Raw genomic sequence first — 57,671 nt, forward strand, 5'->3', positions numbered from 1 at the left:
TCTTGTATATTATAGAGAAGTCGTTAAACATCATCAATTAAATATCCATGCATTTGAAGAAGTTTTAACAGTTAAAAAGATGAATAATCGTTTTACAATCACGACTACTAAAGATGTTTACGAATGTAAATTTTTAACAGTTGCAACTGGTTATTATGGTCAACATAATACACTAGAAGTTGAGGGTGCTGAGTTATCTAAAGTATTCCATTATTTCAAAGAAGCACATCCGTACTTCGACCAAAATGTTGTCGTAATAGGTGGTAAGAATTCTGCAGTTGATGCCGCTTTAGAATTAGAAAAAGCTGGCGCAAATGTTACAGTAATCTATCGTGGAGATCGTTATCCTAAAGCTATTAAACCATGGATTTTACCCAATTTTGAGTCATTAGTTAATCATGAAAAAATTACGATGGAATTTAATGCCAATGTAACACAAATCACTGAAGATCATGTTACATATGAAAAAGAAGGTAAGACAATTACGATCCCGAATGATTATGTCTTTGCAATGATTGGTTATCATCCGAATTATGAATTCTTAGAATCAATCGGTATTGAAATTAATACAAATGAATATGGTACTGCACCAGTTTATAATCGTGAAACATACGAAACAAATGTAGAAAATTGTTATATTGCTGGTGTTATTGCTGCTGGTAATGATGCTAATACTATCTTTATTGAAAATGGTAAATATCATGGTGGCTTGATTACACAAAGCATTCTTACTAAAAAGCAAACGCCGCTTGAATCATAATAAATATGGCGTAGAAGGTTTAAATATCATACCTTCTACGCCTCTTTAATTTCTTGTTTATTCTTCAAAATATCGTTTAATTTGTTCGCGATTCAATTCATTACTTAAACTTACAACTAATTTTAGTCTTGCTTTAGGACCATTTAATCCATTGGAAAATATCAAGCCTTTTTCAGCCAGTTGATAACCGCCGCCTTCATATGCATAGACAGGACTAACAATGCCGTTAAATGATCGAGATACAATGACAATCGGAATTTGTTTATCAATACAAGCATATAAACCTTCTAAACAAGTAGGTGGCAAATTACCTTGTCCCATAGCTTCTATAATTAAACCATCAATATCGCTCTCCGCATAAAAATGCAATAAGTCGCTCTGCATATTCATATAAGATTTTACTAAAGGTACATTTAACTTTGGATTAATCTTTTTATAACTTGTATGATGCAACGGGTGGTGATGATATTGCACATTATCCTTTGTTAATACACCTAACGGACCATGATTCGGACTTTGAAAAGTATTCGTATTGGATGTATGTGTTTTAGTTACATTACGTGCTGTATGAATCTCATCATTAAAGACAACCATAACACCCATATGATATGAATTGTTTGATGAAGCCACTCTTATAGCGGAAATAAAATTGTATAATCCATCTGAACCAATTTCATTTGATGAACGCATAGCGCCAGTAATCACTACAGGTTCTTCGATATCTAATAACAAATCTAATAAATAAGCTGTTTCTTCAAGTGTATCTGTGCCATGTGTAATAACAAAACCATCATAAGTAGTTTCATTGTTTAGATTTGCATTAACGATAATATCCCTTAGTTCTTTAACATGTTGAATAGACATGTGAGGAGAAGGGACATTCATAGGATGTATTTCATCTACTTGTGCATATTGTTTGATGATATCCTGATGTTGAGAAATTGGATTTTCTTTATTTGTAATGACTCGATTGGAACTATCTTGTGACATACTAATAGTGCCACCTGTATGTATAACAAGTAGACGTTTCATAGTTTTCCTCCTATTAATAAAATACATATTTATGATAAAATATTATTCATCAAACAACAAGGTAGGTATTTCGATAATGAGTTTAATTAATATTGCTTTAGATGGTCCTGCAGCTGCAGGTAAAAGTACAATTGCAAAACAGGTTGCTAGCCAGCTATCAATGATTTATGTAGATACTGGTGCGATGTATAGAGCAATCACATATAAATATTTACGTACAAATCAAACTGAAGACTTCGAAGCATTAATCAAAGATACAACACTAGAATTAACTTATGACGAAACAAAAGGCCAACGTGTAATACTAGATAACGAAGATGTCACTGATTACTTAAGAGAAAATGATGTTACAAACAACGTTTCATACGTTGCCTCTAAAGAACCAGTGAGATCATTTGCAGTTAAAAAACAAAAGGATTTAGCAGCTCAAAAAGGCATTGTTATGGACGGTAGAGATATTGGTACAGTTGTACTGCCAAATGCTGAACTAAAAGTTTATATGATTGCGTCTGTTGAAGAACGTGCAGAACGTCGTCAAAAAGAAAATGAACTTCGAGGTATTGATTCTAATTTAGAGCAACTTAAAGTTGAGATAGAGCAACGTGATCAATATGATATGAATAGAGAAATTTCACCTCTAAGAAAAGCAGACGATGCTGTTACATTAGATACAACGGGTAAATCAATTGAAACAGTTACAAATGAAATTTTGGACATGGTTAATCAAATAAAATAATCAATTAAGAAGCTATATAAACGACTTAAGCAGAAACGTTTATATAGCTTTTATTGTGATTTATAATAAACATGAGTTATTTCAAACTGAAATAATAATTATATATACTATAAACATGCATCTTTACCTCTTAATTTTGAATAAAAATTGAAACCTAACGTACTTTAAAGGGCAACTTTTATCAAATAACAATCTTTTTCTTAAAGTGTAAAAGGGGAATTTCTTGACAATTCTGTCAGTTTGTAAGATGTTATAATTATGTAGTGTATAAGGAGGCAGACAAGATGACTGAAGAATTCAACGAATCAATGATTAATGATATTAAAGAAGGTGACAAAGTCACTGGAGAGGTACAACAAGTTGAAGATAAACAAGTTGTTGTGCATATTAATGGTGGAAAATACAATGGTATAATCCCTATTAGCCAATTATCCACACATCATATTGAAAAACCTAATGAAGTAGTTAAAGAAGGCGACGAAATCGAAGCCTACGTAACGAAAATAGAATTTGATGAAGAAAATGATTCAGGCGCTTATATTTTATCTAAAAGACAACTTGAAACTGAACAATCTTATGATTATTTACAAGAAAAACTTGATAACAATGAAGTGATTGAAGCAAAAGTCACAGAAGTTGTTAAAGGTGGATTAGTAGTAGACGTAGGTCAACGTGGATTTGTTCCAGCATCACTTATTTCAACAGACTTTATTGAAGACTTCTCTGATTTTGAAGGTCAAACAATTAAAATTAAAGTTGAAGAATTAGATCCAGAAAATAATCGTGTTATTTTAAGCCGTAAAGCAGTAGAACAAGCTGAAAATGAAGTTAAAAAGGCTTCATTACTAGACTCACTGAATGCCGGTGATGTTATTGAAGGTACAGTAGCACGTTTAACAAACTTTGGTGCATTTGTTGATATTGGAGGCGTAGATGGATTAGTTCACGTTTCTGAATTATCACATCAACATGTACAATCTCCTGAAGAAGTCGTTTCGGTTGGAGATAAAGTAAATGTTAAAGTTAAATCAGTGGAAAAGGATACAGAACGTATTTCATTATCAATCAAAGATACGTTACCAACACCTTTTGCTCAAATTAAAGGTCAATTCCATGAAAATGATGTTATTGAAGGTACAGTTGTAAGATTAGCTAACTTCGGTGCATTTGTTGAAATTGCTCCTGGCGTACAAGGATTAGTTCACATTTCTGAAATTGATCATAAACACATTGGTACACCAGGTGAAGTATTAGAACCTGGTCAACAAGTAAGTGTTAAAATCTTAGGCATTGACGAAGAAAACGAACGTGTTTCTTTATCAATTAAAGCAACGTTACCAAATGAAGACGTTGTTGAAAGCGATGCATCTACAACTCAATCTTATTTAAACAATGACACTGATGAAGATAATCCTACTTTAGGTGATGTCTTCGGTGATAAATTTAAAGATCTTAAATTTTAATAGTTAAATATGCTATGTATGTACACTCCAATTAGAGGTTAAACTTTAATTGGAGTGTTTTTTTACGTGAGCCTCATTAAAGTCAATATATTATCTTGTTTATTATAATCGTATTTTGAATCGGTGCTTGCATGTGATAAAATTATAGAGATTAAGAAAGAGAGGAAGTTAACAAATGACTAAACCTATAGTTGCAATTGTAGGAAAGCCTAACGTAGGTAAATCTACAATTTTTAATAGAGTAGTCGGCGAACGTGTATCCATCGTGGAAGACACACCTGGTGTAACCAGAGACCGAATCTATTCATCAGGTGAATGGTTAACGCATGAATTCAATATTATTGACACAGGTGGTATTGAAATAGGAGATGCACCATTCCAAACACAAATAAGAGCACAAGCAGAAATTGCGATTGAAGAAGCAGATGTCATAGTATTTATGGTCAATGTTAGAGAAGGATTGACGCAAAGTGATGAAATGGTTGCTCAAATGCTTTATAAAAGTAAAAAACCTGTCGTCCTTGCAGTAAACAAAGTTGATAACGTAGAAATGCGTAATGATATTTATGATTTCTATTCATTAGGCTTTGGCGAACCTTATCCTATTTCAGGATCACATGGGCTAGGTTTAGGTGATTTATTAGATGCAGTCGTTGAAAACTTTGGTGAAGAGGAAGAAGATCCATATGATGATGACACAATCCGTTTATCAATTATAGGACGACCAAATGTTGGTAAATCTAGTTTGGTTAATGCTATTTTAGGAGAAGAACGTGTTATTGTATCTAATGTAGCAGGTACTACTAGAGATGCAGTAGATACAGAATATTCGTATGATGGACAAGATTACGTTTTAATCGACACAGCTGGTATGCGTAAAAAAGGTAAAGTTTATGAATCTACTGAAAAGTATTCTGTACTTAGAGCATTAAAAGCGATTGAACGTTCAAATGTTGTTTTAGTTGTTATCGATGCAGAGCAAGGTATTATCGAACAAGATAAACGTGTTGCAGGATATGCACACGAAGAAGGTAAAGCGATTGTAATCGTAGTAAATAAATGGGATACCGTTGAAAAAGATAGCAAAACAATGAAGAAATTTACTGAAGATGTGAGAAAAGAATTTCAATTCTTAGATTACGCTCAAATTGCTTTTGTTTCAGCTAAAGAACAATTAAGACTAAAAACACTATTCCCATATATTAAAGAAGCAAGTGAAAATCATAAGAAACGTGTTCAAAGTTCTACTTTAAATGAAGTCATTACTGATGCTATTTCTATGAATCCTACACCAACAGATAAAGGTAGAAGATTAAATGTCTTTTATTCAACACAAGTGGCTATCGAACCACCAACATTCGTAGTATTTGTAAATGATGTTGAATTAATGCATTTCTCTTATAAAAGATACTTAGAAAATCAAATCAGACATGCATTTGGATTTGAAGGTACACCTGTTCATATCATTCCAAGAAAAAGAAACTAATAAACGGAGGGGAATATTAATATGACTAAAATATCAGTATTTGGTATGGGAAGTTTTGGTACTGCTTTAGCAAATGTTTTAGCACAAAACGGACACGACGTATTAATGTGGGGTAAAAATAGTGAAAATGTTGATGAATTAAATACACATCATATGAATAAAAACTATTTAAAAGAAGCAAAGCTTGAGCCAACTATCAAAGCTACAACGGATTTAAGTGAAGGTGTTGCTTTTGCGGATATCTATCTAATGGCTCTACCTACAAAAGCGATGAGAGAAGTAGCAACACAAATTGATAGTTTATTAACTTCTAAAAAAACATTTATACATGTAGCAAAAGGTATTGAAAATGGTACTTTCAAACGTGTTTCTGAAATGTTAGAAGATTCTATTTCTCCGGAACATAATGCAGGTATAGGTGTATTATCAGGCCCAAGTCATGCAGAAGAAGTGGTCATCAAACAACCTACAACAGTTGCTGCCTCTTCAAAAGATGAAAAAGTAAGTCAATTAATACAAGATTTATTTATGAATGACTATTTACGTGTTTATACTAATAATGATCTTGTAGGCGTTGAACTCGGTGGCGCATTAAAAAATATCATTGCCGTAGCTAGTGGTATTGTAGCTGGTATGGGCTTTGGTGATAATGCTAAGGCAGCACTAATGACACGCGGTTTAGCTGAAATTAGTCGTTTAGGTGAAAAATTAGGTGCAGATCCAATGACATTCCTAGGATTAGGTGGCATTGGCGATTTAATTGTAACGTGTACGTCCACTCATTCACGTAACTTTACATTAGGCTATAAATTAGGCCAAGGGAAAACAACTGATGAAGCACTTGAAGAAATGAAAATGGTAGTTGAAGGTATCTATACAACAAAATCAGTATATTATTTAGCACAAGAAGTTAATGTTGAAATGCCAATTACAACTGCGTTATATAAAGTGTTATTTGAAGATGTCCCCGTTAAAGAAAGTATTAAAGAATTAATGGGTCGAGACAAAAAATCCGAATAAATAGTGTAAATTAACACATATTTTATGAGATTTTCAAAAAAATTAATTCTATTCGCTTTATTTCAACTTTTTTAATATATAAATCGTTGCGATGACAGTAATCAGTGTGTTAAAGTCATACCATAATGATATAAAGATATCATTATCAAACCTCAGGAGGTGAATTCATAATGAATAAAACTGATTTAATCAATGCAGTAGCAGAGCAAGCTGATTTAACTAAAAAAGAAGCTGGTTCAGCAGTAGACGCTGTATTCGAATCTATCCAAAACTCACTTGCTAAAGGTGAAAAGGTACAATTAATCGGTTTCGGTAATTTTGAAGTACGTGAGCGTGCTGCTCGTAAAGGCCGTAACCCTCAAACAGGTAAAGAAATTGATATTCCTGCAAGTAAAGTCCCAGCATTCAAAGCTGGTAAAGCATTAAAAGATGCAGTAAAATAATTTTACTTAAAAAAGCCCTTCTGGGGCTTTTTTGTTTTTATAATGCTTTTCGAATATATAAGCAAGTTATTTAAAACTACTCAATTTTATTTTTCCAAATTGAAACCACTATACATACGATTAAATTTTATACATATATTAGAGTACCTAACTTCTTTCTTTGAAAGAAGAAGGTGCTCTAACATTTAATTTTTTGATATATAATGTTAATATAAATAGTGATAATATCGTGAGGTGTGAACATGGAAACTACTGTCAGCAAATTAAATATAGATATCAAACAAAGGCTTAAGGGTATTACTGATTATGAATCAATCCAAATCAACGAGAAGTTGGGGGAATTATTGGATTCATATGATTTACCGGAAAAAGCTAAGTTAGCTTGCCTCACAATTGACACTTCAATGAAACATTTAGATGATATATCTAACAGTGGATTATCAAAACATTCAATTTTAGTTGGTGATCTACTTAGTGCACATTTTTATACTATTCTAGCTGAAATCAATGATCCAACATATCAGCTTGCAATGAGTAAAGCTATTGTTGAAGTTAGTGAGTTGAAATCATCTCTTCATCAACATGTTTTAACTGATGATGAAGCTAGTAACGCCATATTTAAAGTTGAAACATTATTCCCATATATTACGCTGTCACATTTTTGCGATGAAGAAAATGCTAATCGTATATATGAATTTTTATATGACGATGTACATGATTACTATCCGTCATATTTAAAAAACTATAACAAAGAACGTATTGACCATATAATGCAAGACATCAAACAAACGCTAGATAAAAGAAGAGGTAATTAAGATGGCTGAAAATAACGCTAAAAAAGAGCAAGTTCATACAGTATTCCAAAATATTTCAAAAAAATACGATAGATTAAATAACATCATTAGCTTCGAACAACACAAAGTTTGGAGAAAACGTGTTATGAAAGAAATGTCAGTTAAGAAAGGTAGTACAGCTTTAGATGTATGTTGTGGTACTGCCGATTGGACAATCGCATTAAGTAAAGCAGTTGGCCCTCAAGGAGAGGTGACTGGACTAGATTTCAGTGAAAACATGCTAGAAGTTGGGAAAGAAAAGACAGCTCACATGGACAACATTCATTTAGTCCATGGTGATGCAATGAATTTACCTTTCGATGATGCGTCATTTGATTATGTAACAATTGGGTTTGGTTTGAGAAATGTACCTGACTACTTAGGTGCACTAAAAGAGATGGAACGTGTGCTTAAACCAGGTGGTATGATTGTCTGTCTAGAGACTAGCCAACCAACATTACCAGTATTCAAACAAGTTTATCGTTTATATTTCAAATTCGTAATGCCTATATTTGGTAAGTTATTCGCAAAATCTAAAGAAGAATACGAATGGTTACAACAATCAACCTTTGACTTCCCAGGTAAAGAAAAATTAAAACGACTATTTGAACAAGCAGGATTTAGTAATATTAAAGTACGTAGCTTCACAGGTGGCGTTGCTGCAATGCACCTTGGCTATAAACAAAAATGATCAGACCAAAGGTGATTAACGTGGCAAAGTTAAACATGAACAATGAAATAAAAAAAGTTGAAAAGCGTCTTGAACAAGCTATCCATAGTCAAGATAAGGTACTTGAAGAGGCTGCTTTTCATTTACTATCTTCAGGGGGAAAGCGTGTAAGACCAGCTTTTGTTATCCTTAGTAGCCAATTCGGTAAAGAAGAAGGCGTTTCTGAAGATACTTACAAAGTAGCCGTCGCATTAGAACTTATTCATATGGCAACATTAGTTCATGATGATGTCATAGATAAAAGTGATAAACGTAGAGGCCGTTTAACTATATCTAAAAAATGGGATCAAACTACAGCTATTATTACAGGCAATTTTTTACTAGCATTAGGTCTACAACATTTATCGGAAATTAAAGATAAACGTGTTCATGAAATATTATCAGAATCTATTGTAGATGTCTGTCGAGGAGAGCTATTCCAATTTCAAGATCAATTCAATAGCCAACAAACGATGACCAACTATTTACGACGAATCAATCGTAAAACTGCACTCTTAATTCAACTTGCTACCGAGGTTGGTGCAATTACAGCTGGCTCGGATATTAAAACAGTACGCAAGTTAAAAATGATTGGCCATTACATCGGTATGAGTTTCCAAATAGTTGATGATATTCTTGACTTCACAAGTACTGAAAAGAAACTAGGTAAACCTGTAGGTAGTGACCTAATGAACGGGCATATTACTTTACCAGTGCTACTTGAAATGAAAGATGATTCAACATTTAAGCAAATGATTGAAGATCTAAACCCAAATAGTGATAAAGAACAATTTGAAGCATGTATCAACATCATTCGTCAATCAAATAATATTCAAGTTTCAAAAGATATTAGCGAAAAATATTTAGATAAAGCACTAAATTTAATTGATGAATTAGAAGATAATCAAGCACGTAACTTGTTTAAAAAGTTAATTAAAAAAATGGGCTCTCGGAATGTGTAGAGAATGTAAATCGACTTGAAAGCGCTTTAAATAATTGGTATGATAATAATTAGCTAGGTTATTAATAGCCGGACAAGTCAAATTATACATACACTAGAAACTTGTTACATTAAATTACAGGGGGACTACGCAAGTGGAACGTACATTTTTAATGATTAAACCAGATGCAGTACAAAGAAATTTAATTGGAGAAATTATTTCTCGAATTGAAAACAAAGGATTAAAACTTGTAGGCGGTAAGTTAATGCAAGTACCACAAGAATTAGCAGAAAAACATTATGGTGAGCATGAAGGAAAACCTTTCTACAATAATTTAATCTCTTTCATTACTTCAGCACCAGTTTTTGCAATGGTTGTTGAAGGTGAAGATGCTGTTGCAGTATCTCGTCATATTATCGGAAGTACAAACCCATCTGAGGCTGCTCCTGGTTCAATTAGAGGAGATTTAGGTTTAACAGTTGGTAGAAATATCATCCACGGTTCTGACTCTGTTGAATCAGCAGAAAGAGAAATTAACTTATGGTTCAAAGAAGAAGAAATCAGTAGTTACGAATCTCCTAGAGACGCTTGGTTATACGAATAATATTAAACATAAAACGTTATTCATTTTATCCAGAGTGATGTGTCCATGACACATCACTTTTTTATTTTCTTTGAGATTATTATCTCAATTACAAGAATTATCAAATTTATATACTAAATCATAATTATGAGAAGTTCATTTTTTTAAAATCAATAAATATAGTGATCACTTGCTAAACTTATATTGATTTATTGATTATGATATGATTAAACCAATATAATAATTTATAAAAGAACTCAAGGGAAAGGAGTGTGCTTTGATGAGATATTTAACCTCTGGTGAATCACATGGCCCACAACTAACAGTAATTATTGAAGGTGTACCAGCTAATTTGGAAATTAAAGCTGAAGATATTAATAAAGAGATGTTTAAGAGACAAGGTGGCTACGGTAGAGGACGTCGTATGCAGATTGAAAAAGATGCTATTGAAATTGTTTCTGGTGTAAGAAATGGTTATACCTTAGGTAGTCCTATCACACTTGTCGTTACAAACGATGACTTTACACATTGGAGAAATATTATGGGTGTTGAGCCAATAAGCGATGAAGAAAGAGAAAATATGAAACGTACAATTACTAAACCTAGACCAGGTCATGCAGACCTTATTGGTGGTATGAAGTACAACCATCGTGATCTTCGTAATGTTTTAGAACGTTCATCAGCTAGAGAAACAGCTGCTCGTGTAGCTGTTGGCGCTGTGTCTAAAATTTTATTAGACCAATTAGATATCCATATCTATAGTCGTGTAGTAGAAATTGGTGGTATCAAAGACGAAGGTTTATATGATGTTGATACATTTAAATCTAATGTAGATAAAAACGACGTTCGAGTTATTAACGAAGATATCGCTCAACAAATGAGAGATAAAATAGATCAAGCTAAAAAAGATGGCGACTCAATTGGTGGCGTCGTTCAAGTTATGGCTGAAAACATGCCTGTAGGTATAGGTAGTTATGTCCATTACGATAGAAAATTAGATGGCCGTATTGCTCAAGGTGTTGTAAGTATCAATGCGTTTAAAGGTGTGAGTTTCGGTGAAGGTTTTAAAGCAGCTGAGAAACCTGGTAGTGAAATTCAAGATGAAATCATGTATAACGAAACACAAGGATACTACAGAGCATCAAATCATTTAGGTGGTTTTGAAGGTGGTATGTCTAATGGGATGCCAATTATTGTTAATGGTGTAATGAAACCAATACCAACTTTATATAAACCTTTAAACTCTGTAGATATCAATACTAAAGAAGATTTCAAAGCGACTATTGAAAGATCTGATAGTTGTGCTGTGCCAGCAGCAAGTGTTGTTTGTGAACATGTCGTTGCATTCGAACTTGCTAAAGCCCTACTAGAAGAATTTCAAGCCAATCATATCGACCAACTTAAAGCACAAATAACAGAACGCAGACAATTAAATATCGAATTCTAATTCGTATAATTCAGGTGATTAAATATGAAGTTAAACACAACATACGCTAACAATAACTATCCTATCATTGTAGAACATGGCGCGATCAATCAATTAAATGATATCAACAAATCATATGATCAATCATTTTTTATCATCGATGATACTGTTTATCATTTATTTAAGGACAAATTAGACCAATTAATCCAAACTAATCATGCTACTAAAATAATCATACCATCGGGTGAACAAACAAAGACATTTGCACATTTCCATGACATCATTGAATCCATACTCAGTTATCAAATTACACGTAACACGTCAATTGTAGCTATTGGTGGTGGTGCAACAGGAGATTTTGCTGGATTCGTTGCATCAAGTTTATTAAGAGGCGTTGCATTTATACAAGTACCGACGACCATTTTAGCTCACGATTCAAGTATCGGAGGTAAAGTAGGTATTAATTCGCAACATGGTAAAAATCTGATAGGTGCCTTTTATCGTCCTAGTGCCGTTTTATATGATTTAGACTTTTTATCAACGTTGCCTTATAGTGAAGTACTTAGTGGTTATGCGGAAGTTTATAAACATGCTTTGCTCAATGGTGAAGCAGATACTAGACAAATAGAACAGCATTTTTCAAATAAAGACGCTTTAGCCTCATTAAATGATATGGAAATATATATTTATAAAGGAATTGAAACGAAACTCAATATTGTAATTAATGATGAAAAAGAGCAAGGTGTTCGTAAATTTTTAAATTTAGGACATACCTTCGGACATGCTATTGAGTATAAATATAAAATACCACATGGGCATGCAGTAATGATTGGTATTGTATATCAGTTTATTGTAGCGAATCACTTATTAAAAACAAACTACGATATTAATCATTACTTAAATTATTTAGATGCTTTAGCATATCCAATCCATATCATTAAAGAACTTGATTTCGATGACATTTATCAATTTATGCTTTTAGATAAAAAGAACAATCATGATGGCATTCAGATGGTATTATTAAAATCTTTAGGTAATGCAGTCGTTCAACACGTTGATCAATCTACACATCTAGCTGCATTTAAAGAACTTCAATCAAAAATTAAGTAGGTGAATAAATGATGTCGACTGCAGAAACAATTCAAATTAATGGTCCTTTGCAAGGCGAAATAGAAGTCCCAGGGGATAAATCAATGACACATCGAGCGATTATGCTCGCTTCATTAGCCACAGGACAAACACAAATATACAAACCTTTACTTGGTGAAGATTGTAAACGAACAATGAATATTTTTAGACTTTTAGGTGTTTCAATTACCGAAGAAGAAGATAGATTAATTGTCGATTCACCTGGCTACCAACATTTTAAAACACCTCACCAAGTGCTCTATACAGGTAATTCAGGAACTACCACACGCTTATTAGCTGGTCTACTAAGCGGCATTGGTATTGAAAGTGTACTATCTGGTGATGTGTCTATTGGTAAAAGGCCTATGGATAGAGTGCTTAATCCTTTATTACAAATGAATGCAAATATTTGTGGTGTAGAGGGTAACTATACGCCACTCATTATTAAGCCTTCCGAAATCAAAGGAATGACTTATACAATGGAAGTAGCAAGCGCTCAAGTAAAAAGTGCTATTTTATTTGCAAGCATTTTTTCAAAGGAATCCTCGAGTATTACTGAAATTGATGTGAGTCGTAACCATACTGAAACGATGTTTAATCATTTTAATATCCCTATTACTGTAAATGGTAAAACGATTATCACAGAGCCTTTAGCAGTACAAGATATAAAACCACATGACTTCCATGTACCTGGAGATATTTCTTCAGCAGCCTTTTTCATCGTTGCAGCCTTAATAACTCCTGGAAGTGATGTTACAATTCATAATGTTGGCATTAACCCAACACGTTCCGGTATCATAGATATCGTTCAACAAATGGGTGGTCGTATTGAGTTAACTAATGTAACTGAAGAAGCTGAACCAACAGCGTCTATTAGAGTTCAATACACACCTAATTTAAAGCCAATACAAATTCATGGAGAACTAGTACCAAGAGCCATAGATGAATTACCAGTGATTGCATTATTATGTACACAAGCATCAGGTACAAGCGTTATTAAAGATGCTGAAGAGTTGAAGGTTAAAGAAACGAATCGTATCGATACAACAGCAGACATGCTAAATCAATTAGGTTTCGAATTACAACCTACAAATGATGGACTTATTATTCATCCGTCGGAATTTAAAACAAGTGTGACTGTAGATAGTCAAACTGATCATCGTATTGGTATGATGTTAGCTATTTCATCTTTATTAAGTTCTGAACCTTTAACGATTGAACAATTTGATGCAGTCAATGTTTCATTTCCAGGCTTCTTACCAAAACTAAAGCTTTTAGAAAATGAGGGAAAATAGTAATGGAAGATATCTACAAATTAATAGACGATATCAATTTACAAAAACTAACAAATTTAGATACACGTGTGAATGAAGTGCTTAGTTCTAATAACGATGACGCATTATTCATATTAGGTGAAACGCTATATAATTTTGGCTTAACACCTCAAGGTTTAGAAGTTTTCAGAACGTTATACCATAGATATCCTGATGAAAGTGAATTACTCATTTACTTTATTGAAGGATTAATGTCAGAGAATCAAACTGATGAAGCGTTAGAATATTTAAGTCAAGTTGAAGCATCTACTGAAAAACTAATGCTTGAAGCCGACTTATATCAACAAATAAACATGCTTGAAGTCGCAATCGATAAGATACAAGCAGCCATTCAGCTAGAACCAAACGATCCTATTTTACACTTTGCATTAGCAGAATTACTTTATTTTGATGGACAATATCTGCGTGCAACTACTGAATATGAGACTGTACTTGAAACAGGTGAATATGAAGTGAATGGTATCAATCTGTTCTCGAGACAAGCAGATTGTAGTTTACAAAGTGGGAACTATAGCGATGCGATTCGTTTATATGATGAAATTAATGAAACTGAGATGAATTCAGAAGATTATTTCAAAAAAGCAATTGCATATGAAAAAAATGATATAACGCAAGAAGCCATTAAGATTATGAAGTCATTATTATCTAAAGATCCTGACTTCTTACAAGGGTACTTCTACTTACAATCTTTATACGAAAACGAGAAAAATTATCCTGATGCCATTGAAATTGGTAAAGAGGGATTAAGACTTAGTCAATTTTATAAAGAACTAATGGTATCAACTGGTAGTTTAGAAATAGAACATGGCGATGCTAATGAAGGTGTTACTTTATTAAAACAAGCATTAGAAGTAGACAATGCTTATCATGAACCATTACTTATTTTAAGTGATTTATATAGAAGTGAAGAGGACTACGAAGCTATAATTGAATTATTAACTTATGTAGATGAAGAAGACCTAGATCCTGTATTTATGTGGCATTTAGCCTATGCATATGGGCAAGAAGAGAGAGACAAAGAAGCACAACATTTCTTTGAACTGGCTTATCCTACACTTAAATCACAATCTGAATTTTTAAGTGACTACTATTTCTATTTATTAGAAATTGGTCAAAAAGATCAAGCTAAATCAATACTAGACCAATTATTAGAAATGGATCCAAGTAATGAAACATGGCACGATGAAGCTATGAGATTACAGTCTTAAAAGGGTGATTAATAAATGAATAACTCCCTAACTAAAATGAAACAAAGCTTTATCGAATATCTTTTATTTCATTATGAATTTAAATCTCGAATTTCAGTTTGGGTATTAAATTATTTGAAAGCGAGTCCTAAAAAGCTACAATATATCCATTTTGTTGATGAAAGCATCAAACACCATCAAACTTTACAGATTGCAGAAGTAGATTCACATGCTTCTGCAATTCAATTTAATGATAGACATCAACAACTAGTTAATACGAATGCAATTTTCGAATTGATAGCTAATAACGAATTTTCATTTGATATTCAATTACATTTTTCACCTAAGGAACAACGTGAAAGCCGCTTAGATGATCTGATACTTGCACAATTAATTCATTCACCGAATTATTCATCTTATGTACAAGATTTATATGCCATTTCGATGAATGAACGTAAACAAGCAACATTAATCGAGCGCTTGCAAGATAATATTGATTTAAGTCTTCAAATGAAAGAACAAGAACGGTTTTATCAATTAACACAAATTCTGAACGTTCTAAAGTCTAAACAAATTAAAAACGATAACGGAGACTATAACGATGACAATTAAACAATATTGGGAAGTTTCATTGTATTATCGTCCATTTTTAATTTTTTTACTTATATGCAACGTATTAGGGACAATTTATGGTTACGATTGGTATAGTGGTCAACTCTATATCACTCCTACTTATTTTTTACCATTTGTACCTGATAGTCCAACCGCTTCATTATTTTTATCAATTGCGATTGGTTTATTATTATTTAATCGATCATCATCGATTATCGAAGCGCTTGCCTTTGTCACACTCGTAAAATATGGTGTTTGGGCAGTGATTATGAACATCATCATGTTTATGATTGATGGTGAGATAACTATAAATGGACTCATGCTCTTGTTATCTCATGGAATTATGGCACTTCAAGCCTTTTACTTTTATCCTCGTTTTAAAATTACGACAATAGGCTTTATCGTCTCTTTCATTTGGGTGTTAGTGAACGATTATATTGATTACGTAAAAATGCAATTTCCTTATTATAAGTTTATTGCTTCCCATGTTGTAGAAATTGGAGTATTATCTATTTGTCTAAGTATCATTTCACTAATTTTATATTTATATTTAGAACGTATCATTAAAGTTAAATCATTTGATTAAAGTGCATTTTGACAGTAGAATATGATTAAAGGAGAGTGAGTTTATTGTCTTTAATATCAATGATTATTTATTTTGTAATATTAATGGTCATCCCTATGTGGGCACAACATAAAGTTAAATCTAATTATGAAAAATACTCACAGGTTAGATCCACTAGTGGTAAAACTGGTCGTGAAGTAGCTGAAGAGATTTTACATGCAAACGGCATTTACGATGTCGATGTAGTTAAAGGTGATGGCTTCTTAACAGACCACTATGACCCAAACAAAAAAGTTGTTTGTTTATCTCCTGCAAACTACGATAGACCTTCTGTTGCTGGTACAGCTATTGCAGCCCACGAATGTGGACACGCAATACAACACCAACAAGGTTATGTTTTCTTAAGATTCAGATCAGCATTGGTACCTGTTGCAAACTTAGGTAGTTCACTAAGTTATATGGTTATTATGTTAGGTATCGTGTTAACTGCATTAGGCAGTGCATTCGGATCTACTGCATTATGGATTGGTGCAGGTTTAATGTCACTTGCTGTTTTATTCTCAATAGTGACATTACCAGTCGAATTCGACGCCAGTTCACGTGCAATGAAACAAATCACAGCATTGAATATCGTAAATGAGAAAGAGTACAAACACGCTAAGAAGGTATTATCAGCTGCAGCAATGACATATGTTGCATCTACTGCAGTAGCATTAGCCGAATTAGCTCGTATTATTTTAATCGCTAGATCAAGTGATTAAATCTATCAGACTTAAATTAAGACAGACCTAATGGTTGATATCGTCCAAATGATGATATCAACCATTTTTTGTTGAAAACAAACACTCACTTTGATTGCACTAAGAATGCATATCACTTTATTTTGATATATACTATATTAGAAATGCATTCAAAGGAGAGACGTTAATTGAAATCAATGACTCAAATGCAAAAAGAAGTAGATGATTATATTAGTCAATTTAAAGCAGGTTATTTTTCTCCATTAGCTAATCTTGCTAGACTAACAGAGGAAGTCGGAGAATTGTCTAGAGAAATCAATCATCAATACGGCGAAAAGAAAAAGAAAGATACAGAAGAAGAGAATACAATTAAAGCAGAATTAGGCGACAATTTATTTGTATTATTATGTATTGCCAATTCTCTAGATATCGATATGACAGAAAGCTTTAATGAAACAATGGACAAATTTAATACTCGAGATCATGATCGATTCGAAAGAAAATAAATCGTTAAAATTAATAGAGAAAGGATGGGTTATTGATGAAAATAGGTATTACTTGTTACCCGTCCATGGGTGGTTCAGGCATTATTGCTACAGAATTAGGCATAAAAATGGCAGAAAGAGGACACGAAGTCCATTTTATCACTTCCAATATACCATTTAGAATCCGCAAACCATTACCAAATATGATTTTCCATCAAGTCGAAGTGAATCAATATGCCGTTTTCCAATATCCACCATATGATATTACGTTAAGTACAAAAATTTCAGAGGTCATTAAAGAATATGATTTAGACATTCTACATATGCACTATGCTGTACCACATGCAATATGTGGTATTTTAGCGAAGCAAATGTCAGGTAAAGATATTAAAATAATGACGACCTTACATGGTACAGACATTACTGTACTCGGCTATGATCACTCATTAAAAGGTGCCATTAAATTTGGTATAGAAGAAAGTGATATCGTTACAAGTGTGAGTCATTCTTTAGCAGAACAAACAAAAGAAATTATTCATACTGATAAAGAAATTGTACCAATTTATAATTTTGTACGAGAAAATGAATTTCCAACACGACATGATGAAACCTTTAAAACTGACTATGGCATCTCACCCGATGAAAAGGTGCTCATACATGTTTCTAACTTTAGATCCGTCAAACGTATCGACACTATTATTGAAACGTTTGCCAAAGTACATGACAAAATACCTAGTAAATTAGTTCTCTTAGGTGATGGGCCTGAACTTATTGATATGCGTCAAAAAACTCGAGATTTAGGCGTTGAAGAACATGTACTATTTTTAGGCAAACAAGATAATGTGAGTGCATTTTATCAATTGTCAGATTTAGTACTCTTATTAAGCGAAAAAGAAAGTTTTGGTTTAACACTATTAGAAGCAATGAAAACAGGCGTCGTACCTATAGGGTCAAACGCCGGCGGTATTAAAGAAGTTATCAAACATGGTGAAACAGGCTATATTGTTGATGTAGGGGATAGCGATCAAGCATCACATTATGCCATTAAATTGTTACAAGATCGCAAACTTTATGAACAATTTCAGTCGCAAATGCTTTTAGACATTGAGCAACGTTTTGGTTCAGAACTAATTACTGATCAATATGAATATTATTATCGTAAAATGCTAAATAAAGGTGAGGACTTGCATGAGTAATGAACTATTTGAAAGAGCTAAACCAATTTTAAACCAAATACAACAACATGGATATCAAGCTTATTATGTTGGTGGTTCTGTTAGAGATTACTTAATGCAACGTCCAATCCATGATATAGATATCACTACGAGTGCTACGCCATATGAAATCGAGTCAATTTTTGACCATACGATTCCAGTTGGTAAAGAGCATGGCACGATTAATGTAGTATACAATCGTGAGAACTACGAAGTAACTACGTTTCGTGCAGAAGAAGAATATATTGATCATCGACGACCTAGTGACGTACATTTTGTTCGAGATTTATATGAAGATGTACAACGTCGTGATTTTACCATTAATGCCATTGCAATGGATACAGATTATCAAACATTTGATTATTTTAGTGGCGAAGATGATATTAACAATGGCATTATCAGAACGGTCGGTCAACCTACTGAACGATTTGAAGAGGATGCACTACGCATATTACGAGGATTACGGTTTCAGTCACAACTTAATTTCAAAATTGAGTATCATACGTATAATGCTATGGCAAATCAAATGGAAGATATTAAATATTTATCAATTGAACGTATCATCGTTGAACTAAAAAAATTAATTTCTGGTCAAAATGTTGCAAAGAGCTATCATCATCTCATCGAATTAAAGGCGTTTAACTTTATACCTTATTTTCAAAATTTCGAAATGCATCAATTAAACATAGATGAACCAATACATTTCGATACATGGATTGCGTTAATTAATTCAAAATTTGATGAACAACAACCTTTGTCACCGCTTAAAATCAGTAATAAAGAGAAGTCACATATTAAACAACTCACGACTATCATTAATCAATTACCAACCATTAACACTAAAAAAGATTTAATAATGATGGTATATGATTTTGATATCAATGATATATTAACCGTAATCGAGCTCAGCACACTACTCTCTAAAAACCAATTTGAGACACCCAATCCACTGATAATTAATCCACAAACCATTATGGAAAGTTATCATCAATTACCAATTAATGAAAGACAACAACTTGCTGTTAATGGTAGTGATTTAATGCAATATTTAAATCAACGAGGTGGACCTTGGGTAAAAGATGTTTTGCGACAAATAGAATGTGCAGTGGTAACGAAACAAGTTATTAACTCACACGATGAAATAATGAAATGGGTGGATAATCATGTCGAAATATAGTCAAGATGTCGTTAGAATGTTATATGAACATCAACCTGAATACATTTCAGGTCAATACATTGCAGATCAATTAAATATTTCAAGAGCAGCAGTTAAAAAAGTTATTGATCAATTAAAAATGAATGGATGTCATATTGAATCGATTAATCATAAAGGGCATTTACTGAAACAATTACCTGATCAATGGTACAGTGGCATTGTTAATCCAATTATTGAGCAACGTCACATTTTTGACTATGTTGACGTTATGAGTACAGTTGATTCAACTCAACTCAAAGCAAAGCAAGCACTAGTTGGGAACCAGGATTCATTTATTATTTTAAGCGATGAACAAACGAAAGGGCGTGGACGTTTCAATAGATATTGGCGTTCTACTAAAGGAAAAGGCCTTTGGATGTCCGTTGTTTTACGTCCTGATGTACCATACGCAATGATTCCTAAATTTAATTTGTTTATGGCATTAGGCATTAGAGATGCGATACAACAATTTTCTAAAGATGAGGTCACCATTAAATGGCCAAACGATATATACATAGATGGAAAAAAGGTATGTGGCTTTTTAACTGAAATGGTTGCCAATTATGATGCTATTGAAGCAATCATATGTGGTATAGGCATTAATATGAATCATGATCCGTCTGATTTTGATGAAGAGATTCAACATAGCGCAACCAGTATACGTATTCATGCTGAAAACGACTTTAATAGATATGAATTTCTAGATGTATTAACACAAAATATTGAACGCCGCTATCAACAATTTTTAACTGTTCCATTTGAAGAGATTAGAGAAGAGTATATTGATGCAACAAATATGTGGAATAAACAATTACGTTTTACTGAAAATGATAAACAATTTATTGGTGAAGCGATAGATATTGATCATGATGGATTTTTAATGGTAAAAGATGATGAAGGGCAACTTAGAAGGTTAATCAGTGCAGATATAGAATTATAACAAAGTTAACTAGGAGAGATAGCTATGGGAATAGCAACATATGCAGTTGTTGATTTGGAAACAACAGGTAATCAACTAGATTATGATGATATTATCCAAATCGGCATTACATTCGTTCGACAAAATAAAATAATAGGCACGTATCATTCAATGATTCGAACTGATTTGGATATACCACCGTTTATTCAAGCACTCACTTCTATAGAAGAGACAATGCTAGAACAAGCGCCGTATTTCAAAGAGATTGCCCAAGATATCTATCAACAATTGCAAGATTGTGTATTTGTTGCACATAATGTCGCATTTGATTTGAACTTCATTAAAAAAGCGTTTAAAAATTGTAATATCAAATACCGTCCAAAACGTGTGATGGATACGTTAGAGCTATTTAAAATTGCATTCCCAACAGATAAAAGCTATCAGCTTAGTGAATTAGCTGAGGCACATGATATTCCTTTAAACAATGCACATAGAGCCGATGAAGATGCGACTACAACAGCACATTTGATGATAAAAGCCTTTGAAAAGTTCGAACAATTGCCATTAGATACCTTAAAACAATTGTATTATTTAAGTAAGGACTTAAAATATGATTTATATCACATTTTATTTGAAATGGTACGCCAACATGATAACGCTACGTTAGATAGTCAATATGGCCAATTCGAACAAATCATCTATAAAAAGCAGGTTGATCTAAAAGGACCAGTTACAGAATTTAATGGAACGCTAAAAACACTATATAAAAAAGCAACAAAACAATTAGGCTTAACCTATCGACCACAACAACTTTATTTGTCAGAAATCATATTAGAACAACTCATGCATAGTGAAAAAGCGATGATTGAAGCACCGCTTGGAAGTGGAAAGTCATTAGCATATCTATTAGCGGCGTTAATGTATAATATCGAAACTGGTAGACATGTAATGATTTCAACTAATACCAAATTGTTACAAAGTCAATTATTAGAAAAAGATATTCCAGCACTTAATCAAGCACTTGATTTTAAAGTCAATGCAACATTAATTAAAAGCAAAAATGACTATATCTCTTTAGGACTAATCAGCCAAATCTTAAAAGAAGAAACAAATAATTACGAAGTTAGCATTCTTAAAATGCAATTATTAATATGGATAACAGAAACACACACAGGTGATATTCAAGAATTGAATTTAAAAGGCGGACAGAAAATGTATTTCGATCAGAAGATTGAGACTTATGTGCCAGTCCGTCATGATATCCATTACTATAATTATCTCAAACGTAATGCGCAAAATATCCAAATAGGTATTACCAATCATGCACATCTAATTCATTCGGATGCTGAAAATTCTATTTATCAAATGTTTGATGATTGTATTATTGATGAAGCACATCGATTACCAGATTATGCACTTAATCAAGTAACCAATGAGTTAAATTATGCAGATATTAAATATCAGTTAGGTTTGATAGGTAAAAACGAAAATGAAAAACTTTTAAAAGCCATCGATCATTTAGAACAACAACGTATTTTAGAGAAACTAGACATTGCACCTATCGATGTTTTTGGTTTGAAATCTAATATTAATGACATACATGAACTCAATGAGCATTTATTTGACGATATATATGACATTATTCAAAACTCAGACGTGTATGATGATGATATTCATAAATATCATTATGTTTATGAATTTGAAAATGACCCAATTCTGAAGGACTTACATCTTTTAATAAACAAACTTAATAAAACATTAGAAGTCTTTAATGGAATGAGTCATAAGACGATTAAAACCATGCGTAAACAACTACTATATCTAAAAGAATGCTTTAGACAAATTGAACAAAGTCTAAAAAATCAACATACAAGCTTTATATCAATTAAAAATTTAAGTCAGAAGTCTACAATTCGTTTATTTGTTAAAGATTATGCTGTTAAAGATATTTTGACACAACAGGTTTTAGACAAATTTAATGCTTTAACCTTTATATCAGGTACATTAACATTTAATCATTCATTCGATTCCTTTAAAAACTGGTTCAATAAGGATGTACAATTTAATACGTACGAGGTCACTACATCTGTTCAAAACACTAAAAATACAAATGTTTTTATCCCTTCAGATGTAGCACCATACAATTATAAAAATATTGATGATTATGTCGCATCTATTGTCAATTATGTTATTGAATATACCAATACTACGGAATCTAAATGTCTCATATTATTTACCAGCTATAAAATGATGCATATGGTTCAAGACATGTTAAATGAATTACCGGAATTTGAAGATTATGTGATCCTAACACAGCAACAAAACCAAAATTACAAGATTGTTCAACAATTTAATCACTTCGATAAATCTATTTTATTGGGCACATCTACGTTCTTTGAAGGGTTTGACTTCCAAGCGAATGGTATCAAATGTGTCATGATTGCTAAATTGCCATTTATGAATAAAAACAATGCAAAATATTGGCTAATGGATTCAGAGTTTGAATCTACTTTCAAAGATTATGTATTACCTGATGCTGTTACCCGATTTAGACAAGGATTAGGCCGTTTAATAAGACATGAAAATGATAAAGGCTTAATTGTGTCATTTGATGACCGCTTAGTTAATAGTAATTATAAAAGTTTTTTTGAACAAACATTAGAAAATTATCGACAGAAAAAAGGTGATTTGAATCAATTTAGTAAATTATTGAAACAAATCCAAAAGTCAGTTGATAAAGATATAAGTAAATAATAAAAGTGGTAATCACGATTCAACGTGATTACCACTTTTAAATTCATATCATATTTAAATCGTGAGTATATGCACATACTTTTAATTCAAGTTCTAGAAGTTAACTACATATTTTGTTAAAATAAACAGGTATTGAAAAAAAGATAAAAAAATAGGAGACTAGTTATGAAAACAACGATTAAACAAGCAAAACAACATCTTAACCAAGAAGTGACAATCGGTGCTTGGTTAACTAACAAACGTTCTAGTGGTAAAATTGCGTTTTTACAATTACGTGATGGAACTGGATTTATGCAAGGTGTCGTAGTTAAATCTGAAGTAGACGAAGACGTTTTTAACTTATCTAAAGAGATTACACAAGAGTCTTCTTTATATGTAACAGGTACGATCACAGAGGATAATCGTTCAGACTTAGGTTATGAAATGCAAGTTAAATCGATTGAAGTCATTCATGAAGCACATGATTATCCAATCACACCAAAGAATCATGGTACAGAGTTCTTAATGGATCATCGTCACTTATGGTTACGTTCTAAAAAGCAACATGCAGTGATGAAAATTAGAAATGAAATCATTAGAGCAACATATGAATTCTTTAATGAAAATGGTTTTACAAAAATTGATCCACCTATTTTAACAGCGAGTGCACCAGAAGGTACAAGTGAATTATTCCATACAAAATATTTTGATGAAGATGCCTTCTTATCACAAAGTGGACAATTATATATGGAAGCTGCAGCAATGGCACATGGCCGTGTATTTTCATTTGGACCGACATTCCGAGCTGAAAAATCAAAAACAAGACGTCATTTAATTGAATTCTGGATGATTGAACCAGAAATGGCGTTTACTGAACATGCAGAAAGCTTAGAAGTACAAGAACAATATGTAGCACATGTTGTTCAATCAGTTCTAAAAAATTGTCAATTAGAGCTTAAAGCATTAGATCGTGACACTTCTAAATTAGAAAAAGTAGCAGCACCATTCCCAAGAATTACGTATGATGATGCTGTTAAGTTTTTAAAAGAAGAAGGTTTCGACGACATAGAGTGGGGCGAAGATTTCGGAGCACCACATGAAACAGCCATCGCAAATCATTATGATTTACCAGTATTTATTACAAATTATCCAACTAAAATTAAGCCGTTCTATATGCAACCAAATCCAGATAATGAAGATACTGTATTATGTGCTGATTTAATCGCACCTGAAGGTTACGGTGAAATTATTGGTGGTTCAGAACGTATTAATGATTTAGAGTTATTAGAACAACGTATTAATGAACACGAATTAGATCCTGAAGCTTATAGTTATTACCTAGATTTACGTCGCTACGGTAGCGTGCCTCACAGTGGTTTTGGTCTTGGATTAGAACGAACTGTTGCTTGGATCTCTGGTGTAGAACACGTGCGAGAAACATCACCATTCCCACGTTTATTAAATCGTTTATACCCATAACATTGAATGAATTCAATTTAGATAGATACTACACTTACTAAGCCTGGGACATAGCATCATGTCACAGGCTAGATTTTTATATTAGTTATAGCTTTTTTTCTTTATTACATATAATGATGGGAGGGGTAAGATGGATAAATTTCAATTAAAAACAAGACCTGTCGTTATTCGCCGAGAATTGCTTGATCATTACAGTGAATTAGGATTAGATGAACAAGACTTAATTATATTAATCAAGCTTATCTATGCATCTGAAACGTCAAACAAGCAACCATCGATTGAATTATTACAAAAAGGGTCTAATATGCAACCACGTGAAGTAACAGCTGTTATCCAAAATTTAATTCAACGTGAGCTATTAGAATTGAATGTTAATAAAGATGAAGAAGGACGCTTCACTGAATATATGAATTTAGATCCTTTTTATGAGAAGTTAAGTCAATTACTCAAAAAAGAAACAATAGATACCAATGTACAAAGTGATAAAGAAAAGTTTAAAACTTTATTCCAAATGATTGAGCAAACGTTTGCGAGACCTTTATCACCATATGAAATTGAAACATTAAATCAATGGATCGACGTTGATCAACACGATATTGATATTATTCAAGCAGCACTAGATGAAGCTAATAGTCAGAACAAGTTGAGCTTTAAGTACATGGATCGCATATTATTAAATTGGAAGAAGAATAATGTTAAAACTATCGATGATTCAAAAGAAATTCGTAAACAATTTAATAAACCTAAGATGAAACATACAGTTAAAAAGGTGCCTAAATTCGATTGGTTAAATGGAGAGAAATCAGATGATAAGTAAGAAAAAAGCATTAGAAATGATCGATGTCATAGCAGATATGTTCCCAGATGCAGAATGCGAGCTGAGACATGACAATGCATTCGAACTCACAATTGCTGTGCTTTTATCAGCACAATGTACGGATATATTAGTCAATAAAGTAACTAAATCATTGTTTGCCAAATATAAAACACCCGAAGACTATTTGAATGTCAGTGATGAAGAATTACAAAGCGATATTAAATCGATAGGCTTATATAGAAATAAAGCTAAAAATATTAAAAAATTATGTCAATCATTATTAGACAAGTTTGATGGTGAAATTCCACAAACACATCAAGAATTAGAAAGTCTAGCAGGTGTAGGTCGTAAAACTGCGAATGTTGTAATGAGTGTTGCATTTAATGAGCCTTCACTCGCTGTAGATACGCATGTAGAACGGGTATCTAAACGATTAGGTATTAATCGTTGGAAAGATAATGTGAGACAAGTAGAAGATAGACTTTGCTCTGTTATACCTAAAGAACGATGGAACAAAAGTCACCATCAACTCATTTTCTTCGGAAGATATCATTGCTTAGCTCGTAAGCCTAAATGCGATATTTGTCCTTTATTCAATGATTGCAGAGAAGGTCAGAAACGATATAAAGCAAGTTTGAAAGAAGCGTGAAATAAATGATTGAAAAACAAGATTTTGAGGATTTAGAACAACAACTTGATACATTAGCAAGTCAAAAAAAGTTAAATTCATCAGAAGCTAAACCTTTACTTGATCATTATTTTGAATTGATTATAGATTATTTTAAACAAATTAATGAGATTAGTGATTTTGACTTAACTTTATTAGATAACTATCCAGTCGTGCCAATGAACTTTTCAGAGCGTTATCAATATATGCAAGCTCGAAAATATCATTTTATGGGATATAGACAAATGAAAACATTAAAATCAGAACTCATTAAAATGAATGCCTCATATCAAATTCGAAAAAAGAGAAAATAAATAGTTAGAAATAGTTTATAAAAACTCGCTAATCAGACATATCTGTTATTAGCGAGTTTATTTTTGTATACTGGAACATAAAAAAAGCACAAACCTTGTTGTAAGGTTTGTGCTTTTCGTCTATGCGTTATGATACTTTATTGTTAAATATCGCATTGAAACTAAATAGACGAGTTAAGGCATTGCCACTTTGTTGTTGTGAGCTAGTACCTTGTTGTTGTGAACTGCCATTTGAACTGTTTGATGAACCATTAGAACCGTTTGTGTTACTACTGTTAGATGATGACGAATCACTGTCGCCATGTGTACTCTTATTAGTAGTATCGTTGTCAGGGTGACCACTAACAGATAATGATTCTGGATCGCTACCTTCAACTGAGCTTGGTTTTTCAAAGTCTTTACCATCTCTAGAAGAAATGTCTGACATAACGTCTTCGAATAGGTATTGTGGATATTCTTGTTCTGAATGTCCAACGAATGAGTTAGTACCGTATTCTTTAACTTTGTTGAAGCCCATCCACACTGACATAGTGTATTGAGGTGAGAATCCGTTAATCCAAACGTCTTTGGCTGCATTATCAGGTAAGTTATATTGACTGTAAATTTCAGCACCATAAGTACCTGTACCTGTTTTAGCACCCATGTTAACGCCAGATACACCGTGTCCATAAGCAGAACCGTAAGCTTTGAAAGTACCTTTAAGCATTTCAGCTAACATGTATGCTGTAGAATCTTTCATTGCTTTATGGCTTGTATGATCATATTCAATCGTATCGCCATCATGAGTGACAACTTTTTGAATTGAATGTGCATTGTTATACGTACCGCCATTAGCAATTGCAGCAAACGCTGATGCTAATTGAGTAGGTGAGAATTCAGATGAAGAACCACCTAATACTTCAGAAGGTCCAATTTTACCATCGTAATCTAAACCAACTTTAGATGCGAATTTCTTAGGCGCATCATTACCGGCACTTTCTTTTGTTTGTTGCCATGCTTTTAAGGCTGGAATATTGAAACTTTGACGTAAAGCATCATAGATGTTTACTATACCATGACTCTTAGTATCATAGTTTCGGAATGTAGATCCGTCGACTTGATATGAAGATTCATCTTGAAGTGCATGGTTTGTTGCCCAATGCATGTTTTCAATAGCTGGACCATAAGCTAAGAATGGTTTTAGTGATGAACCAGTAGGGTGAGCATCTGTAGCTTGGTTTCTGTCAACAACGTCTTTATAATTACGTCCACCAGAAATGGCTACTAAACCACCAGTTTTACTATCTAAGATAGTTGCACCAACTTGTTGGTCATCATTTTTGTAGAAGCTACCATTATTAATCTTATCTTGAAGCGTTTGTTGAACGTCTTTATCCATATTAGTATAGATTTTAATACCGCTTTGAAGAACGTTACCTAAGTTTTCATCTTTGAAGTGTTTGTTATTCATTAATTCTGATTTAACAAAGTTCACATAAGATGCTAATTCAGGATCTTTTTCTTCAGTCGTATTTTGACGTTCTTTATCAGTTCTTTGAACTAAATTAGCTTTAAGATCGATTTTCTTAGCTTTTGCATATTCTTTGTCGCTAATTCTGTGATGCATATGCATTAAGTATAGCACTGTATCTTTACGACTCTCAGCTTCTTTAGGATGATCATAAATATTATAATTATTAGGTACTTGTGGTAAACCAGCTAAGTAAGCTTCTTCAGCTAAGTTTAAGTCTTTAAGGTCTTTATTAAAGTAGTACTTAGCAGCCGCTTTAACACCAGTTACACCATCAGAGTAGTAAATCTTATTCAAGTAAACTTGGAAGATTTCATCTTTACTATACTCTTGCTCTAATCGGTAAGAAAGGTAAGCTTCTTGCGCTTTACGACCGATAGATTTTTGTTGAGACAAGAATGCATCTTTAACAACTTGTTGCGTTAAAGTTGAAGCACCTTGTGCACCAAATCCACCAGTTAAGTTTTTCCCAACTGCACCGAACAGACGTTTATAGTCTAAAGCACCGTGATCATAGAAGCGATTATCTTCAGTAGCTAATACGGCATCTTTCATACCTTGAGGTACATCTTTGAGATTGACATGTTCATGACGTTGACCATAATCTAACGTCTTGACTAAGTCACCATTTTTATCATAAATCTTAGCAGGAATTGGATCCTCTAACTTAGATTCTGTAAAAGCAGGTGCTTTCCATGCATAATATGCAAATAGTAAGATACCGAGCAGCAATAGAACAATAAAGGCAATAAACATAAAGCCAATAATCTTAATAATCGTTCTCTTCACATTTCTATTCTTTTTTTCGTCGGACTTCCCATTATTGCCATTATTTTTAGGCTGAGAAGACCCTTTGTTTTCCGTCATACGCGGTCCTCACTTTCATCTAATATCAACTTATCAACTGCTTTGAGGTAATTCAATCTAGGTTGATACTGATAAGGAATATGGTAACCATTTTTTCGTATTTCATCAACTGTTATTGATTTTTTAATATCCTTTTGATATCTATTCCAAAAGAATTCAAATTTAGAATAAGGTAATAGATATACTTCATCAAGTGATTTAAATCTTATCATTAAAAAAACAATACCGTGTTGTTGGTATGTGTTTCTCATATGATCCACTTGATGATCATGAATATTATTCAAAGGGAAGGATGTTTTATTCTTCGTTTCCTTTGCTTCAAAATCAATATAATAGCCATTATAGACACCATTATAATCAGTTGTTGAAGGCGTACGAAAATAAGCTTCATTTATCACAGCTTTACTCCGTTTGGGATAATGAACATTCACTATCTGAACAGGAGTAGGTTTCTTGTGAATGACTGCGATGCCACGTTTTAAATAAAAAGCATTAGAATGCTCAATATCTTTTTCAAGTGACATACCTCGTCCGCCATACTCAATACTACTTGAATTTGACGTCGATTTGCGTCCGTCCAAAGACTTATTTTCTTTGTATGGTTGACCATTAGGATAATTCATATATTTCACCACACAAGCTTGGTAGTAAACTGCAATTATTATACACAACAATTTACGATTTACCAAACTTTTATAAAATTAATGTATATTTAACTAACCAAAAATACATCAAACCTTATTTTAACGTGCTTTCATCAAATAAACAATAAAAACAATCACATTTATCTTCACGTATATATACTATTTTTCTACCATTTTAATGATGTGACATTAATGAGTTAATGCGAAAAACATAAAAAAATATATTTTGATAGTATATTATGTCTAGTACTTATTGTATAACCCTATGTATGACGCTTTAAAAACATTATGGTAAATTAGTAATGTAGGAGGCAATTGAATGCTAGATACTATTCGACAGTTAATAGAAGAAGTCAATTATATGAATGACACTTACGAACAAGTTAGAAAACATGACGAAGATAAAGACTTCCACAAAGTAGTTGAACCTTATGTCCGTCATATAGATTCTCAATTAAAACAATTAAAAACATATGAACAATCACTGATTGATACGACTTATATGAATAAACCAAAACTAGATTTATTAATTAAAAATATTGAAGAACTTTCCGTTGAATGCCATTTTAAACGAACAAGTAGAAAACTTTTCACTGAAAAAATAAAAGCGGTACAATATGATTTGAACAATATTTTAAATAAACATGTTTAAAGAGGGAAATTATGGTTAAAACTGTTTATATCACAGGGTATAAATCTTATGAATTAAATATTTTTAAAGATGATGCACCTGAAGTTTACTATTTAAAAGAATTTATTAAACATAAAATTGAACAATTATTAGATGAAGGATTAGAATGGGTTTTAATTCAAGGTCAGATGGGAATTGAATTATGGTCAGCAGAAGTTGTGATTGAATTAAAAGAAACATATCCTGAGCTTAAACTAGGTGTTATTACACCCTTTGAAGGTCATACAACAAAATGGAACGAACAAAATCAAACGAAATACATAAATATTATTAATCATGCAGATTTCATAGAAAGTGTATTTCATTCAGAGTATCAAGGACCATTCCAATTCAAACAAGCTGACCAATTTATGTTAGACCATACTGATCAAACTTTATTAATATATGATGAGGAACAAGAGGCTAGCCCTAAATTCTTCAAATCGATGTTAGTTGATTTTATGGAAAAAACAAACTATACTTGTGATATTGTGACGTTTGATGAACTCACTGAATTCATCAACGACTTGCAGTGGTCTCAAGATCAAAGTTTCGAATGAGGTGGAAAAAATGTCAGATGTTTCATTAAAATTATCAGCGAAAGATATTTATGAAAAAGATTTTGAAAAAACTATGGCTCGTGGCTATAGAAGAGAAGAAGTAGATGCTTTTTTAGATGATATTATTACAGATTATCAAAAAATGGCAGACATGAATAACGAAGTTGTAAAACTTTCAGAAGAAAACCACAAACTGAAAAAAGAACTTGAAGAATTAAGATTACGCGTAGCGACAACTAGACCACAAGAGAATAAAAACTTTTCTTCAAATGGTTCTAACAATGCATCATCAAATAATGTTGATATTTTAAAACGTATTTCTAATTTAGAAAAAGCAGTATTTGGGAAATAATAAATGAAAAGGTTGAGACAATCCGTGTGATATATGCCAATGAGTTATATCGCAAAACTTATAAGTCTTGTGACACATATACTTTTTATTAATGAAGGTGATGTCATCTTACTTGAAAAAGCTTTGTCTCAACCTTTTTTTATGTTATACTCTCAAAGGTGATATTTTGGGTAATCGCTATAGTGATATAGAGGAAAGTCCATGCTCACACAGTCTGAGATGGCTGTAGTGTTCGTGCTTGATGAAACAATAAATCAAGGCATTAATTTGACGGCAATGAAATAACCTAAGTCTAAGGATACGGTTAGAATAGTTTGAAAGTGCCACAGTGACGTAGCTTTTATAGAAATATAAAAGGTGGAACGCGGTAAACCCCTCGAGTGAGCAATCCAAATTAGGTAGGAGCACTTGTTTAGCGGAATTCAACGTATAAACGAGACACATGCATATATTTGTTATGTGTAGACAGATGGTTACCACCAACGTACCAGTGTAACTAGTGCACGTGATGAGTACAATGGAACAGAACATGGCTTACAGAAATATCACCACTAGTTTAGCTCTCCCATTAAACGGAGAGCTTTTTTAATGTCAATAAACATTATTCATTTATATATATGATTAAATTTTAAATCTAACTCTGTTAGAATAAACATAAAGAAATCAATCCAAAAGGAGAACAACGCATGTTTCAATTATTAGCAGTATGTCCAATGGGGCTTGAATCGATCGTAGCCAAAGAAATTCAAGAACTAGGTTATGAAACACAAGTAGAAAATGGACGTATCTTTTTTGAAGGTGACGAAAATGCCATCGTCAAATGTAACTTATGGTTACGTACCGCAGACCGTGTCAAAATCGTCATGGGACAATTTAAAGCAACTACGTTCGATGAATTATTTGAAAAAACAAAAGCATTACCTTGGGAGTCAATCATCGACGAACAAGGGAACTTTCCAGTCCAAGGTCGCAGTGTTAAATCCACCTTATATAGTGTGCCAGATTGCCAAGCCATTACTAAGAAAGCAATCGTAGAACGTCTTAAACATGCTTATAATGAAAAAGGATGGCTCAACGAATCGGGAGCAAAATATCCAGTAGAAGTATCAATTTTAAAAGATAAAGTACTACTTACTATTGATACATCCGGTTCAGGGTTAAATCGACGTGGCTATCGTTTAGCACAAGGGGAAGCACCTATCAAAGAAACATTAGCTGCTAGTTTGATTAAATTAGCCAATTGGACGGGTGATACGCCACTAATCGATCCATTCTGTGGTTCAGGAACGATTGCGATTGAAGCATGTCTCATCGCACAAAATATTGCTCCAGGATTCAATAGAGATTTTGTATCTGAAGAATGGAATATCATGCCACCAAATATTTATGACGATATGCGAGACGAAGCTGATAAACACGCGAATTATGATAGAGAAATTCAAGTATATGCCTCAGATATCGACCCAGAAATGGTTGAAATCGCTAAACGAAATGCAGAAGAAGTTGGCTTAGCGGACATCATTCAATTCAGTGTAAAAGATGTAAATACATTAACTATTGATACTGAAGAACCAATAGCATTAATCGGTAATCCACCATATGGTGAACGTATTGGTGATAGAGATGAAGTAGAAGAAATGTACCGATATATTGGTACATTAATGAAACAACACGATTATTTATCAACTTATATCCTAACAAGTAATAAAGAGTACGAGCATTTAGTTAACAAAAAGGCGACAAAACGCCGTAAGTTGTTTAATGGTTATATTGAATGTACGTACTATCAATATTGGGGTAAAAAACCTCAAACCAAAAAAGAATCATAGTTCATAAAATCAAATCAATTCATTAGCACTCTCAATTCAACTGTAGTAAGGTTGGATTAAGAGTGTTTTAATTTAAATTACTTTTATAATTAATAAATATAATAATCATTATTATTGAGAGGAGTAATTAATATGAAGAATGTTTTAATTATTGGGGCAAACGGACGTGTGGCTATCGAAGCAACTAAAATTTTCTTAGAGAATTCAAACTTCAATGTGAACCTGTTCTTAAGAAATGCGCATCGTATCCCTGATTATGCATCAAACAGAGTAACAGTATTTGAAGGTGATGCTAAGAACCAACAAGATTTAGAACAAGCATTAGACAATATAGATATTGTTTTTACTGGTACCTCTGGCTCATTAAATCGTCATGCTGAAACGATAGTTAAAGCTATGGACGCAAAAGGGATTAAAAGATTAATTTTAATTGCTGCACCAGGTATTTATGATGAGTTACCTGAAGCATTCAATGAATGGAATAAACAACAATTTGGAGATAAGTTAGACTTATACCGTCAAGCAGCAGATACAATCGAGCAATCCGACTTAGATTATACAATCATTAGACCGGGTTGGTTAACAGATAAAAATGAAAATATATATGAAATTAGCACTAAAGAAGGGGACTTCGAGGGTACAGAAGTATCAAGAAAAAGTGTCGCTAATTTAGCTGTACAAATTGCGAAGCACCCAGAATTACATTCAAAAGAGAATATCGGTGTATTTAAGCCAGGAACTGAAGGTACCAAACCCTCATGGTTTGAATAATCCTGTCTAAAATTCATAGGTTTTAAACGATATATATGATAATATTTTAAGTAATATCATAATCTATGATAACTGACTTATTTAGAAGAGGTTATGACAACGTCACTTACATTAAAATTTTGTATAGAATTTTAAATCACATTGTCTTAATCTCTTCTTTTTTATTGACTGAACTAAAGGGGATTAATACGCATGACACATACAGAACAATTAGACATTTTATATAAATTAAAAAAAGAAGTTGAAAAATCAAATAACACTGCTTTACTAAATACAATTAATCAGGTAATTAAAAAGGTATATAAAAACCAATTTACAATGTCCTTTGTTGGGCACTTTTCAGCTGGTAAATCAACATTGATCAACTTGTTATTAGAGCAAGATATTTTACCAAGTTCTCCAGTACCTACAACTAGTAATACAGCAATCGTATCAGTTTCTGATACAGAAGATATCATCGCAAACTTACCAAACCAACAATATACAAAATTAAAAACATACGATGAAGTTAAACAAATGAATCGTCAAAATATAGATGTTGAATCTGTAGAGATTAACTTCCAATCCGATAAATTTGATAAAGGCTTTACATTCCAGGATACACCTGGTGTTGACTCTAATGTCGCAACACATCAAACAACAACTGAACAATTCATGTATACGAGTAACGTTTTATTTTATACCGTTGACTATAATCACGTGCAATCTGCACTTAATTTTCAATTTATGAAAAGAATTAATGAAGTAGGCATTCCAGTTGTATTCATCATTAACCAAATCGACAAACATAATGATGATGAACTATCATTTGATACATTCAAATCTAGAGTTGAGAAATCTATTAATGAATGGGACATCGATTTACAACATATATATTATGTATCAAAATTCGATCATCCTGAAAACCAAATTGATGACTTATCTGAATACCTCTTATATTTAGATAAGAATAGAGAACCAATGGAAACGTATGTTGAACGAACGGTATCTTTTATTACAGATGCTCAACTTTCATACATTCAAAATGAAATGCAAAGTATACTTGAATACCTCAACATCGAAGAAGATGAGTTTGAACAAGCTTATTTAAATTTCCAACAAACACAAGCTGTTTCAGAAGAAGCACAACTTTTAAATGATAAAGATAAATTAAAAGCATATCTTAAACAAAAACGTAAAGATATATTAGCAAATGCCTATATTATGACACATGATATGCGCGAACAACTGCGTTCTTATCTAGAAAGTAAGGCAACTGACTTTAAAGTAGGTGGTCCCTTTAATAAAGCTAAAAAGAAAGAGGAAGCACAAACGGAGCGTTTAGATAAAGCAATCAGTATGCTACAAGAAAAGATTAACACTCAAATACGTCAACCTATGCGTGAAGACATGTCATTTTTAACGCGCTTTATCAATCAAAAAAATATAAACGAACATATACTCAACCAATCCTATGATATTCCAAATGATTTAGTTTCATCACTGTATCAACCACAAACAACCATCAGCAATACTTATGTATTAACATTTTCAGATGAAGTTGTTAAAGCAATCAATCAATTTGTTGAACGTCAATCGAATCCATTATTTGAAAAAGCTATCCAACACGTACAAGCTAATGAGATTGAAAGCGAAGATAATGAAACATCAGATGAATATCAACGTTACTTACAATTAAATAACTTAAAAGAATCTATCACAACACGCAATTATCAACATTACTATATCCATTTGGAAGATTCTTTAGATAAATTAACTGGACGCACTGAAGCCAATTTCACGATTAAAGAAGAAAACGATACAACACAACATCAGCATCGTGATCAAATTCAAGCCAGTGATGACACAGTGAGTCGTTCACAAGTAGACATTGAAAAAGCATTAAATATCATCGAAGATATTCCATTATTCGAACGTACACAAACAGATATTAAACAAACACTAACGCGTTTAGATCAACAAATAACAAAAATAGGTGTATTTGGGACATTTAGTGCTGGTAAGAGTAGTTTAATTAATGCTTTATTAGGTGATAATTACTTAGTTAGCTCGCCAAATCCGACAACAGCAGCCACTACAGAACTGACATACGGGGAAAGTAGTAGCATAACATTAAAATCATCTAAACAATTACTCGATGAGATTAACCAATTGCTAGAGTTCTTTAATCAGTCATTTTCGTCTTTAGATGAATTTATGAATAGCGATATTTCTCAATTGAAATCAAAACTAGAAAAAAATCAACTTGCCTTTATTTCAGCAGTAGAAAAGCATTACGACATGTATATCAATATGTTAGAAGAAGGGGAAGTAAATCATATTTCACAAGAAGATGTCAAAAAATGGTCTGCCGAAGATGAATATGCAACTTTCGTAAAAACAGTACATTTACAAGTACCTGTTGAATGGCTTAAAGGCAAAATTGTTGTCGATTCACTTGGTTTACATTCCAATAACCAGCGTCATACTAATGAAACTGAACAAATCCTCACTTCATCTGACTTAATTTTATATGTCAGTTATTTCAATCACTCTTTTACTGATAACGACAAAGCTTTCATTGAACATATGAAAGATATGAATCAGTTAAATGAAAATCAAGCATTCAAAATGATTATTAATGCTGTCGATTTAGCTGAAAGTGATGAAGATCTTAATGCCGTTAAAGATTATGTTGCCGACGCACTAAACCAAGTACAATTGCAATCTGAAGTGTTTGGTGTGTCTAGTCGAGAAGCATTAAAATCTAGTGATGAAGGTATGAATCAATTAAAAGAAAGCATTCAACATTTCGTCGATGTTGAATCTAAAACGATACTCGAACAACAAATGATTCACCAACTTCAACAAATTGATCAGTCATATCAAGAGATGATTTCAGAATTTGAAACCAATAAAGATGACATCGCGAAACGTCAACGTAAATTAGAAACATACAAAGACAAACATAGACTAGAAAACCAATTAATTGCTACTACGACTCAACATACAAATAATGAAGTTGAAGAACAAGTCTATCATTTAAATCAAAGATTAAAGCTTCAGTTAATGGATGATATTAAGTCTGTTTATAATAGTCAAATGACACAAAATAGTGATTTCAACGCTGAAAAGAAAAACTCAACTAAAATTTATTTAGATCAAATTCATCAAAGAATGTTCTTAGAGCAATCATTAATCACTGAAAGAATTAAGAAGTATTTTAATCAGCAATTAGACGAACAAGTTGCACCTGTCTTACAACAGTTAAGTCAATTGCATATTATTGTACATCCACGTTTCAATTTACAACCTGATGTTGTTGATCAACCATTACTTCATATCGATTTAAACGATATGATGGCTGAATTACCTAAACAATTAACGAAACGTAAAATTTTAAATGCGAATGCTCAAAAGGATATTCATGAAATGATTTGTCAAAGTACATTAGAACTACTTCAACCTAACTTTAGTCGCTTAAGACAACAACTTGAAACTTATGTTGAGCAAATGTCTGATGAAGCAGAACAACAATTTAATAGTATTGAAGACAATATTCAAAGTCAGATTAATGAATTATTATCATTTGAATTAGATGAATCATTAATTTCACAACTTAAAGATAAGCACCAACAACTTGAAGCAATTATATATTAAGAAAGAAGGACAATCGAAATGCCTAATAAAGTATTACTCGTTGATGGCATGGCTTTATTATTTAGACATTTTTTCGCAACGAGTCTCCATAATCAATTTATGTACAATTCAAAAGGCGTGCCAACTAACGGTATTCAGGGGTTTGTACGTCATATCTTTTCAGCTATCCATGAAATCCAACCCACACATGTAGCTGTTTGTTGGGATATGGGGCAATCAACCTTCAGAAATGACATGTTTGAAGGTTATAAACAAAATCGCTCAGCACCACCAGAAGAGCTCATTCCACAATTTGATTATGTTAAAGAGATATCTGAACAATTTGGTTTTGTTAATATTGGTGTGACTAATTATGAAGCCGATGATGTGATTGGTACATTAGCACAAACTTATTCCGTTGATAATGATGTCTATATTATTACCGGAGATAGAGATTTGTTACAATGTATCAATGAAAATGTTGAAGTATGGCTCATTAAGAAAGGCTTTAACATATATAATCGATATACCTTAAATCGATTTAATGAAGAGTATGAATTAGCACCGCAACAACTCATTGATATCAAAGCGTTTATGGGTGATACAGCCGATGGTTATGCAGGTGTTAAAGGTATAGGTGAGAAAACTGCGATAAAATTAATTCAACAATATGGCAGTGTGGAAGGGGTCATTGAACAAATTGATGCCTTAACACCAGGTCAAAGGAAGAAAATTAATGACAATATGAATGAATTACATTTATCGAAGCGATTAGCTGAGATTCATACAAATGTGCCCATCGATAGTGAACAATTGTTCCAAGATATGTCTTTTGCCACAACATTGAACCATATCTTATCTATATGTAATGAACATGAGCTATATGTTTCCGGTAAATATATATCAAGTCATTTATAAAATCATAAACATAACGACTCGTACGATTATCTAATTAAAGATAAAAATACGAGTCGTTTTTATTTTATTATCTCATTATTTTAAAATCATTATAATTTATCACATATTCAATTATACTTATATAAAATTTTATGATATTATTAAATGGAACGTAAATAAATTGTTCAACATTATGTTGTGATGTATGCCGATTTGTCTGTTTTTTATCATTTATTTGGTAAATCATAGCATTTATGATGAATCATCATTTATCAAATCCTAACTATAATTAACAGACCTGTATACTTATCACAACTACAACATCAGAGACACAACAACAAGATAAGGAGTGAACAATAGCTGTGAATAATCGTGAGAAATTACAGAAGTTTAGTATTCGTAAATATACAGTTGGTACGTTTTCAACTGTCATTGCGACATTAGTCTTTTTAGGTTTTAATGCTTCTCATGCACAAGCTGAAGAATTAAATACCACTAAAACGGCGTCACAACAATTACTACATCAACAGGATGAGGTAAATGACGATTCGAAATCTAATACCGATTCATCAATAGCTAACCAACTAGCTAATGAACAAACTAGTGATGAAACTATAACTTCAGAACAACCATCTAAAGAAACTGTGGTCTCTCAAACACATAAAGATCCTACAGACACACAAACTATAGATAACGTTTCAACAGATAATGAAAATTCCATTCAAACGACTGATCAAACAGCAAATTCTAATCATTCAAATGATTTAGAACAAAATAATCAATCTCATTCTGCAGAAGTAAATAACGTAGAAAATAAGTTAACTGCAAACGTGGATAATGTAAAACATCAAAGCATTGAACAAGAAAGTAATTTAACGCAACCGGCTCAATTGAATAAGGATTCGTTACAAGCTTTCTTTGATGCTAATTATCATGATTATCGCTTTATAGATAGAGATAAAGTAGATCAACCAACATATGATCAAGTTAAGCAGGCTTTCGATAAAGTCAATACGTTACTTGGAAACAATAATCCAATCAGTGAAAAATCATTACAACTTGCATATCAAGATTTAGAACAAGCAGTAGCAACGATACGCACATTACCTAAGCGTCAATCTCAAACAAGACGCAACCATCATATTCAAGAACGTGCAGCCGAATCAAGATCATCTGGTAGTTATCAATCAGCTATTACATCTTACTATGTAGATAATCCAAATGATGGTTCAGGTTACCCTGAAGGTACTTATATTTATGCAGCTAACAAAGGGACACCATTTTCATTACCTAATACACCATGGAAACGTCTAAGAGCTGCCGATTCTAAAGGTATTGCCTACGTCGTTACGAAACGATTAAAAGATGGTTATGAATGGACGATTAAATTTAATCAAAGTCATCAAATGCATGAGCACATGGTATTTTGGTTTGGCTTACCGGATGGACAGACACCAGTAGGTCCAGCAAGATTATCGATTGAAGACCCAGACAACTCTAATATCGTAAGTAGCTTAGGTGTTGGCGCAGGAGAAGGTCAACCATTACCTTTCATGTGGCGTACTGCAGGTGGTATTGACAGTTCTCGTGCCTCTAATTTCGTACAAGGACCACGTACAGGCTATACATTTTATGATGAACCTACGATTCATATTAATAGCTTTAAAGAATTTGCACGTGCACCTGAATTTCAACATGAACAAGATGCATCAGATAATGCGAGAACAAACGGTGAACAAAATTTTGCATTATTAAATGGTGAATTTCCAAACCAAATTACGGGTCTTGACAGAATGTATGCATTTATTGGAAAAGGTAACGCAAGTTATACACTCCAATTTAGAACACAAGGAAACACTGCATCACGTTTCTATTATGCAGCCGGTGGTAGAGCTTTAGAATATAGACAACTATTTAGCTATAACGAGCTATATGTCGAACCATTAAATCATTTTACAGAAAGAGTTAAAGATTTTACATTAGTTACCAATCGTACATATCATTTAGGCAATTATAAAAACGTATATGATTTAACTTTGAGAAGAGATGTAACAAAATTTATTTTAGATTCAAATGATGAAAACTCTGAAGATTTTGCTACGGACCCATTAAGCTATGTTAGAACGCCGAGTCCATTAGTTATTGGTTTTTTCGATCCTAACTTACCTTCAAAATCGTTTCGTCATGGACCTCACATCCAATTAAATGACTATCAAATCTATCAATTAATCAATAATGAAACGTTAATTAACGCAAGTCGCTCAGGTAATCCAATCAAGTTAAATATTGGATTTAGCGTTCAAGATAGATATGGTAATGACGAAACTTTAATGCCAGTTTATTTATATGTGAAACCTGAACTTCAAAATAATATGGGCTTTTTCACAAATAACGATCCAAATAACCGTGCAGAATCACCCGAATCTAAATCAGCAGGACACCCAGTCTTTAATGTATTTCAAGGTAATATGGGCAATAGTTATACAAGCAGTGGTAACACATCTAACTATGTTCAACCATTACGCATTCAATTAGCAAGTAATGAAGATTTTAGTAATAATGATTGGGAAATCACTGGTATCCCAAGTACACTTCATATTGAAAATGCTGCTGGCAGAACTAATAATAATAGAGAAAGAAACCTTGAATTGGTAGGTAATATTGCACCTGGCGATTATTCAGGTATCGTACGATTACGCAAACGAGAACAACCATTTGAAATTAGAGTCAAACCATTGCCACCTCAAATCGATACAACTGTTCGAGAATTAAGAGGAAAAGGTGGAACTAAACCAACTATCACAGTGTCTAATGTACCTGCAGATCCTAATGCCCTTGTGTATTTAGTTGCAACTGGAAATTTAGCACAAGATGGTATAAATGATCCCGCTTCAGTACCAAAAAATTACGACATTATAGCTAGTGCAACGCCGACAAGTACAAGTAATAGTGTGACATTCAATCCAGAAGACTATGTACAGAACTTACCAAATACTGGCGTAATCAGAGCAATCGTTTATTACAATAAGAAGGTGGTATCTAATTTTAGTAATGCTGTTGAAATACAGGCAGACAACACACCACCAACAATTGGTAACCCTGTCGATTTAAAAAATAAATATTATAAAGGTGAACAAGTCAACTTTACGATTGATATTACAGACGGTGCAAATGGTACTGGAATTAAATCTGTAAATGTTAGCAGATTACCACAAGGATGGACTTCTCAATTTGTGCAAAACGCAAATGGTGAGGGTGGTACACTTAGAATTACGGGAAATGTATCTGATAATCAACCATTCAATAGTCAAATCAGATTCAATGTTTCTGCAACAGATAACAGCAATAATACAACCAATAGTCGTCAATCTAAACAAATTGCAATCAATATTGGCCAAATGAGTAATGATTTTTCTCCAATTGTATTACCTAATGTTCAAAAAATTAATGTAGTTAATCCTGGAGACTTAACTCGTGCTGAAGAACGAGATGTGATTAACGCTCTAAAAGCCGTTAATACTAATATCATTCCATACCTAGAAGATTCAAGTCCAATCAATATCCCATCCACAGATATGATTAGTTTTAATTATAAAGATGGATCAACAGATCGGATTTCAATCACTAATGCAATAACTTATGAACCAGTTCGAAAATCAATATATGCCGAAGGTAACAATACTAAAGAAGCAACAGTGACGATAGCTAGAGGTCAACAATTTGAATTTGGTGATTTAAAACAATACTTTGCATTAAGTAATGGCGCAGATATGCCAGAAAGTTCACTATTTACTATCACTGCAGTTAATGCATTGCCGAATTCATCACAAATATCTCAATTAGGTGTCGGTACATATACGTATCAATTAAATGCGAGTGATGCTTATAGACAAGATCAAGCACCTTTAACTTTAAAATTAAAAGTTGTAGATGTGAACCAACCAACAGGTGACCAACGTGTATATCGTATTTCAACATTTAATGTAACTGATGATGAAAAAGCGCAAATAAAACAAGCATTTATAAATGCGAATAGTAGCCAACTACAATTAACTGATAGCAATATAGAGATTACAAATACGCTAAATCGATTAAATACAAGTACGATAACTGTAAATATCACAAAAGGTAAATTACAAAAATCATTTACATCTAATGCAACGACAATGAATTTCTTAAGATGGGTGGATTTCCCCAATGACTATTCAGTAGGTTGGACAAGTCAAACGATCCCTGGACGTCAATCAGATGGAGGCTTCCAATGGTCATCAGATCATAAATCATTAATTTATCGTTATGACGCAACTTCTGGTAGAACCATTAATGCTAATGATGTTTTAAAACTGATTACAGCGAATACGACTATTCCAGGCCTAAGAACTAATATAAGAGGTACTGAAAAAGCATTGGCCGAAGCAGGTGGAACACCAAACTATAATCCAGTAGGTTATTCTTTAACAGCTCCTGATGCGGGCGGTCAACGTGAATTCACCTATAACGGTAAAATCATCCAAGCTTTAGATTTAGTTGAAACAAGTCGTGGCTATGGTGGTCAACCTATTACGTATTCAAATTTAAGCTCAAATAAAACTAATTCATCTCTAACAAATGTGAATGAATCTGCCAGAAATGGTGTGCCAGCATTTACAATAGACCATGTTATTAAAAACAATACGATTACTGGTAACAATAGTCCTGTATATAGAGCACAATTATTCTTATCACCATATGGCCCACCAGCTTATTTACAAGCGATTAATAGTAATCAAGCAAACACTACTGACGTCATTAACGTGTATTTTGTACCAAGTGATAGTGTGAATCCGACATTAACTGTTGGCAATTACAGTAATCATGTCGTGTATTCTGGTGAAACTTTCACAAACAATATTACAGCGAATGATAATTATGCTTTAGGTAGTGTACAAGTTGCACCTAATTCTCAAATAGCAGGCACAGTTAGCAATAATAATCAAACAGTATCGTTACAAGCACCAAATGTCTCTACAAGTAGTGATAAAACGATTACATTAGTTGCGACAGATACAAGTGGAAACACGACTAATCAGTCATTTAACGTCACAGTTAAACCGTTAAAAGATAAATACTGTGTGACAACCAATGCAACTGTTGGAAATCCAATTAGAATAGCAAATATTCGTGACAATGCAACAATTTCACAAGCAGATCAACAAAAGATTATCGATAGTATTACTACAACTAATATTGCAGGTACAAGACCATATGCCACAGCCGGTGCAAATGAAATTAGAAGTAAAGTTGTAACTGGTAATGTTGGAAGATTAAACCAATCACCTGTAGCAACCGTTACAGTTACGTTTGCTGATGGTTCAACATCAACAGTTACCGTTCCTGTAAAACATATCCTTTACAACGTTGTAGCTAGTCCAAGATATACCATTCAAGGACAAGATTTCCCTAATGGTAAAGGTGCATCACCAAATGATTTCTTCACCTTAGAAAACGGTGATCCAGTTCCTGATGCCACAATTACATGGCTACCAAATAATACACCAAACAAAAACAATACTCGTATTGGTGAAAGTATTACAGTTAGAGCTAATATCTTATTTGATGGTGAAACAACACCAATTATTAAAGAATCATCATATATGGTAGTACGATCAATTCCAAAACAAGTATTTGTAACCAATAGAGTTACACCAATTCCTGGTATTGATAATCCAAACAATCCAAAAGATTATCTTAAACCAATCATTCATTCATGGGATAACGATACACAACAGATGAACTTTGCATTTGTCGGTAATGGAAATACACCACCAAACCTTAATATAGTAGGTAGTCAAACTAGATTGGTCCGTGTTACTTATGCCAACGGGCAAAGTGAAAATGTTAGATTCTTAGTAAATGTACGACCTGATGCGCCACGCATTGATAGTAATACAGTTTTATTTAAAGCAGGCTTAACTAATCAAGAAATCAAAATTAATAATGTTCTAAACCAATCACCAGTTACATTATTAAAATCCGATGGCACATCATTAGCGATTTCTCATACCAATTATGGTCCTGGACATAATGCAACTGTAGTTGTAAGTGATGCATTACCAGATGGCGAAATCAAAGCTAAAACGAGCGTAACCACTAGACATATCTCATACACTACTCAAAATAACCAAGGACAAGTTCAAGATGTAACACAAGATATTACAGTAGATTCATTTGAAAGTGATCCTGTACGTGTAACACCACAATTGCATGCAATTCCAGACGGCGCTCATTTCATAAAAGATGATACGCAAAATGACTTTAGTAGTGCCGCACGTTATATCGATCAATTACCTCAAGGCGCTACAGCTGTATGGCAAGACAATGCTGATAATTGGAAGAATAATGTAGGTAACTTTACTAAAACAGCAGTTGTTACATTACCGAACGGACAAGGTACAAGAAATGTAGATATTCCAGTCAAAATTTACCCAGTGGCACGTGCTAAAGCACCAACACGCGAAGTACAAGGCGGTCAACTATCTCAAGGTACTGACGCATTACATTATGTAACATTTGATCCTAATACCAATACAAATGGCATTACTGCAGATTGGGCAAATCAAGCACAACCAAGTACGAGTCAACCTGGTGTTCAAAATTTAACAATTAATGTGACATATCCTGGAATAACAACACCTGTACAAGTTCCTGTTAGTTTAAATGTATATCAATTTGATTTCAGTCCTAATGAATATACAACAACGATAGGTACTACTTTTGCCCGTGGTATTGAGGCATCTCAATATCAACACATTGTGAATAATAATGGTTTACCAACTGAAGGATTTACATATCATTGGAATCAAGCAACCACTGGTACTAATGGTGAAAGTTGGGAAGCATTAAATAAACCAAATTCTGCTCAAGTATTAAATGCAAAATATGATGTGTTATATAACGGTCAACCTTTCGCAACGTCCCAACCTGCACGTTTTATAATTAGAAATGTACAACCTTCTGTACCTCAAATTTCTGAATCCAAGCAAGGTGTTATTACAATAGCACCAGGTGCAAACCAATCTATTAATACTCGTACAGGTAATGTCGATACGTACGCAGATCGTTTGGTTATTAAACATAACGGCCAAGTCATTACAACATTTATACGTAATAATAGTAATAGCCCATGGACAAAAGAAACCTCTGCACAAAGCGTGAACGGTGTAGTAGGTACAGAAAATGGTATCACTATCGCGGCAGGGACATTCAGTCCATCAGACAATATTCAAGTCATTGCAACACAAGGTAATGGAGAATTAATAAGCGACGAACAACCTAGTCAAATGTTTACAGTTGTAGCACCTCAACCTAATCAAGCTACATCTCACATTTGGGAAAATGGACAAGTAGAAATCGCACCAAATAATTTACCAAATAACCTTGTTAACCCAACAACAGCGGTAGAGATTACTTACATCGAACAAGTAAGTAACACTAGTGAACAGACAAAAACATTACAAGTTGTTCAAGGTCCTAATGGACAATGGTCAATTGCTGACAAACCAAGTTATGTCACAGTAGATAGTGCAACTGGTAAAGTAACTTTCAATGCAAATACAATCAAACCTAATAGTGATGTCACTACAATTGCAAAAGCAGGTTCGGGTAATGCAGAAAGTACAAACACAAATACTTATAATATACCTAATGCACATACTGTCACTATTAATCAAATTGTGAAAGATTATGGTTCTAACGTCACACCTGAGGATATTAATAATGCAGTACAAGTTATCAACAAACAAAATGCAACAATTAAACAAGGTACTCCATTACCTGTTAATCTTGCAGGTGGTAGTACAACAACCATACCAGTTGTCATAACGTATGATGATGGTAGCACAGAACAAATTACTGAAACGATTTTTACTAAGTCAGACAAACGTGATTTAATTTCAGCGGTAAATCACTTAGATGATCCAATCAGTACTGATGGTAAAACACCAGCAAGTATCACGCAGTTTAATAATGCGATGACAAATGCTCAAAGTGAAATCAATACTGCCATTACTCAAGCAGACCAAGTCATTCAAGATCAATTCGCTTCACCTGAACAAGTGACACAAGCATTAAACACTGTTCAAGCTGCTCAAGCAAAAATTGATCAAGCCAAAGCATTACTTCAAAATAAAGCTGACAATCATGAATTAGTTCAAGCTAAAAATGACTTGCAAGCATCTATAGATCAACAACCATCATTAGATGGTATGACACAACAAAGTATTGATAATTACAATGCGAAACGACAAGCTGCTCAATCTGAAATCACAAAAGCACAACAAGTCATTGATAATGGTGATGCCACAGCACAACAAATTGCAGAACAAAAACAAAATGTAGATAAAGCATTAACAGCATTAAATCAAGCCAAATCGGATTTAACTGCAGATACAAGTGCTTTACAACAAGCAGTTCAGCAACTTGATAGAACTGGTACAACAACAGGAATGAGACCAGCTAGTATCACAGCTTATAACCAAGCGATGCAAGCTCTTAATCCTGATTTAACTCAAGCACGTCAAAAAGCCGATGCAATTATTAACAAGCCAATTCGAACTGTTCAAGAAGTTCAAGATGCTTTAAGACAAGTTGACCAAGTGAATGAACGTATTACACAAGCGATTAATCAGTTGCAACCTTTAGCAAATAATAGCGAACTTAAAACGGCGAAGGCCAAACTTGATGATGAGATTAACCAAACAGTATCAACAGATGGCATGACAACCGAGTCTATTAATGCATACCAACAAGTGAAACAAGCTGCACAAGCTGAATCTGAAGCAGCACAACAAGTCATTAATAATGGCGATGCAACAGAACAAGATATCGCAAACGAAAAAGCAAAAGTAGAAGATAAATACAATGCATTGAAACAAGCGATTGCAAACTTAACACCTGATGTTTCACCATTAGAAAGAGCTAAAGCTGATCTAGAAAATGATATCAATCAAACAACAAGCACAACAGGTATGACTGATCAATCAGTAGCCAACTATAATGAAAAATTAAACGCTGCAAAACAACAATTACAAGAGATTAATCAAATCCTACAATCTCATCCTAACGTAGCTACAATCAGAGATTATGTTGCACATGCAAATGATGCTAAATCAGTTCTAGATACAGCTCGTAACGGATTAACAGTAGATAAAACACCTTTAGAAAATGCGAAAAATGCGTTACAACAAAGTATTAATCAAGTTACTGATACAACAGGTATGACACAAGATTCGATTAATACTTACCAAGCAAAATTAAATGCCGCTAAAGAAAAACTGAGCGCAATTAATCAAGTCTTAAATAGCAATCCAACCGTGGATCAAATCAATACAAATACAACAGCAGCAAATGATGCTAAAGCTGAATTAGACGACGCACGTTCAAACTTAACGCCAGACCAAGCACCATTACAACAGGCAAAAGTTGAACTTCAAGAAGCGATAAATCAAGCACAAGGTACTGATACAACAGGTATGACGCAAGATTCAATTAATGCTCTTAATGACAAATTAAATGCGGCTAAAGAAAAGATAAAAGAAATTGATCACGTCTTAAATAACCACCCAACTGTCGCTCTAATCAATGACAGTGTGAATCAAGCAACTACTACCAAAGAAGCTTTAAATGAGGCACGTCAAAACCTAGTACCTGATAAAGCACCATTAGAAGCTGCGAAAAATGCGTTACAACAAAGTATTAATCAACCTACAAATACGACAGGCATGACGCAATCATCTATTGATGCTTATAATGAAAAACTTGAACAAGCGAAAGCAAAACTTGCATCTATAACTCAAGTACTTAATGGTTCACCAAGTGTTGGAGACATCAATTCAAATAAGAATGAAGCAAACATTGCGAAAGATGCATTAAATCAAGCACGTCAACAATTAACAGTTGATAAAGCACCATTACAACAAGCCAAAATGGAACTTGAACAAAGTATCAATCAACCAACAGATACAAATGGCATGACTCAAGAATCAGTTGCGAATTATAACAGCAAAGTAAATGCAGCACGTGAAAAACTTCGTGAAATAGAACAAGTTTTAAATGGTAATCCAACCGTTGATGATATTAATAACAACACAAGTGCAACAAATAATGTAACTAATGCGTTAAACCAAGCACGTCAACAATTAACAGTAGATAAGGCGCCATTAGAAGCTGCAAAAGACGCATTACAACAAAGTATTAATACTGCAGATAACACTGATACAAATGGCATGACTCAAGATTCTATTAATACATTTAATGACAAATTAAATGCGGCTAAAGAGAAACTTGAAGCTATCAAACAAGTACTTAATGGTAATCCAACTGTTCAAGACATTAATACAAATGTAGCTCAAGCAAATACCGTTAAATCTGATTTAGATCAAGCTCAAGCTCATTTAACACCTGATAAAGCACCATTAGAAGCTGCGAAAAATAGTTTAGAAGCAAGTATTAATCAACCAACTGATACTGATGGTATGACATCCGCTTCATTAGAGGCTTATCATCAAGAGTTAGGTAAAGCGAGACAAACATTAAATGAATTAAATCAACTTATTGCTGGTCAGCCAACTGTAGCTGAAATTAAAGCTAAAGTAGCACAAGCACAAACAAATGAAGCGAATTTAAATCATGCACGTTCTAATCTAACTTTAGATCGTCAACCAACATTGACTTCATTACAAAATGCAACAAGTTTAAATGATGCTCAACGTAATCGTTTAGAAGAACAAATTAATGCTGCACCAAATCATGCGGCACTTGTAGCATTACAAAATGATATTAATCAATTAAATCATGCAATGACTAAATTAAGAGATAGCATTGCTGATAATGATCAACTTAAGACAGGTATTAACTATATAGATGCAACACCATCTATCAAATCAAGTTATGATAATGCCGTTGATGATGCAAAAGGTACTATTGATAGCCAAACACAACCAATCATGGATCCAACGACAATCAATCAACAAGCTGAAAATGTTAAATCAAGCCAAGCTGCATTAGATGGACAACAAAATTTACAACGTGCTAAAGATGAAGCAACCGCAATAATTGTAGGAGCTAGTGATTTAAATCAAGCACAAAAAAATGCATTAATTCAACAAGTTTCAAAAGCACAAAATGTTCAACAAGCTAATGATATTAAGCAAAATGCAGACGATTTAAATAATGCGATGACAGCATTAAAACAAGGTATCGCTAATCACGATCAACTTATTCAAAGTGATAACTACGTCAATGCGAACCCTGAATTAAAAACGGCTTATAACAATAAATATGATCAAGCTAAAGCTATCGTTGAAGGTACAGGTCAAAGTCCTATACTTACACCAAATGAAGTCAATCATGCATTAAAACAAGTCACGTTTACAGAGCAAGCATTAAACGGTAATACCAACCTTAATAATGCAAAACAACAAGCGCTTACCGCTCTTGGTCAGTTAACACATTTAAATCAAGCGCAACGTCAAGCATTAGAAACACAAATCAATGACGCGCATCAAATTGATACAGTAAATAATGCTAAAGAACTTGCTAATAATATTGATGGCGCTATGGCAAATTTACAACAATCGATTGCGAATAAAGAGGATGTTAAACAAGGCGAGGATTATATAGATGCAGAGCAGCAAAAACAATTAAATTATAATGATGCTGTAACAAATGCAGAAACTATCATTAATGAAACATCACAACCAACACTTGATGTGAATACAATTAATCAAGCGACTAATAACGTTACCCAAACAAAAGATGCTTTAGATGGAGAAGAAAGACTTGACCAAGCTAAAACGACAGCAACTACAGCATTGGATGGCTTAACTCATTTAAATCAGGCTCAAAAAGCTAATTTGACTGACAATATCAATCATGCTAATCGTATTGCTGATATCGAACAGTTAACACAAACTGCTAACGATTTAAATCAAGCGATGTCTGACTTACAAAATGGTATCAATAATGAGAATACCGTACTAATTAGTCAAAATTATCAAGACGCTTCACCAGACAATAAAGCGAATTACACAACTGCAGTACAAGCGGCTAAAGACATTCTTAACCAAGCAGGTCCAAATAAAAATAAAGCGCAAGTAGAAGAAGCTTTAAGACAAGTTCAAAATGCCGAACAAGCATTAAATGGTACTCAGAATTTAGATCAAGCTAAACAAAACGCTAAACAACAATTAAATTCACTTACATCATTAACAGATGCTCAAAAAGCACAATTAACGCAAGACATTGATAATGGTCAAACAGTTAGTGACGTTCAAGGTATTCAAAACAATGCCGACACATTAAATCAAGCAATGGACACATTAAGACAAAGTATAGCTGACCAAACAACTGTTAAAGATAATGAAGATTACCATGATGCATCTCCAGATCAACAACAAGCATATAATGCAGCAGTAACAGATGCTGAAAATATCATTAATACAGCAACTAATCCTGAAATGAATCCGGATGCAATCAATAACAAGGCTCAACAAGTTATTTCAGCCAAAACTAAATTAAATGGTGATGAAAACTTAGAAGCTGCTAAGCAAGATGCAAAACAATATTTAGATACATTAGGTCAAATTACAGATCAACAAAAAGCGAATTTATTAAATCAAATCAAACAATCGCCTCATATAAGTGACGTTAATCAAGTAAAACAAGCAGCTAATGATTTAAATCAAGCAATGCAACAATTACAAGCTGAAGTGAATCAAGCGCCACAAGTTAAAACAACTAAGAATTATACTGATGCCGATCAACCTAAACAATCTGATTATGATCAAAGTGTAACAACTGCTGAAGCTATATTAGATCAAGCAAATGGTCCTAATACATCTCAAGACAAAGTAGAAGAAGCTTTACAACGAATTGTCGCAGCTAAAAAAGCATTAAATGGTGATCAAAAATTAAATGATACGAAAGCAAGTGCACAACAATATTTAGGTACGTTAACACATTTAACTGATGCGCAACGACAGGCTTTTGAAGCAAATGTAAATCAAGCAAATCATATTGCTGATGTAAATCAAATTAAACAAGAAGCTCAATCGTTAGATGATGCAATGGAACAATTAAATACATTAGTGAACAATCAACCATCAGTACAAGCAACTCAAAACTACTTAGACGCTGATCAATCAAAACAATCTGATTATGATATGTATTTAGTTACTGCACAAGGCATTGTTAACCAACAATCAGGTCCTAATACTCCGATGAATGAAGTTCAAAACCTTATTAATCAAATCAATCAGGCACAACAAGCATTAAACGGAGAACGTAACCTTGAAGATGCTAAACGTAACGCAATGAATACTATAAGTAACAGTGCTGATTTAAATGATGCTCAAAAAGACGCTTTAAAAGCGCAAGTATCTAACGGTAAGCGTGTTGCAGATGTAAAAGCAATTGAACAATTAGCTACTGAAATAAACAACAATATGACTAGCTTAAAAGAAGCTATTGCTGATAAAAATGATACTTTAACAAGCGGCAATTACATCAATGCAAGTGGTGATAAACAACAAGCCTACACAAATCAAGTTGATAATGCAGAAGCCATCATTAATGGTACGCAAGGTGCAGTCTTAATTCCAAGTGAAATTTCAAATGCTACATCACAAGTTAACGCTGCTAAACAAGACTTAAATGGTGATGAAAACTTACGTGAAGCAAAACAAAACGCAACAACAGCTATCGATGGATTAACTTCTCTCAATGATGCTCAAAGAGACCAGTTAAAACAACAAATCGCACTAGCACAAACTTTACCTGATATAAATACTACTCAAAATAAAGCAACAGTACTCAATGACGCAATGCATAAATTAAGAGACAGTATTGCTAATGCATCTAATATTAAAACGAGTCAAAATTATACAGACGCTAATCAAAATTTACAAGATGCATACAATAGTCAAGTTGATAATGCCAATGGAATCGTTAACCCAATAGCATCACCTACAATGGATCCTGATGCAATTACACAAGCTGCATCTCAAGTGACTACTGCTGAAAAAGCACTAAATGGTACAGAAAACTTAAGACATGCACAACAAGATGCCTTAACACATTTAGATAGCTTAAGTCATTTAACTGATGCTCAAAAAGCAGATCTCACACAACAAATTAATCAAGCAACTCATGTGAGTGATGTAACAGCTACGCAAAACAGTGCGAATGATCTTAACACTGCGATGGACCAATTGAACCAAGCTATCGCAAACCAACAAGCAATTAAGCAATCAGTGAACTATACAGATGCTAACAATAATCTCAAAGAAAATTATTCAAATGCTGTTAAGGAAGCACAACAAATATTAGACAAGACAAATGGTCTTAACACATCACAAACTGATGTAGTAGCAGCAATGCAAAAAGTTCAAACTGCAGAACAAGCTTTAAATGGTAACCAAAATGTTGAACATGCGAAGACTCAAGCACTAGCTGATTTAGAACACTTAACATCATTAAATAATGCTCAAAAAGAAGCATTAACACAACAAATTAATGATGCAACAACAGTCGCAGATGTGAATCAACAAAGCGACAATGCTACAGAACTAAACACAGCAATGAGTCAATTACAAGATGGTATTGCTAACAAACAACAAATATTAGATAGTCAAAACTATACCGATGCCGAACCATCAAAACAACAAGCTTATAATCAAGCCATTTCAAATGGGGAACAACTTTTAGATAAAGAACACGGTCAAAATCTAGACAAAGATGCTGTTGCACAAGCTTTAGCACAAGTAACATCTACAAAAGATGCTCTAGATGGTACTCAGATTTTAGAACAAGCAAAAACGAATGCTACTAATGCGATTAATGATCTACAAAACTTAACAAATATACAAAAGGATGAGTTAAAACGTCAAATTCAACAAGCTCAAAATGTAGCAAATGTTGATAACGTTAAAACACAATCTCAAACACTCGATCAAGCAATGCAAGTATTACGTCAAAGCATTCAAGATAACCCATCAATTAAAACAGGGCAAAATTATTTAGATGCATCAAATAGCAATCAAAATGACTACAATACGGCTATTGATCAAGCAAATGCGATTATCGATGCTACAAGTCAACCTAACATGAGTGCTACTGAAATTAATCAAGCTGCAACTAAAGTAAATGAAACAAAAGCAGCATTAAATGGTGAACAAAACTTAATTCAAGCTAAAGAAGCTGCGAAACATGATATTGGTCAAATGAATCATTTAAATCAAAATCAAATCAATACTTTGAATGATCAAGTACAACAAGCTAATGATATTGCAGCTGTCAACGCACTTAAAGATTCAGCTACATCATTAAATACAGTAATGGGTCAACTTAAAGACACAATTGCTAATCATAACGATGTTCAACAAAGTGTGAATTACACTGATGCTGATACTGATAAACAGCAAGCTTATGATAATGCAGTTTCCCAAGCCGAGGCTATTACAGATCCAACTAATGGTACGAATGCCACACAATCTCAAGTTGAAGCAGCCATTGCAAAAGTAAAAGCTGCGCAACAAGACCTTAATGGTAATCGTAAAGTAGAAGAAGCTAAAGCTGCAGCTAAGCAAGCATTAAGTACGTATGCAAATTTAAATCATGCTCAAGTTAATACAGCTACTCAACATATCAATGATGCACAAACATTAGAAGCTGTCACTCAAGCACAACAAGAGGCAAATACGCTTAATAATGCAATGGGTCAACTTCAACAAGGTATAGCATATCATCAAGATGTTGAACAAAGCGTGGATTATACTGATGCTGATACTGATAAACAACAGGCATACACAGATACTGTTACTCAAGCACAAAGTATCCTTGATAAAGATCATGGAAATGATCTTACTCAATCTCAAGTTGAACAAGCTTTAGCAAAAGTAAATCAAGCACAACAAGATTTGAATGGTGAAGAAAAAGTTCAAGAGGCTAAAATAGCAGTTATTCAAGAACTAGGCACTTACTCAAACTTAAATCATGCTCAAACAAACACTGCTCAAGATCGTATCAACAATGCCCAAACATTAGCTGAAGTAGCACAAGCTAAACAAACAGCACAAGATTTAAATAATGCAATGGGACAATTACAACAAAGTATTGATAACTATCAAGATGTTGAACAAAGTGTAGATTATACTGATGCTGATACTAGTAAACAATCTGCATATACTAACGCAGTGCATCAAGCACAAAACACACTTGATAAAGACCTTGGACATGATCTTACACAGTCTGAAGTAGAACAAGCTATTGAAAATGTTAATCATGCTAAACAAGAATTAAATGGAGAAGAAAAAGTATCAGAAGCTAAAATCAATGCACTACAAACATTAGATAATGATACGCATTTAAACCAACACCAACGTGAAGCTGCGAAAAATAACATTAATGGTGCTACGACGCTATCTCAAGTTGCACAAGCAATAGATCAAGCAAATGCATTAAATACTGTGATGGGTCAATTAAAAGATAGTATCAGTGATCAAGCAACTATCAAACAACAAATCAATTACACTGATGCTGATACAGATAGAAAAACAAATTATGATGATGCAGTTACAAATGCTCAAGCTATTTTAGATCCAGTAAATGGTAATAACTTATCAAAAGAACAAGTAGAATCTGCCATAAATCAAGTTAATACAACTAAAGATCAATTAAATGGTAATACTAACCTTCAAAATGCTAAAAACGAAGCCAATACTCAATTAAATGCACTTGATCACATCAATCATGCGCAAAGTGACAATTTAAGAGATCAAATTGCTACTGCACCTTCAGTAGAAGCTGTACATCAAATTGAAGCTACTGCTCAAGCATTAGATCAAGCAATGCAACAATTACAACAAGCAATTGCTAATCGAAATGATATCTTAAATAGCCAAAATTACGCTGACGCAAGTCCTGATAAAAAACAAGCCTATGATCAAGCATTACAAAATGCAGACGATATATTAGCTAAAACAACAGGACCAAATAGTGATCAGCAAGCAGTTGAACAAGCAATGCAAGCTGTTACAAATGCTGCACACGAGTTAAATGGTGCACAAAACTTACATGATGCACAATCTCAAGCTACTCAAGCGATTGAAAATGCACCACATCTTAACGAACAACAAAAAAATGAACTTAAAGGAAAAGTAAATCAAGCACAAACGGTAGCGGCTGTAACAGATTTACAAAATAACGCTAATGCATTAAATACTGCTATGAAACAACTCAAACAAGCGATTGCAGATCACGATACAATTGTTGCAGATGGTAATTACACTAATGCTAGCCCACAAGAACAAGGCGCTTATACAGATGCTTACCAACGTGCACAAAATTTAATCAATGGTACACCGGATGTCATTATCAATCCTGCAGATATTACTACTGCAACTCAAAATGTTAATAATGCAGAGCAAGGATTAAATGGTAATTCAAACCTTGCCAATGCTAAACAAGAAGCAACCAATGCTTTACAACAAATGACAGGATTGTCAGATGCACAACGTCAAAGTATTCAAGACCAAATTGATACAGCGAAACAACTTCCTGATATAGATACGATTAAAGCTAATGCAGGCAACTTGAATAATGCCATGTCTGACTTACGCCAAGAAGTTGCAAAACAACATGATGTTAAAGCAAGTCAGCCTTATGTAGATGCAAATACTAGCAATCAAGATGACTATAACCATGCCATTACAAATGCTGAAAGTATGATTAATGAAACAACTCAACCTACATTAAATCCAGAGGCTGTGACTCAAGCATTAAATCAAATCAAAACATCAACTCAAGATTTAAATGGAGTAGAAAACTTAAATAATGCAAAACAAAGTGCTACGAATGATCTACAACATTTAAGTCATTTGAATCAAGCACAACAAGCTGACTTGACACAACAGCTTAAAGACGCACCAAATGTTGCAAAGCTAAAGCAACTTCACTTGATCAAGCTATGGAACAATTAATAAACGCAGTCAATGATAAAGATCAAGTACATCAAAGTGTTAATTATAGTGACGCAGATCAACCTAAACAAAGCGCTTATGATCATGCTATTAATGATGCTCAATTAATTACAGATCCAACTACTGGATCAAATTCAACACAAGCTGAGGTTGAAGCAGCATTATCTGCAATAAATACAGCGAAACAAGATTTAAACGGTAACCGTAAAGTTGAAGATGCTAAAAATAATGCAAATCAAGCACTTAACAATTTAAATCATCTAAATAACGCTCAACGTGAAAACATTGAACATCAAATTGATCAAGCACAAACACTAGCTGACATCGATCGAATAAACAACGATGCACAAGCTTTAAATAATGCTATGGGACAACTCGCAGATAGCTTAAATGACAAAGCTGAAACGCTTAATAGTCAAAATTACAACGACGCTAGTCCTGATAAGAAAACTGACTATACTGATGCAGTTTCAAATGCCGAAACAATCTTAAACCCAACACAAGGTGGTAACTTAACTAAAGATGAAGTAGAAGCAGCTATAAATGCGGTCAACAGTAAAAAAGATGCCTTAAACGGTAAAGAAAACTTAGCTAATGCTAAACAAAATGCTAACCAAGCTATTGATGGATTAACACATTTAACAAATCCACAAAAAGAAGCCTTAAAACAATTAGTTGATCAATCTACAACTGTTGCAGAAGTTAAAGATAATGAAAATAAAGCACAAGCAGTTGATACAGCAATGGAACACTTAAATCAATCAGTTGCCGATAATACAGATATCAAAAATGGACAAAATTACATTGATTCAAGTGAAAATAATAAAGATGCTTATAATAATGCAGTTAACACAGCACAAGGTATTCAAAATGAAGTAACTAATCCAGTTATTGATCCAACTGTGATAAACCAAGCTGCAGACACAGTTACTAACACTAAAGACGGTTTAAACGGTAATGAAAACCTTACACACGCTAAAGAAGAAGCAATGCAATCAGTTGGCACGTATGATCACTTAAATAATGCACAACAAAAAGACATAGAAAATAGGATTAAACAAGCAATATCAGTAGATGAAGCTAATCAAATTAAAATTGAAGCTGAAAATCTAAATCAT

The 57,671-nt window shown here is 33.2% G+C and carries 37 protein-coding genes, 1 other RNA gene and 3 pseudogenes (2 of these 41 cut by a window edge); 38 read left to right on the top strand and 3 right to left on the bottom strand.

Annotated elements, in window-relative coordinates:
• A protein-coding gene (ypdA, locus tag P7F85_RS06600) for a bacillithiol disulfide reductase YpdA (RefSeq protein ID WP_002465727.1) crosses the window boundary here: on the top strand, positions 1–760 show its 3' portion. The gene continues 227 nt to the left of window position 1, outside the view; only the last 760 of its 987 coding nucleotides appear in the window; its start codon lies beyond the left edge, outside the window; it ends in the stop codon at positions 758–760.
• 57 nt (positions 761–817) lie between these two features.
• Here the strand turns inward: ypdA and P7F85_RS06605 are convergent, their stop codons facing one another.
• Positions 818–1,792, bottom strand: coding sequence for an asparaginase (locus tag P7F85_RS06605; RefSeq protein WP_002465794.1), 975 nt, complete (start codon positions 1,790–1,792; stop codon positions 818–820).
• A gap of 76 nt (positions 1,793–1,868) precedes the next feature.
• Here P7F85_RS06605 and cmk point away from each other — a divergent pair, with 76 nt between their 5' ends.
• From cmk to P7F85_RS06730, 25 genes are all read left to right on the top strand, one after another.
• A complete protein-coding gene (gene cmk / locus P7F85_RS06610) occupies positions 1,869–2,528 on the top strand; it encodes a (d)CMP kinase (RefSeq protein WP_002465786.1) in 660 nt (219 codons plus the stop codon).
• Positions 2,529–2,812: 284 nt separating this feature from the next.
• On the top strand, positions 2,813–3,991 hold the full coding sequence (gene rpsA / locus P7F85_RS06615) for a 30S ribosomal protein S1 (protein ID WP_002465798.1): 1,179 nt from the start codon (positions 2,813–2,815) through the stop codon (positions 3,989–3,991).
• A gap of 175 nt (positions 3,992–4,166) precedes the next feature.
• The gene (gene der, locus P7F85_RS06620; RefSeq protein ID WP_002465765.1) at positions 4,167–5,477 is read left to right on the top strand and encodes a ribosome biogenesis GTPase Der; all 1,311 of its coding nucleotides are present in this window, start codon (positions 4,167–4,169) and stop codon (positions 5,475–5,477) included.
• 21 nt (positions 5,478–5,498) lie between these two features.
• Entirely contained in the window at positions 5,499–6,497 is a 999-nt protein-coding gene (locus P7F85_RS06625; RefSeq protein WP_002465734.1) for an NAD(P)H-dependent glycerol-3-phosphate dehydrogenase, read from the top strand.
• A 170-nt stretch (positions 6,498–6,667) separates the two neighbouring features.
• Positions 6,668–6,940: an HU family DNA-binding protein gene (locus tag P7F85_RS06630; RefSeq protein ID WP_001043863.1), complete on the top strand. Its 273-nt coding sequence runs from the start codon at positions 6,668–6,670 to the stop codon at positions 6,938–6,940.
• 242 nt (positions 6,941–7,182) lie between these two features.
• Entirely contained in the window at positions 7,183–7,755 is a 573-nt protein-coding gene (locus P7F85_RS06635) for a heptaprenyl pyrophosphate synthase subunit A (RefSeq protein ID WP_002465724.1), read from the top strand.
• Between the two features lies 1 nt (position 7,756).
• Positions 7,757–8,464 carry a demethylmenaquinone methyltransferase gene (locus tag P7F85_RS06640; RefSeq protein WP_002465741.1) on the top strand — a complete coding sequence of 236 codons (708 nt, stop codon included), beginning with the start codon at positions 7,757–7,759 and terminating at the stop codon, positions 8,462–8,464.
• 20 nt (positions 8,465–8,484) lie between these two features.
• A complete protein-coding gene (locus tag P7F85_RS06645; RefSeq protein WP_002465768.1) occupies positions 8,485–9,444 on the top strand; it encodes a polyprenyl synthetase family protein in 960 nt (319 codons plus the stop codon).
• Positions 9,445–9,577: 133 nt separating this feature from the next.
• Positions 9,578–10,027 carry a nucleoside-diphosphate kinase gene (gene ndk, locus P7F85_RS06650; protein WP_002451137.1) on the top strand — a complete coding sequence of 150 codons (450 nt, stop codon included), beginning with the start codon at positions 9,578–9,580 and terminating at the stop codon, positions 10,025–10,027.
• A gap of 259 nt (positions 10,028–10,286) precedes the next feature.
• On the top strand, positions 10,287–11,453 hold the full coding sequence (aroC, locus tag P7F85_RS06655; protein ID WP_015364988.1) for a chorismate synthase: 1,167 nt from the start codon (positions 10,287–10,289) through the stop codon (positions 11,451–11,453).
• A gap of 24 nt (positions 11,454–11,477) precedes the next feature.
• Positions 11,478–12,542, top strand: a complete 1,065-nt coding sequence (gene aroB / locus P7F85_RS06660) for a 3-dehydroquinate synthase (RefSeq protein WP_002465790.1) — start codon at positions 11,478–11,480, stop codon at positions 12,540–12,542.
• An 11-nt stretch (positions 12,543–12,553) separates the two neighbouring features.
• On the top strand, positions 12,554–13,855 hold the full coding sequence (gene aroA, locus P7F85_RS06665) for a 3-phosphoshikimate 1-carboxyvinyltransferase (RefSeq protein WP_015364989.1): 1,302 nt from the start codon (positions 12,554–12,556) through the stop codon (positions 13,853–13,855).
• 2 nt (positions 13,856–13,857) lie between these two features.
• A complete protein-coding gene (locus P7F85_RS06670) occupies positions 13,858–15,102 on the top strand; it encodes a tetratricopeptide repeat protein (protein WP_015364990.1) in 1,245 nt (414 codons plus the stop codon).
• 15 nt (positions 15,103–15,117) lie between these two features.
• Positions 15,118–15,693 carry a YpiB family protein gene (locus P7F85_RS06675; RefSeq protein ID WP_002466631.1) on the top strand — a complete coding sequence of 192 codons (576 nt, stop codon included), beginning with the start codon at positions 15,118–15,120 and terminating at the stop codon, positions 15,691–15,693.
• Complete coding sequence (locus P7F85_RS06680) at positions 15,683–16,279, top strand: DUF1405 domain-containing protein (protein ID WP_015364992.1); 597 nt, start codon at positions 15,683–15,685, stop codon at positions 16,277–16,279. The genes P7F85_RS06675 and P7F85_RS06680 overlap by 11 nt, the downstream gene beginning before the upstream one ends.
• A gap of 44 nt (positions 16,280–16,323) precedes the next feature.
• The gene (locus P7F85_RS06685; RefSeq protein WP_002451145.1) at positions 16,324–17,019 is read left to right on the top strand and encodes a zinc metallopeptidase; all 696 of its coding nucleotides are present in this window, start codon (positions 16,324–16,326) and stop codon (positions 17,017–17,019) included.
• 167 nt (positions 17,020–17,186) lie between these two features.
• Entirely contained in the window at positions 17,187–17,504 is a 318-nt protein-coding gene (locus P7F85_RS06690) for a nucleotide pyrophosphohydrolase (protein ID WP_002466603.1), read from the top strand.
• A 35-nt stretch (positions 17,505–17,539) separates the two neighbouring features.
• Positions 17,540–18,679 carry an N-acetyl-alpha-D-glucosaminyl L-malate synthase BshA gene (gene bshA, locus P7F85_RS06695; protein WP_002466605.1) on the top strand — a complete coding sequence of 380 codons (1,140 nt, stop codon included), beginning with the start codon at positions 17,540–17,542 and terminating at the stop codon, positions 18,677–18,679.
• A complete protein-coding gene (locus tag P7F85_RS06700; RefSeq protein ID WP_002466608.1) occupies positions 18,672–19,874 on the top strand; it encodes a CCA tRNA nucleotidyltransferase in 1,203 nt (400 codons plus the stop codon). Before bshA ends, P7F85_RS06700 begins: the two co-directional genes overlap by 8 nt.
• Positions 19,861–20,832, top strand: a complete 972-nt coding sequence (locus tag P7F85_RS06705; protein WP_002466619.1) for a biotin--[acetyl-CoA-carboxylase] ligase — start codon at positions 19,861–19,863, stop codon at positions 20,830–20,832. Before P7F85_RS06700 ends, P7F85_RS06705 begins: the two co-directional genes overlap by 14 nt.
• A 24-nt stretch (positions 20,833–20,856) precedes the next feature.
• Positions 20,857–23,565: a helicase C-terminal domain-containing protein gene (locus P7F85_RS06710; protein WP_002466610.1), complete on the top strand. Its 2,709-nt coding sequence runs from the start codon at positions 20,857–20,859 to the stop codon at positions 23,563–23,565.
• A gap of 165 nt (positions 23,566–23,730) precedes the next feature.
• Positions 23,731–25,023: an asparagine--tRNA ligase gene (gene asnS, locus P7F85_RS06715; protein WP_002451151.1), complete on the top strand. Its 1,293-nt coding sequence runs from the start codon at positions 23,731–23,733 to the stop codon at positions 25,021–25,023.
• A gap of 130 nt (positions 25,024–25,153) precedes the next feature.
• Positions 25,154–25,840: a DnaD domain-containing protein gene (locus P7F85_RS06720; protein ID WP_002466615.1), complete on the top strand. Its 687-nt coding sequence runs from the start codon at positions 25,154–25,156 to the stop codon at positions 25,838–25,840.
• A complete protein-coding gene (gene nth / locus P7F85_RS06725; protein ID WP_002466632.1) occupies positions 25,830–26,489 on the top strand; it encodes an endonuclease III in 660 nt (219 codons plus the stop codon). Before P7F85_RS06720 ends, nth begins: the two co-directional genes overlap by 11 nt.
• A gap of 5 nt (positions 26,490–26,494) precedes the next feature.
• A complete protein-coding gene (locus P7F85_RS06730) occupies positions 26,495–26,821 on the top strand; it encodes a YpoC family protein (protein WP_002466604.1) in 327 nt (108 codons plus the stop codon).
• 127 nt (positions 26,822–26,948) lie between these two features.
• On the opposite strand, the gene P7F85_RS06735 is transcribed toward P7F85_RS06730, so the two are convergent.
• On the bottom strand, positions 26,949–29,198 hold the full coding sequence (locus tag P7F85_RS06735; protein WP_046464385.1) for a transglycosylase domain-containing protein: 2,250 nt from the start codon (positions 29,196–29,198) through the stop codon (positions 26,949–26,951).
• Positions 29,195–29,821, bottom strand: coding sequence for a Holliday junction resolvase RecU (gene recU / locus P7F85_RS06740; RefSeq protein WP_002466620.1), 627 nt, complete (start codon positions 29,819–29,821; stop codon positions 29,195–29,197). Before recU ends, P7F85_RS06735 begins: the two co-directional genes overlap by 4 nt.
• 340 nt (positions 29,822–30,161) lie before the next feature.
• Between recU and P7F85_RS06745 the strand changes: the two genes are divergently transcribed.
• The 12 genes and pseudogenes from P7F85_RS06745 to P7F85_RS06800 all read left to right on the top strand — a co-directional run.
• Positions 30,162–30,494, top strand: coding sequence for a DUF1798 family protein (locus P7F85_RS06745; protein ID WP_002466611.1), 333 nt, complete (start codon positions 30,162–30,164; stop codon positions 30,492–30,494).
• Between the two features lie 11 nt (positions 30,495–30,505).
• A complete protein-coding gene (locus tag P7F85_RS06750) occupies positions 30,506–31,072 on the top strand; it encodes a DUF1273 domain-containing protein (RefSeq protein WP_002466629.1) in 567 nt (188 codons plus the stop codon).
• Between the two features lie 10 nt (positions 31,073–31,082).
• Positions 31,083–31,424 (top strand): cell division regulator GpsB, encoded by a 342-nt coding sequence (gpsB, locus tag P7F85_RS06755; protein WP_002451159.1) that lies wholly within the window; start codon positions 31,083–31,085, stop codon positions 31,422–31,424.
• A gap of 162 nt (positions 31,425–31,586) precedes the next feature.
• An RNA gene (gene rnpB, locus P7F85_RS06760) (RNase P RNA component class B) lies at positions 31,587–31,966 on the top strand.
• Positions 31,967–32,110: 144 nt separating this feature from the next.
• Positions 32,111–33,253 carry a THUMP domain-containing class I SAM-dependent RNA methyltransferase gene (locus P7F85_RS06765; RefSeq protein WP_447158529.1) on the top strand — a complete coding sequence of 381 codons (1,143 nt, stop codon included), beginning with the start codon at positions 32,111–32,113 and terminating at the stop codon, positions 33,251–33,253.
• A gap of 132 nt (positions 33,254–33,385) precedes the next feature.
• Positions 33,386–34,024, top strand: coding sequence for an SDR family oxidoreductase (locus P7F85_RS06770; RefSeq protein WP_002466628.1), 639 nt, complete (start codon positions 33,386–33,388; stop codon positions 34,022–34,024).
• A 192-nt stretch (positions 34,025–34,216) separates the two neighbouring features.
• Positions 34,217–37,663 (top strand): dynamin family protein, encoded by a 3,447-nt coding sequence (locus P7F85_RS06775; protein WP_447158530.1) that lies wholly within the window; start codon positions 34,217–34,219, stop codon positions 37,661–37,663.
• An 18-nt stretch (positions 37,664–37,681) separates the two neighbouring features.
• Positions 37,682–38,560 carry a 5'-3' exonuclease gene (locus P7F85_RS06780; protein ID WP_002466627.1) on the top strand — a complete coding sequence of 293 codons (879 nt, stop codon included), beginning with the start codon at positions 37,682–37,684 and terminating at the stop codon, positions 38,558–38,560.
• Positions 38,561–38,901: 341 nt separating this feature from the next.
• Positions 38,902–38,964, top strand: a pseudogene (locus P7F85_RS06785) (YSIRK-type signal peptide-containing protein); the annotation flags it as partial.
• A gap of 462 nt (positions 38,965–39,426) precedes the next feature.
• A pseudogene (gene ebh / locus P7F85_RS06790) lies at positions 39,427–50,115 on the top strand (hyperosmolarity resistance protein Ebh); the annotation flags it as partial.
• A gap of 75 nt (positions 50,116–50,190) precedes the next feature.
• Positions 50,191–56,553, top strand: a pseudogene (locus tag P7F85_RS06795) (hyperosmolarity resistance protein Ebh); the annotation flags it as partial.
• Positions 56,541–57,671, top strand: partial view of a DUF1542 domain-containing protein gene (locus P7F85_RS06800; RefSeq protein WP_447158531.1) — the start only. 7,752 nt of this gene lie beyond the right edge of the window; 1,131 of the gene's 8,883 nt are visible here — the first part of the coding sequence; it begins with the start codon at positions 56,541–56,543; its stop codon lies off the right edge, out of view. The pseudogene P7F85_RS06795 and the gene P7F85_RS06800, both read left to right, overlap by 13 nt.

The sequence above is a fragment of the Staphylococcus sp. aM genome, assembly GCF_052975125.1.

Bases quoted from the DNA above. Each gene is read 5' to 3' on its own strand.
- bshA (WP_002466605.1), top strand. From the start codon at position 17,540: ATGAAAATAGGTATTACTTGTTACCCGTCCATGGGTGGTTCAGGCATT.
- P7F85_RS06635 (WP_002465724.1), top strand. From the start codon at position 7,183: ATGGAAACTACTGTCAGCAAATTAAATATAGATATCAAACAAAGGCTT.
- aroC (WP_015364988.1), top strand. From the start codon at position 10,287: ATGAGATATTTAACCTCTGGTGAATCACATGGCCCACAACTAACAGTA.
- P7F85_RS06625 (WP_002465734.1), top strand. From the start codon at position 5,499: ATGACTAAAATATCAGTATTTGGTATGGGAAGTTTTGGTACTGCTTTA.
- P7F85_RS06720 (WP_002466615.1), top strand. From the start codon at position 25,154: ATGGATAAATTTCAATTAAAAACAAGACCTGTCGTTATTCGCCGAGAA.
- nth (WP_002466632.1), top strand. From the start codon at position 25,830: ATGATAAGTAAGAAAAAAGCATTAGAAATGATCGATGTCATAGCAGAT.
- cmk (WP_002465786.1), top strand. From the start codon at position 1,869: ATGAGTTTAATTAATATTGCTTTAGATGGTCCTGCAGCTGCAGGTAAA.
- aroA (WP_015364989.1), top strand. From the start codon at position 12,554: ATGTCGACTGCAGAAACAATTCAAATTAATGGTCCTTTGCAAGGCGAA.
- asnS (WP_002451151.1), top strand. From the start codon at position 23,731: ATGAAAACAACGATTAAACAAGCAAAACAACATCTTAACCAAGAAGTG.
- der (WP_002465765.1), top strand. From the start codon at position 4,167: ATGACTAAACCTATAGTTGCAATTGTAGGAAAGCCTAACGTAGGTAAA.
- P7F85_RS06640 (WP_002465741.1), top strand. From the start codon at position 7,757: ATGGCTGAAAATAACGCTAAAAAAGAGCAAGTTCATACAGTATTCCAA.
- P7F85_RS06670 (WP_015364990.1), top strand. From the start codon at position 13,858: ATGGAAGATATCTACAAATTAATAGACGATATCAATTTACAAAAACTA.
- gpsB (WP_002451159.1), top strand. From the start codon at position 31,083: ATGTCAGATGTTTCATTAAAATTATCAGCGAAAGATATTTATGAAAAA.
- P7F85_RS06700 (WP_002466608.1), top strand. From the start codon at position 18,672: ATGAGTAATGAACTATTTGAAAGAGCTAAACCAATTTTAAACCAAATA.
- P7F85_RS06745 (WP_002466611.1), top strand. From the start codon at position 30,162: ATGCTAGATACTATTCGACAGTTAATAGAAGAAGTCAATTATATGAAT.
- P7F85_RS06750 (WP_002466629.1), top strand. From the start codon at position 30,506: ATGGTTAAAACTGTTTATATCACAGGGTATAAATCTTATGAATTAAAT.
- aroB (WP_002465790.1), top strand. From the start codon at position 11,478: ATGAAGTTAAACACAACATACGCTAACAATAACTATCCTATCATTGTA.
- P7F85_RS06730 (WP_002466604.1), top strand. From the start codon at position 26,495: ATGATTGAAAAACAAGATTTTGAGGATTTAGAACAACAACTTGATACA.
- P7F85_RS06675 (WP_002466631.1), top strand. From the start codon at position 15,118: ATGAATAACTCCCTAACTAAAATGAAACAAAGCTTTATCGAATATCTT.
- P7F85_RS06770 (WP_002466628.1), top strand. From the start codon at position 33,386: ATGAAGAATGTTTTAATTATTGGGGCAAACGGACGTGTGGCTATCGAA.
- P7F85_RS06710 (WP_002466610.1), top strand. From the start codon at position 20,857: ATGGGAATAGCAACATATGCAGTTGTTGATTTGGAAACAACAGGTAAT.
- P7F85_RS06630 (WP_001043863.1), top strand. From the start codon at position 6,668: ATGAATAAAACTGATTTAATCAATGCAGTAGCAGAGCAAGCTGATTTA.
- recU (WP_002466620.1), bottom strand. From the start codon at position 29,821: ATGAATTATCCTAATGGTCAACCATACAAAGAAAATAAGTCTTTGGAC.
- P7F85_RS06735 (WP_046464385.1), bottom strand. From the start codon at position 29,198: ATGACGGAAAACAAAGGGTCTTCTCAGCCTAAAAATAATGGCAATAAT.
- P7F85_RS06765 (WP_447158529.1), top strand. From the start codon at position 32,111: ATGTTTCAATTATTAGCAGTATGTCCAATGGGGCTTGAATCGATCGTA.
- P7F85_RS06680 (WP_015364992.1), top strand. From the start codon at position 15,683: ATGACAATTAAACAATATTGGGAAGTTTCATTGTATTATCGTCCATTT.
- P7F85_RS06780 (WP_002466627.1), top strand. From the start codon at position 37,682: ATGCCTAATAAAGTATTACTCGTTGATGGCATGGCTTTATTATTTAGA.
- rpsA (WP_002465798.1), top strand. From the start codon at position 2,813: ATGACTGAAGAATTCAACGAATCAATGATTAATGATATTAAAGAAGGT.
- P7F85_RS06705 (WP_002466619.1), top strand. From the start codon at position 19,861: ATGTCGAAATATAGTCAAGATGTCGTTAGAATGTTATATGAACATCAA.
- P7F85_RS06605 (WP_002465794.1), bottom strand. From the start codon at position 1,792: ATGAAACGTCTACTTGTTATACATACAGGTGGCACTATTAGTATGTCA.
- P7F85_RS06775 (WP_447158530.1), top strand. From the start codon at position 34,217: ATGACACATACAGAACAATTAGACATTTTATATAAATTAAAAAAAGAA.